This window comes from Immundisolibacter sp., assembly GCF_050250495.1.
GTDB lineage: Bacteria > Pseudomonadota > Gammaproteobacteria > Immundisolibacterales > Immundisolibacteraceae > Immundisolibacter.
The window spans coordinates 1-57671 of record NZ_JBFWOM010000002.1; the positions used below are offsets into that span (position 1 = coordinate 1).

The 57671-nt window shown below is 69.3% G+C and carries 48 protein-coding genes, 1 tRNA gene and 1 pseudogene (1 of these 50 running past the window's edge); 25 read left to right on the forward strand and 25 right to left on the reverse strand.

Going from position 1 to position 57671, the window contains the following annotated elements; all coding sequences use genetic code 11:
* From AB7F93_RS01935 to AB7F93_RS01950, 4 genes are all read right to left on the reverse strand, one after another.
* Positions 1 to 625, reverse strand: a 625-nt coding sequence (locus AB7F93_RS01935; RefSeq protein ID WP_428301195.1) for an NAD-dependent epimerase/dehydratase family protein, incomplete at its 3' end; no start/stop codon positions are given.
* Between the two features lie 26 nt (positions 626 to 651).
* Complete coding sequence (locus AB7F93_RS01940) at positions 652 to 1920, reverse strand: nucleotide sugar dehydrogenase (RefSeq protein ID WP_428301196.1); 1269 nt, start codon at positions 1918 to 1920, stop codon at positions 652 to 654.
* Between the two features lie 211 nt (positions 1921 to 2131).
* Positions 2132 to 2208 (reverse strand) — tRNA-Pro (locus AB7F93_RS01945).
* 41 nt (positions 2209 to 2249) lie between these two features.
* The gene (locus AB7F93_RS01950) at positions 2250 to 3227 is read right to left on the reverse strand and encodes a polyprenyl synthetase family protein (RefSeq protein ID WP_428301197.1); all 978 of its coding nucleotides are present in this window, start codon (positions 3225 to 3227) and stop codon (positions 2250 to 2252) included.
* 164 nt (positions 3228 to 3391) lie between these two features.
* Here AB7F93_RS01950 and rplU point away from each other — a divergent pair, with 164 nt between their 5' ends.
* The 4 genes from rplU (at position 3392) to proB (ending at position 6198) form a co-directional block, all read left to right on the forward strand.
* Complete coding sequence (gene rplU / locus AB7F93_RS01955; RefSeq protein ID WP_428301198.1) at positions 3392 to 3706, forward strand: 50S ribosomal protein L21; 315 nt, start codon at positions 3392 to 3394, stop codon at positions 3704 to 3706.
* Positions 3707 to 3731: 25 nt separating this feature from the next.
* A complete protein-coding gene (rpmA, locus tag AB7F93_RS01960) occupies positions 3732 to 3992 on the forward strand; it encodes a 50S ribosomal protein L27 (protein WP_428301199.1) in 261 nt (86 codons plus the stop codon).
* A 65-nt stretch (positions 3993 to 4057) separates the two neighbouring features.
* Positions 4058 to 5083 (forward strand): Obg family GTPase CgtA, encoded by a 1026-nt coding sequence (gene cgtA / locus AB7F93_RS01965; protein WP_428301200.1) that lies wholly within the window; start codon positions 4058 to 4060, stop codon positions 5081 to 5083.
* Complete coding sequence (gene proB, locus AB7F93_RS01970; protein ID WP_428301201.1) at positions 5080 to 6198, forward strand: glutamate 5-kinase; 1119 nt, start codon at positions 5080 to 5082, stop codon at positions 6196 to 6198. Before cgtA ends, proB begins: the two co-directional genes overlap by 4 nt.
* Before the next feature lie 107 nt (positions 6199 to 6305).
* Here the strand turns inward: proB and rpsT are convergent, their stop codons facing one another.
* A complete protein-coding gene (rpsT, locus tag AB7F93_RS01975; RefSeq protein ID WP_428301202.1) occupies positions 6306 to 6578 on the reverse strand; it encodes a 30S ribosomal protein S20 in 273 nt (90 codons plus the stop codon).
* 98 nt (positions 6579 to 6676) lie between these two features.
* Between rpsT and murJ the strand changes: the two genes are divergently transcribed.
* From murJ to lspA, 5 genes are all read left to right on the forward strand, one after another.
* Positions 6677 to 8200 (forward strand): murein biosynthesis integral membrane protein MurJ, encoded by a 1524-nt coding sequence (gene murJ / locus AB7F93_RS01980; protein WP_428301203.1) that lies wholly within the window; start codon positions 6677 to 6679, stop codon positions 8198 to 8200.
* Positions 8201 to 8278: 78 nt separating this feature from the next.
* The gene (locus tag AB7F93_RS01985; protein ID WP_428301204.1) at positions 8279 to 8689 is read left to right on the forward strand and encodes a DUF2203 domain-containing protein; all 411 of its coding nucleotides are present in this window, start codon (positions 8279 to 8281) and stop codon (positions 8687 to 8689) included.
* Positions 8690 to 8729: 40 nt separating this feature from the next.
* Positions 8730 to 9668, forward strand: a complete 939-nt coding sequence (ribF, locus tag AB7F93_RS01990; RefSeq protein ID WP_428301205.1) for a bifunctional riboflavin kinase/FAD synthetase — start codon at positions 8730 to 8732, stop codon at positions 9666 to 9668.
* A gap of 128 nt (positions 9669 to 9796) precedes the next feature.
* Positions 9797 to 12667 carry an isoleucine--tRNA ligase gene (ileS, locus tag AB7F93_RS01995; RefSeq protein ID WP_428301466.1) on the forward strand — a complete coding sequence of 957 codons (2871 nt, stop codon included), beginning with the start codon at positions 9797 to 9799 and terminating at the stop codon, positions 12665 to 12667.
* Positions 12667 to 13134 (forward strand): signal peptidase II, encoded by a 468-nt coding sequence (gene lspA, locus AB7F93_RS02000; RefSeq protein ID WP_428301206.1) that lies wholly within the window; start codon positions 12667 to 12669, stop codon positions 13132 to 13134. The genes ileS and lspA overlap by 1 nt, the downstream gene beginning before the upstream one ends.
* Before the next feature lie 9 nt (positions 13135 to 13143).
* On the opposite strand, the gene AB7F93_RS02005 is transcribed toward lspA, so the two are convergent.
* The 4 genes from AB7F93_RS02005 to AB7F93_RS02020 are packed head-to-tail and all read right to left on the reverse strand — an operon-like array spanning position 13144 to position 16256.
* On the reverse strand, positions 13144 to 13962 hold the full coding sequence (locus tag AB7F93_RS02005) for an SDR family oxidoreductase (protein ID WP_428301207.1): 819 nt from the start codon (positions 13960 to 13962) through the stop codon (positions 13144 to 13146).
* A gap of 9 nt (positions 13963 to 13971) precedes the next feature.
* Positions 13972 to 14895 carry a DMT family transporter gene (locus AB7F93_RS02010; RefSeq protein ID WP_428301208.1) on the reverse strand — a complete coding sequence of 308 codons (924 nt, stop codon included), beginning with the start codon at positions 14893 to 14895 and terminating at the stop codon, positions 13972 to 13974.
* Between the two features lie 4 nt (positions 14896 to 14899).
* Positions 14900 to 15853 carry a homoserine kinase gene (locus AB7F93_RS02015; RefSeq protein WP_428301209.1) on the reverse strand — a complete coding sequence of 318 codons (954 nt, stop codon included), beginning with the start codon at positions 15851 to 15853 and terminating at the stop codon, positions 14900 to 14902.
* Between the two features lie 13 nt (positions 15854 to 15866).
* Positions 15867 to 16256: a DUF2782 domain-containing protein gene (locus AB7F93_RS02020; protein WP_428301210.1), complete on the reverse strand. Its 390-nt coding sequence runs from the start codon at positions 16254 to 16256 to the stop codon at positions 15867 to 15869.
* A gap of 121 nt (positions 16257 to 16377) precedes the next feature.
* On the opposite strand from AB7F93_RS02020, the gene polA reads away from it, so the two are divergent.
* From polA to AB7F93_RS02035, 3 genes are all read left to right on the forward strand, one after another.
* Positions 16378 to 19104 (forward strand): DNA polymerase I, encoded by a 2727-nt coding sequence (gene polA / locus AB7F93_RS02025; RefSeq protein ID WP_428301211.1) that lies wholly within the window; start codon positions 16378 to 16380, stop codon positions 19102 to 19104.
* A gap of 49 nt (positions 19105 to 19153) precedes the next feature.
* Positions 19154 to 20623, forward strand: coding sequence for an aldehyde dehydrogenase family protein (locus AB7F93_RS02030; RefSeq protein WP_428301212.1), 1470 nt, complete (start codon positions 19154 to 19156; stop codon positions 20621 to 20623).
* A 143-nt stretch (positions 20624 to 20766) separates the two neighbouring features.
* Positions 20767 to 21606, forward strand: a complete 840-nt coding sequence (locus AB7F93_RS02035; protein WP_428301213.1) for an SDR family NAD(P)-dependent oxidoreductase — start codon at positions 20767 to 20769, stop codon at positions 21604 to 21606.
* Positions 21607 to 21729: 123 nt separating this feature from the next.
* On the opposite strand, the gene AB7F93_RS02040 is transcribed toward AB7F93_RS02035, so the two are convergent.
* Both AB7F93_RS02040 and corA read right to left on the reverse strand, forming a co-directional pair.
* A complete protein-coding gene (locus AB7F93_RS02040) occupies positions 21730 to 22932 on the reverse strand; it encodes a hypothetical protein (protein ID WP_428301214.1) in 1203 nt (400 codons plus the stop codon).
* 253 nt (positions 22933 to 23185) lie between these two features.
* A complete protein-coding gene (gene corA, locus AB7F93_RS02045) occupies positions 23186 to 24259 on the reverse strand; it encodes a magnesium/cobalt transporter CorA (RefSeq protein ID WP_428301215.1) in 1074 nt (357 codons plus the stop codon).
* 128 nt (positions 24260 to 24387) lie between these two features.
* Here corA and AB7F93_RS02050 point away from each other — a divergent pair, with 128 nt between their 5' ends.
* The 3 genes from AB7F93_RS02050 to AB7F93_RS02060 all read left to right on the forward strand — a co-directional run bounded on the left by AB7F93_RS02050 (position 24388) and on the right by AB7F93_RS02060 (position 28819).
* Positions 24388 to 26166 (forward strand): assimilatory sulfite reductase (NADPH) flavoprotein subunit, encoded by a 1779-nt coding sequence (locus AB7F93_RS02050; protein ID WP_428301216.1) that lies wholly within the window; start codon positions 24388 to 24390, stop codon positions 26164 to 26166.
* A gap of 168 nt (positions 26167 to 26334) precedes the next feature.
* On the forward strand, positions 26335 to 28026 hold the full coding sequence (locus tag AB7F93_RS02055) for an NADPH-dependent assimilatory sulfite reductase hemoprotein subunit (protein ID WP_428301217.1): 1692 nt from the start codon (positions 26335 to 26337) through the stop codon (positions 28024 to 28026).
* A gap of 10 nt (positions 28027 to 28036) precedes the next feature.
* Complete coding sequence (locus AB7F93_RS02060) at positions 28037 to 28819, forward strand: sulfite exporter TauE/SafE family protein (protein ID WP_428301218.1); 783 nt, start codon at positions 28037 to 28039, stop codon at positions 28817 to 28819.
* A gap of 196 nt (positions 28820 to 29015) precedes the next feature.
* Here the strand turns inward: AB7F93_RS02060 and AB7F93_RS02065 are convergent, their stop codons facing one another.
* From AB7F93_RS02065 to AB7F93_RS02095, 7 genes are all read right to left on the reverse strand, one after another.
* Complete coding sequence (locus AB7F93_RS02065; protein ID WP_428301219.1) at positions 29016 to 29723, reverse strand: phosphoadenylyl-sulfate reductase; 708 nt, start codon at positions 29721 to 29723, stop codon at positions 29016 to 29018.
* Between the two features lie 114 nt (positions 29724 to 29837).
* Positions 29838 to 31022 (reverse strand): patatin-like phospholipase family protein, encoded by a 1185-nt coding sequence (locus tag AB7F93_RS02070; protein ID WP_428301220.1) that lies wholly within the window; start codon positions 31020 to 31022, stop codon positions 29838 to 29840.
* A gap of 1 nt (position 31023) precedes the next feature.
* Positions 31024 to 31722: a type 1 glutamine amidotransferase gene (locus tag AB7F93_RS02075; protein ID WP_428301221.1), complete on the reverse strand. Its 699-nt coding sequence runs from the start codon at positions 31720 to 31722 to the stop codon at positions 31024 to 31026.
* A gap of 21 nt (positions 31723 to 31743) precedes the next feature.
* Positions 31744 to 32622 (reverse strand): trypsin-like serine protease, encoded by an 879-nt coding sequence (locus AB7F93_RS02080; protein ID WP_428301222.1) that lies wholly within the window; start codon positions 32620 to 32622, stop codon positions 31744 to 31746.
* A gap of 6 nt (positions 32623 to 32628) precedes the next feature.
* Complete coding sequence (gene cysN / locus AB7F93_RS02085) at positions 32629 to 34536, reverse strand: sulfate adenylyltransferase subunit CysN (protein WP_428301223.1); 1908 nt, start codon at positions 34534 to 34536, stop codon at positions 32629 to 32631.
* A complete protein-coding gene (gene cysD, locus AB7F93_RS02090) occupies positions 34536 to 35435 on the reverse strand; it encodes a sulfate adenylyltransferase subunit CysD (RefSeq protein WP_428301224.1) in 900 nt (299 codons plus the stop codon). Before cysD ends, cysN begins: the two co-directional genes overlap by 1 nt.
* Before the next feature lie 319 nt (positions 35436 to 35754).
* Positions 35755 to 37089, reverse strand: a complete 1335-nt coding sequence (locus AB7F93_RS02095) for a M18 family aminopeptidase (RefSeq protein WP_428301225.1) — start codon at positions 37087 to 37089, stop codon at positions 35755 to 35757.
* 150 nt (positions 37090 to 37239) lie between these two features.
* On the opposite strand from AB7F93_RS02095, the gene AB7F93_RS02100 reads away from it, so the two are divergent.
* From AB7F93_RS02100 to AB7F93_RS02110, 3 genes are all read left to right on the forward strand, one after another.
* Positions 37240 to 38460 (forward strand): MFS transporter, encoded by a 1221-nt coding sequence (locus tag AB7F93_RS02100; protein WP_428301226.1) that lies wholly within the window; start codon positions 37240 to 37242, stop codon positions 38458 to 38460.
* A 45-nt stretch (positions 38461 to 38505) separates the two neighbouring features.
* Entirely contained in the window at positions 38506 to 39837 is a 1332-nt protein-coding gene (locus AB7F93_RS02105) for an MFS transporter (RefSeq protein ID WP_428301227.1), read from the forward strand.
* A gap of 108 nt (positions 39838 to 39945) precedes the next feature.
* Positions 39946 to 41148 (forward strand): EAL and HDOD domain-containing protein, encoded by a 1203-nt coding sequence (locus AB7F93_RS02110; protein WP_428301228.1) that lies wholly within the window; start codon positions 39946 to 39948, stop codon positions 41146 to 41148.
* Positions 41149 to 41212: 64 nt separating this feature from the next.
* On the opposite strand, the gene AB7F93_RS02115 is transcribed toward AB7F93_RS02110, so the two are convergent.
* Positions 41213 to 41809 carry a CDP-alcohol phosphatidyltransferase family protein gene (locus AB7F93_RS02115; protein WP_428301229.1) on the reverse strand — a complete coding sequence of 199 codons (597 nt, stop codon included), beginning with the start codon at positions 41807 to 41809 and terminating at the stop codon, positions 41213 to 41215.
* 106 nt (positions 41810 to 41915) lie between these two features.
* Entirely contained in the window at positions 41916 to 42947 is a 1032-nt protein-coding gene (gene pyrC, locus AB7F93_RS02120) for a dihydroorotase (protein ID WP_428301230.1), read from the reverse strand.
* 166 nt (positions 42948 to 43113) lie between these two features.
* Here pyrC and aceE point away from each other — a divergent pair, with 166 nt between their 5' ends.
* The 7 genes and pseudogenes from aceE (at position 43114) to AB7F93_RS02155 (ending at position 53936) form a co-directional block, all read left to right on the forward strand.
* Positions 43114 to 45828 (forward strand): pyruvate dehydrogenase (acetyl-transferring), homodimeric type, encoded by a 2715-nt coding sequence (gene aceE / locus AB7F93_RS02125; RefSeq protein ID WP_428301231.1) that lies wholly within the window; start codon positions 43114 to 43116, stop codon positions 45826 to 45828.
* Between the two features lie 21 nt (positions 45829 to 45849).
* Positions 45850 to 47469 (forward strand): dihydrolipoyllysine-residue acetyltransferase, encoded by a 1620-nt coding sequence (aceF, locus tag AB7F93_RS02130; protein WP_428301232.1) that lies wholly within the window; start codon positions 45850 to 45852, stop codon positions 47467 to 47469.
* A gap of 59 nt (positions 47470 to 47528) precedes the next feature.
* Positions 47529 to 48998: pseudogene (gene lpdA, locus AB7F93_RS02135) on the forward strand (dihydrolipoyl dehydrogenase); the annotation flags it as partial.
* A 33-nt stretch (positions 48999 to 49031) separates the two neighbouring features.
* Entirely contained in the window at positions 49032 to 49913 is an 882-nt protein-coding gene (locus AB7F93_RS02140) for a Dyp-type peroxidase (RefSeq protein ID WP_428301233.1), read from the forward strand.
* Positions 49914 to 50118: 205 nt separating this feature from the next.
* Positions 50119 to 51231 (forward strand): non-hydrolyzing UDP-N-acetylglucosamine 2-epimerase, encoded by a 1113-nt coding sequence (wecB, locus tag AB7F93_RS02145; RefSeq protein WP_428301234.1) that lies wholly within the window; start codon positions 50119 to 50121, stop codon positions 51229 to 51231.
* A 61-nt stretch (positions 51232 to 51292) separates the two neighbouring features.
* The gene (locus tag AB7F93_RS02150) at positions 51293 to 52510 is read left to right on the forward strand and encodes a TIGR04063 family PEP-CTERM/XrtA system glycosyltransferase (protein WP_428301235.1); all 1218 of its coding nucleotides are present in this window, start codon (positions 51293 to 51295) and stop codon (positions 52508 to 52510) included.
* A gap of 61 nt (positions 52511 to 52571) precedes the next feature.
* Positions 52572 to 53936, forward strand: coding sequence for a phenylacetate--CoA ligase family protein (locus AB7F93_RS02155; RefSeq protein ID WP_428301236.1), 1365 nt, complete (start codon positions 52572 to 52574; stop codon positions 53934 to 53936).
* Between the two features lie 14 nt (positions 53937 to 53950).
* Here the strand turns inward: AB7F93_RS02155 and AB7F93_RS02160 are convergent, their stop codons facing one another.
* The 5 genes in view from AB7F93_RS02160 to AB7F93_RS02180 are tightly spaced (at most 20 nt apart) and all read right to left on the reverse strand, a layout consistent with a single transcriptional unit that may run on beyond the window.
* Positions 53951 to 54919 (reverse strand): 3-hydroxyacyl-CoA dehydrogenase family protein, encoded by a 969-nt coding sequence (locus AB7F93_RS02160; RefSeq protein WP_428301237.1) that lies wholly within the window; start codon positions 54917 to 54919, stop codon positions 53951 to 53953.
* An 18-nt stretch (positions 54920 to 54937) separates the two neighbouring features.
* A complete protein-coding gene (locus AB7F93_RS02165; RefSeq protein ID WP_428301238.1) occupies positions 54938 to 55729 on the reverse strand; it encodes an SDR family NAD(P)-dependent oxidoreductase in 792 nt (263 codons plus the stop codon).
* Between the two features lie 20 nt (positions 55730 to 55749).
* Complete coding sequence (locus AB7F93_RS02170) at positions 55750 to 56235, reverse strand: aromatic-ring-hydroxylating dioxygenase subunit beta (protein ID WP_428301239.1); 486 nt, start codon at positions 56233 to 56235, stop codon at positions 55750 to 55752.
* A complete protein-coding gene (locus AB7F93_RS02175) occupies positions 56235 to 57449 on the reverse strand; it encodes an aromatic ring-hydroxylating oxygenase subunit alpha (RefSeq protein ID WP_428301240.1) in 1215 nt (404 codons plus the stop codon). The genes AB7F93_RS02170 and AB7F93_RS02175 overlap by 1 nt, the downstream gene beginning before the upstream one ends.
* A gap of 14 nt (positions 57450 to 57463) precedes the next feature.
* Positions 57464 to 57671: the 3' end of an alpha/beta fold hydrolase gene (locus tag AB7F93_RS02180; RefSeq protein ID WP_428301241.1), read on the reverse strand. Its footprint extends 620 nt past the window's final position; 208 of the gene's 828 nt are visible here — the last part of the coding sequence; its start codon lies off the right edge, out of view; its stop codon occupies positions 57464 to 57466.

A 57671-nucleotide genomic window follows, 5' to 3' on the forward strand; every position in this document is an offset into this window, starting at 1 on the left:
ACACGTCGATCGGCTCGCCGGCGAGGATGGCGCGCGTGAACAGGAACAGCGCCATGTCCGGCCGGCCCCACGGGCCATAGACGGTGAAAAACCGCAGCCCGCTCACCGGCAGCCGGTACAGGTGCGCGTAACAGTGCGCCATCAGCTCGTTGGAGCGCTTGGTGGCGGCGTACAGGCTCAGCGGGTGGTCGGCGAGGTCGTGCTCCGAGAACGGCAGCCTGGTATTGGCGCCGTAGACGGAGCTGCTGGAGGCGTACACCAGGTGCTCGACCGCGCTGTGGCGGCAGCCTTCCAGGATGTTCATGAAGCCGACCAGGTTCGAGTCGACGTAGGCGTGCGGGTGCGTCAGCGAGTAGCGCACGCCGGCCTGGGCGGCCAGATGAATCACCCGCTGCGGGCGCGTGTCGGCGAACAGCCGCTCCATGGCGGCGCGGTCCTGCAGGCTGACGCGCGCCTCGGTGAAGCCGGCGCGCGGCGTCAACCGCGCCAGACGCGCCAGCTTGAGGTTGACGTCGTAGTAGTCGTTGACCTCGTCGAGGCCGATCACCTCGTGCCCCTGATCGAGCAGCCGGTGCGCCACGGTCGAGCCAATAAAGCCGGCCGTGCCGGTCACAAGAACGCGCATCGGCGCCATCGGAAACTGCCCCCCGCTCACAACCGCTCGTCCACAAGATCGCGCGGCAGCACGGACTTGATGTCGTACACCACGGCCTGCGGCGCCTTCAGCGCGGCAAGCTGCTCGGCCGTCAGGGCCGCGAACTGCCGGTGCGCAACCGCCAACACGATGGCGCTGTAGGCCCCGGCCTGCGGCTCACCGCACAGATCGATGCCGTACTCGTGCCGGCAGGCGGCCGCATCGGCCCAGGGGTCGTGCACGTCGACGCTCATGCCGAAGTCTTCGAGCTCGCGCACCACGTCCACCACGCGCGTGTTGCGCACGTCCGGGCAGTTTTCCTTGAAGGTGACGCCCAGCACCAGTGCCCGCGCCCCGGCCACCGGCAGGCGCCGGCGCACCAGCAGGCGCGCCACGCGGTCGGCCACGTAGCGGCCCATGCCGTCGTTGATGCGCCGCCCGGCGAGGATCACTTCCGGGTGGTAGCCGATCTCCTGCGCCTTGTGCGTGAGGTAGTACGGGTCGACGCCGATGCAGTGCCCACCCACCAGGCCCGGCCGGAACGGCAGGAAGTTCCACTTGGTGCCGGCCGCCTCCAGCACCTCGGTGGTGTCGATGCCGAGCCGGTTGAAGATCAGCGCGAGTTCGTTCACCAGCGCGATGTTGAGGTCGCGCTGGGTGTTCTCGATCACCTTCGCCGCCTCGGCGACGCGGATGCTGCTGGCGCGGTGGGTGCGCGTGATGGTGGCGTACAGCGCGTCCACGTAGGCCGCCGCCTCGGGCGTGGAACCGGAGGTGATCTTGGTCACCGTCTCCAGGCGGTGCTCGCGATCGCCGGGGTTGATGCGCTCTGGGCTGTAGCCGACGAAGAAATCGCGATTCAGCGTGAGGCCCGACTCGCGCTCCAGCACCGGCGCGCAGACTTCCTCGGTGGCGCCGGGGTAGACGGTGGACTCGTAGATCACCACGTCGCCGCGCTTGAGCACGCCGCCCAGCGTGCGGCTCGCGGCCAGCAGCGGCGAGAAATCGGGCCGCTTGTGGCCGTCGACCGGGGTCGGCACGGTGACGATGTAGGTGTTCCGATCGGCAAGATCGGCCCGATCGCAGGACAGGCGCAGCCCGCTCGCGGCGAGCACCTCGCCGCTCACTTCGCCGGTGGCATCGTGGCCACCGCCGAGCGCGGCGACGCGCTGCGCATCGATGTCGAAGCCCAGGGTCGATACACGGCCAGCCAGCGCCACCGCGAGCGGCAAGCCGACGTAGCCGAGACCGATCACGGCGACCTGCGCCTCGGCCAGGGTCAGCATCGTTGCCCCCTCACGGCTGCATTCCGCCAGGACTTCACGTTATTGCCATCCATCCACCTGCCCCTCGAATCTGGTCAAAGTGACACAGGGTAGCGGATGGACATGGCGGCGGCTTTACACGACCACACCACCGTCCACACAGCCGGCGACGCAGCCGCGCGTTCGCTTTGGCTGGCCGTGGCGTGAATGTGGGCTGGACTGTGGTTGCAACTGGTCGGGGTGAGAGGATTCGAACCTCCGGCCCCCGCCTCCCGAAGACGGTGCTCTACCAAGCTGAGCTACACCCCGATTGCAACACGCGCGCTAACCGCGTCGGCGGCCAGGCTTCTTCAAAAATCCCGGGAAACCGCAAACCGGGCGAGCCCCTGCAGGGCGGCCAGTGCCGGCGAGTCCGGCAGCCCGGAAAGGGCCGCCTCGGCGCGTTCGGCGTAGGTCTGCGCGAGCCTGGCAGTGTACGCGATGGCCCCGGTCGATTCAATCACGCCCAGCACCGCCGCGAAATCCGGCGCGCTGTCCGCGGCCAGTGCCGTGCGCAGCGTGGCGGCCTGCCGGGGACTTGCATTGCGCAATGCGTAGGCCAGCGGCAAGGTCGGGCTGCCCTCGGCCAGATCGTCACCCAGGTTCTTGCCGATGCGCGCCACGTCGCCGCGGTAGTCGAGCAGATCGTCGGCCAGTTGGTACGCAAGGCCGAAGTGCAACCCGTAATCGCCAAGCGCCTGCTGTACCGCCGCATCCTGCCCCGCCAGCAGCGCGCCGCAGCGCGTCGCCGCCTCGAACAGCGTGGCGGTCTTGCTGCGGGCGATGGCCAGGCACTGGTCCGGCGTCGCCTCGACGTTGCGCCGGTTCAGGTACTGCAACACCTCGCCTTCGGAGATCTGATTGGTGGCGGTGGCCAACACGTCCATGACGGCCGGCGAGCCCAGCTCCACCATCAGCTCGAACGAGCGCGAGTACAGAAAATCGCCGACCAGCACGCTGAGTCCGTTGCCGAAGCGGCTGTTCGCCGTCTGCCGGCCGCGGCGCAGGTCGGATTCGTCGACCACGTCGTCGTGCAGCAGCGTGGCGGTGTGTATGAACTCGACAATGGCCGCCAGCAGCCAGTGCTGGTCACCCGCGTAACCACAGGCACGCGCCGCCAGCACGGCCATCACCGGCCGCAATCGCTTGCCACCGCTGTGGATGATGTAACCGGACAACTGGTCGATGGTGGCGACCGAGGAGTGCAGGCGCTGCTCGATCAGCGTGTTGACGGCCACCATGTCGGTGGCGGCCGGCGCCAGCAGCTCGGCCAGGGAATTGGCAGTCATGCACGCATTGGAACGGGGGCCACGAAGCCGGCGGATGCTAGGTTTCGACGCCGCCCAGTGTCAAGCCATTTGACCCCGGGCGCCTGGCGGACCTAGAATCCACGCCCTTTTTTGGCCCGCGGGACGAGTGCGACCGCGCGGCGCATCTGCTTACGGGGAAAGTCATGTTTGCGGTAATCGAAACCGGCGGCAAGCAGTACCGGGTGGCGCAGGGTCAGGTGCTGAAGGTCGAGTTGCTCGACGGCGCCGTCGGCGACACGCTCACCTTCGACCACGTGCTGATGGTCGGCGCGGGCGCCGAGGTGAAGATCGGCCGTCCTTACGTGGAGGGCGCCACCGTCACCGCAGAGCTGCGCGCGCTCGGCCGCCACCCGAAGATCCGCATCGTCAAGTTCCGCCGGCGCAAGCACCACCAGAAGCAAATGGGCCACCGCCAGCACTACGCCGAAATCGCCATCACCGGCATCGGCGCCCCGTAACACGGCCTGACAGGAGCACCCACTCATGGCACACAAAAAAGCCGCCGGCAGTTCCCGCAACGGCCGCGATTCCGTTTCCAAGCGCCTGGGCGTGAAGCGCTTCGGCGGCGAGCACGTGCTGGCCGGCAACATCATCGTGCGCCAGCGCGGCACCGAGTTTCACCCCGGTGAGAACGTCGGCCTCGGCCGCGACCACACGCTGTTCGCGCTGATCGAGGGCCGCGTGCGCTTTCGCGTCGGCGGCGCCAAGAACCGCCGTTTCGTCAGCATCGAGCCGCTGGCCTGAGCCACCGGCTCGGCTAGCGCCAAAGCCCCGCTCCGGCGGGGCTTTGTGTTTATAGCGCCGTCATCATGCGATTCGTCGACGAAGCCACCATCACCGTTGCCGGCGGCAAGGGCGGCAACGGCTGCATGGCGTTCCGGCGCGAGAAATACATTCCCTTCGGTGGACCGGACGGCGGCGACGGCGGCGACGGCGGCAGCGTGTATCTGGTGGCCGATGAGGGCCTGAACACGCTGAGCGACTTCCGCTACCAGCGCGAATTCCGCGCCGAGAGCGGCCAGCCCGGCGCCGGCAGCAACCGCACCGGCCGGGCCGGCGCCGATTGCGAGATCAAGGTACCGATCGGCACCGTGGTGCGCGACGCCGACACGGACGAGCAGATCGGCGACCTCACGCGCCACGGCGAGCGCTTGAAAGTGGCCGCCGGCGGCTTTCACGGCCTCGGCAACACCCGCTACAAGAGCAGTATCAACCGCGCGCCGCGCCAGACGAGCCCCGGCAAGCCGGGCGAGCAGCGGCGCCTGGCGCTGGAGCTGCGCCTGCTGGCGGACGTCGGCCTGCTGGGCGCGCCGAACGCCGGCAAGTCGACCCTGCTGACCGCCGTCTCGCAGGCCCGGCCCAAGGTGGCCGACTACCCCTTCACCACGCTCAATCCGGAACTCGGCGTGGTGGAGGTCGACCGCATGCAGCGCTTCGTGATGGCGGACATCCCGGGCCTCATCGAAGGCTCGGCCGAGGGCGCCGGGCTTGGCACGCAGTTCTTGCGGCATTTGTCGCGCACGCGCTTGCTGCTGCACGTGCTTGATCTCGCGCCGGCTGATCCCGCCACCAAACCGGCCGACGAGGCGCGCAAGATCGTGGCGGAGCTCGAAGCCTTCGACCCCGACCTCGCCGCCCTGCCCCGCTGGCTGGTGCTGAACAAGGCGGACCTGCTGCCGCCCGAGGAAGCCGCCAAGCGGGCCAAGGAAATCGCCCGCACGCTGCGCTGGAAAGGGCCGCTGTTCGTCATCTCGGGCGCTACCGGCCAGGGCTGCCAGGCGCTGTGCGAGGCGGTGATGCGGCACCTGACGCAGGCCGCCGAGGCGCCGGCATGAACCGCGCGTCGTTTGCCGGCAGCGGCCGCTGGGTGGTCAAGATCGGCAGCGCGCTGCTCACCGCCGGCGGTGCCGGTCTCGACACGCAGGCCATCGCCGCGTGGGTGGCGCAACTGGTGCAGCTACGCGCGCAGGGCCGTCAGGTGGTGGTGGTGTCTTCCGGCGCGGTCGCCGAGGGCATGCGGCGTCTGGGCTGGCAGGCCCGGCCGGACGCGATCCATGACCTGCAGGCGGCCGCCGCGGTCGGCCAGATGGGGCTCGTGCAGGCCTGGGAAAGCTGCTTTCAGGCGCACGGCGTGCACACCGCGCAGGTGCTGCTGACGCACGACGATCTTGCCGACCGGCGGCGGTACCTGAACGCCCGCAGCACGCTGCGCACGCTGCTCGACCTCGGCGTGGTGCCGATCATCAACGAGAACGACACGGTCGCCTTCGACGAGCTGCGCTTTGGCGACAACGACACACTGGGTGGCCTGGTGGCGAACCTGGTCGAGGCCAAGCTGCTGGTGCTGCTCACCGACCGCGACGCCATGTACGCGGCCGACCCGGCACTCGACCCGCGGGCGGAGCGCCTGGCCACGGCCCACGCCGCCGACCCGGCGCTCGACGCCATGGCCGGCGGCGGCGGCCGGCTTGGCCGCGGCGGCATGCTGACCAAGGTGCGCGCGGCGCGCCTGGCGGCGCGCTCGGGCGCGGCCACGTGGATCGTCGGCGGCGGCATTGATGCCGTGCTGACCGAGCTCGCCCGCGGCGCCGACATCGGCACGCTGCTGCTGCCCGAACAGGAGCCGCTACAGGCGCGCAAGCTGTGGCTCGCCGGCAATCTGCACGTACGCGGCAAGGTCATGATCGACGCCGGCGCCGGGCAGGTGCTGCGCCAGGCCGGGCGCAGCCTGCTGGCGGTCGGCGTGACCGGGGTCGAGGGCGATTTCCGGCGCGGCGACCTGGTCGCCGTGGTCACGCCAGACGGGCAGGAGATCGCCCGGGGTCTGTGCAACTACGGCGCCGACGAGACGCGGCGCATCAAGGGCCTTGCCAGCAGCCGCTTTGCCGAGGTGCTGGGCTACGTCGACGAGGCGGAGCTGATCCACCGCGACAATCTGGTTTTGGTGTGAACCGGGTTTCTGCTGTGACGAGCCACCGCGTGCGGCCCGCAAAAACAGAAAAAGCCCGTAACGGGCTTTTTCTGTTTGCAACCACGCGCCCTGCGGAGCGCGCTGCCTCAGGCCGACTGGCGCAGCGCGAAGATGCGCTTGTTCAGGCGGCTCTTGTGGCGGGCGGCCTTGTTCTTGTGGATCAGGCCGCGGGCGGCCATGCGGTCCAGCAGCGGCACGGCGGTGCGGTAGTTCGTGGCCGCGGTGTCGGCGTCGCCGGCGCGAATGGCGGCCAGCACGCGCTTGACGGCGGTGCGCAGCGCGGAGCGGCGGCTGGCGTTGTGGGCGCGGCGATCATCGTTCTGACGCGCGCGCTTGATGGCTTGCGGGCTGTTGGCCACGGCGAAATCCCTGCTTCGAGAACCAAAAAAAGGCCGCGAACTATGCTCACCGAGCCCCCGTTTGTCAAGCCGCAGGCCGGCCTGCGGAGGGCCTGACCGTGCTGCGTTCCGCCGCCTCGGTGGGCATCGCCACCACCACCTCGCGCGTGCTGGGCTACGTGCGCGACACGGTGATCGCCACCAGCTTCGGTGCCGGGCCGGCGGCCGATGCCTTCTTCGTGGCGTTCCGCATCCCGAATTTCCTGCGCCGACTGTTCGCCGAGGGCGCATTCTCGCAGGCCTTCGTGCCGGTTCTATCCGAGTACCGCACGCAGCGCGACCCGGCGGAGGTGCGCGATCTGATCGCCCACACGCTCGGCACGCTGGGTGCCGTGCTGTTGTTGGTGACGCTGCTCGCCGTCGCCGCCGCGCCGCTGCTGGTATGGCTGCTGGCGCCGGGCTTCGGCTACGATGCGCAGCGCGCCGAGCTCACCGGCACGCTGCTGCGGATCACCTTCTGGTACCTGCCGCTGGTGTCGCTGGCGGCGGCGGTCGGCGGCGTGCTGAACACGTTTGGCCGCTACTTCGCACCGGCACTGACGCCGCTGTTCCTGAACCTGTCGATGATCGCCGCCGCCGTGTGGCTCGCGCCGACACTCGACGTGCCGGTGCTGGCGCTCGCCATCGGCGTCGTCATCGGCGGCTTGGCGCAGCTGCTGTGGCAACTGCCGCCACTGGCCGCCACCGGCAATCTGGTGCGCCCGCGGCTCGGCTTTGCGCACCCGGGCGTGCGGCGCATCCTGAAGCTGATGGGCCCCGGCGTGTTCGGGTCGTCGGTGGCGCAGATCAACCTCATGTTCGACACCGTGGTTGCGTCGTTTCTCGTCACCGGCAGCGTGTCCTGGCTGTACTACGCCGACCGCCTGATGGAGTTCCCGCTCGGCGTGCTGGCGATCGCGTTCGCCACCGTGATCCTGCCGCGCCTGTCCCGCCAGCACGCCGACGGCAATGGCGAGGCCTTCTCGCGCACGCTCGACTGGGGTCTGCGCTGGGTGTTGCTGGTCGGCGCGCCGGCAGCGGCGGCGCTGGGTGTGCTGGCCGGGCCGCTGCTCGGCACGCTGTTCAGTTACGGCGCCTTCGACACACACTCGGTGCACATGGCGCGCCTGGCGCTGTGGGCGTTCGCGCCGGGGCTGCTGGCCTTCATGGCGATCAAGGTGCTGGCGCCCGGCTTCTACGCGCGCCAGGACACGCGCACGCCGGTGCGTATCGGCGTGATCGCCATGCTGGCCAACATGGGCTTCACGCTGGTGCTGGTGTGGTCACTGAAACACGCGGGTCTTGCGGTCGCCACCAGCCTGGCCGCTTATCTCAACGCGTTATTATTGCTGCGCGGTTTGCGACGTAGCGGCGCGTATCGGCCGCAGCCGGGCTGGGGCGTTTTCGTGCTGCGCGTGGCGCTCGCCACGGCCACCATGACGGTGCTCCTGTGGCTGGGTGCGGGTTCGCTCGATGCCTGGCTCGCGCTCGGCGCGGGCGCCCGCGTGAGTCGGCTGGCGTTCTGGGTGGTGGCCGGCGCGGCGAGCTACGCGGCGGCGCTGCTGCTGCTGCGCCTGCCGCTGGCGCCGCTGCGGCATCCGTGATGCACCACCGGCAGGCAGCGCCCGGTGCTGGCCGCGTGCCCTATCCTTTCCCTCCCCTAGCCCAACCCTCCCCGCCGCGTGGACGACGACCTCCTTCGCATCGGATCACTGCAGGACACCCGCGTGTTCAGCCTGGCGGACGCGCAGGCGCTGTTCCCGCTGGTGCGCGGCATCACCCAGCGCGCGGCCGAGGCGCTGGCGCCGGTGCAGCGGCAACTGAAGGTGCTGCCGCGGCGCACGCCGGAGCTGCAGGCCGCCGAGGAGCGCTACCAGACGCTCGTCAACGGCTGGGTGAACAAGATGCGCCGCCTGGGTCTGGTGGTGAAGGGCCTGTGGCTGGTCGATTTCGACACCGGCGACGGCTACCTGTGCTGGAAGTACCCCGAATTGAAACTCGGCCACTACCACGGCTACGACGAGGGCTTCGCCGGCCGCCGGCCGCTGGCCGACGTGCTGGCCACGCTCGACCCCGACTGGGCGCGCTACTGAGCCGCGCCCGCCCCGTGACATTCGCCCTGTGGATTTGCGCGTGGAACTGATCCGCGGCCTGCACAACCTGCGCCCCCGGCACCGCGGCAGCGTGGTCAGCATCGGCAACTTCGACGGCGTGCACCGCGGCCATCAGGCCATCGTGGCGCGCCTGCGCGAGCACGCCGCCCGGCTCGGCCTGCCGGCGCGGGTAGTGCTGTTCGAGCCGCAACCGGTGGAGTTCTTTCGCCCGCAGGCGGACGAGCCGCGCCTGATGCGGCTGCGCGAAAAGCTGGCCGCGCTTGCCGGGCTCGACGTCGACGGCGTGCTGTGCCTGCGTTTCGATCGGCACCTGGCCGACATGCCGCGCGAGACCTTCGTCGACCGCCTGCTGGTGCAGGGCCTTGGCGCGCGCCACTTGGTAGTGGGGCCGGATTTCCGCTTCGGCCACCGGCGGCTTGGCGATATCGACTATCTGACTGCAGCCGGCGCCGAAGCCGGCTTCGGCGTGGAAGTGGTGCCGCCGCTGCAAATCGATGGCGAGCGCGTCAGCAGCACGGCCGTGCGCCAGCATCTGTCGGCGGGCGATCTCGACGGCGCGGCGCGCCTGCTGGGGCGGCCGTACACGCTGCACGGACGCGTCAGCCACGGCGATGCGCGCGGGCGGACCATCGGGTTTCCCACGCTGAACCTGCCGTTGCATCGCAAGGCGGTGAGCCTGCGCGGCGTGTTCGCGGTGCGCGTGGCGGGGCTGGCCGCAACGCCGCTGCCGGCGGTCGCGAACCTCGGCTGGCGGCCGACCGTGAACGGCACCTACCCGCTGCTCGAAGTGCACGTGCTCGATTTCAGCGGCCAGGTGTACGGCCGCCAGGTGCGGGTGGAATTCGTGCGACGCCTGCGCGACGAGCAGCGCTTCGATGGCCTGGACGCACTGCGCCGACAGATCGACGACGACGTGCGCGCCGCCCGCGCCGTGTTTGACGATATAAGGCCTGAATAAGTCCATCCCGGATTTCTCAGGCCACGGAAACCGAAAATGGGATTTTCGATTTCCTTCATCTTCGCCCTGTTGCCGGGGTCGACGATGGCGGCGCATCCCTGTGCCACAGCACCGTGAACGACATCTCCATGACCGACTACAAAGCGACGCTGAACCTGCCGCAGACCGATTTTCCGATGCGCGGCAACCTGCCGCAGCGCGAGCCGCAGACGCTCGCCCGCTGGCAGGAAATGGGCATCTACCAGCGCCTGCGCGATGAGCGTGCCGGCCAGCCGCGGCGTGTGCTGCACGACGGCCCGCCCTACGCCAACGGCGACATCCACATCGGCCACGCCGTCAACAAGATCCTGAAGGACATCATCGTCAAGGCGTGGACGCTCGACGGCGCCGACGCGCCCTACGTGCCGGGCTGGGATTGCCACGGCCTGCCCATCGAGCACGTGGTCGAAAAGAAACTCGGCAAGCCGGGCGACAAGGTCAGCGCCAACGAATTCCGCGCCGCGTGCCGGGAGTACGCGCAAAAGCAGGTGGCCGGCCAGAGCGCCGACTTCGTGCGCCTGGGCGTGATCGGCGACTGGGCCGACCCCTACCTCACCATGGCGCCCAGGACCGAGGCCGACATCCTGCGCGCGCTCGGTCGGATCATCGAAAAAGGCTACGTCTCGAAGGGCGAGCGGCCGGTGCACTGGTGTCTTGACTGCCGCTCGGCGCTCGCCGAGGCCGAGGTGGACTACCAGGACAAGACCTCGCCGGCCGTGGACGTGCGCTTTGCCGTGGAGGACCGCGACAAGGCGCTCGCCGCGTTTGGCGCGCCGGACGATGGCCGGCCGCTCAGCCTGCCCATCTGGACCACCACGCCGTGGACGCTGCCGGCCAACCAGGCCGTCGCCCTCAACGCCGGTATCGAATACGGCCTCTACGACACCGGCGCCGAGCGGCTGATCCTGGCGGTCGATCTTGCGCAGACCGCGCTCGCCCGCTACGACCTCGCCGGCGCACGCGAACTTGGCCGCTGCGCGGGTCAGGCGCTGGACGGCGTCGCGCTGCGTCATCCCTTCCTCGACCTCACCGTGCCGGTGATCCTCGGCGATCACGTCACCACCGAGGCCGGCACCGGCGCCGTGCACACCGCGCCCGGCCACGGCGCGGACGACTTCGCCGTCGGCCGGGTGTACGGCCTCAAGGTCTACAACCCGGTCGGCAGCGACGGCCGCTTCCTGCCCGGCACGCCGTATGTCGAAGGCCAGCAGGTATTCGTGGCCAACAAGGCCATCATCGAACTGCTGCGCGAGCGCCATGCGCTACTCGCCGACCGGCCGCTGCAACACAGCTACCCGCACTGCTGGCGCCACAAGACCCCCACCATCACGCGCACCACGCCGCAGTGGTTCATTTTGATGGATCGAAAAGAGCATCCTGATCTTGATGACTCCGCGGATTCTTCAAGTCAACACGATGGCGAAGAGCAGAAGCAACAAACCCTGCGCGAGGGCGCTCTGAAGAGCATAGGGGCAACCAAATGGATCCCCGATTGGGGCAAGGCGCGCATCCACGGCATGATCGAAAACCGCCCCGACTGGTGCATCTCGCGCCAGCGCGTGTGGGGCGTGCCGATCGCGCTGTTCGTGCACCGCGTCAGCGGCGAGCTGCATCCCAATACCAAGAACCTCATCGAAGAAGTCGCCAAGCGCATCGAGCAGCGCGGCATCGAGGCCTGGTTCGATCTCGATCCCGCCGAGCTGCTGGGCGCCGAGGCGGCCGACTACGACAAGGTGCCGGACATTCTCGACGTGTGGTTCGACTCCGGCGTCACGCACTACAGCGTGCTCAAGCGCCCGGAGCTTGGCTTTCCGGCCGCGCTGTACCTCGAAGGCTCCGACCAGCACCGCGGCTGGTTCCATTCCTCGCTGCTCACCTCAGTCGCGCTGAACGGCCGGGCACCCTACGACGGCGTCCTCACGCACGGCTTCACCGTGGACGCGGCCGGCAAGAAGATGTCGAAGTCGGCCGGCAACGTCATCGCGCCGCAGAAGGTGATCAGCCAGCTCGGCGCCGACGTGCTGCGCCTGTGGGTGGCGAGCACCGACTACAGCGCCGAGATGTCGATCTCGGACGAGATCCTCGCCCGCACCGCGGATGCCTACCGGCGTATTCGCAACACGGCGCGCTTTCTGCTGGCGAACCTCGCGGGCTTCACGCCGGATACGGACGCGGTGCCGGTGGGCGAGTTGGTCGCGCTCGACCGCTGGCTGCTGCGCCGCGCCGCTGCGCTCAATGCCGAACTGCGGGCCGACTACGCCGCCTACCAGTTCCACGAGGTGAGCCGCAAGGTGCACCACTTCTGCGCCGTGGACCTCGGGGCCTTTTACCTGGACGTGATCAAGGACCGCCAGTACACCGGCAAGGCTGACGGCCTGCCGCGGCGCTCGGCGCAGACCGCCATGTACCACGTGCTGGAGCTGCTGGTGCGCTGGCTCGCGCCCATCCTGAGCTTCACCGCCGAGGAAATCTGGGGCTGCGTGCCGGGCCCGCGCGCCGACAGCGTGCTGCTCGCCGAGTGGTACGCGCTGCCGGAGCTGCCGGCCGATACCGCGGACCGCCTCACGCCAGCCGACTGGGAGCGCGTGCGCGCCATCCGCGACGCGGTTAACCGCCAGCTCGAACCCCTGCGCGTTGCGGGCGACATCGGCTCGTCACTGGATGCCGAGGTGGACCTCTACGTCGAGGACACCGACGCCGCCCTGCTCGGCAAGCTCGGCGAGGAGTTGCGCTTCGTGCTGATCTGCTCCTATGCGCGCGCTCACTCGGCAGCGGCGCGGCCACAGGGCGCCGCCGTGGACGGTGGCCTCTGGATCGCCGCCCGCGCCAGCGAACACCCCAAGTGCGTGCGCTGCTGGCATCACCGGGAGGACGTCGGCACGCACGCGGAGCACCCGGAACTGTGCGGCCGCTGCGTGCAGAACGTGGCCGGACCCGGCGAGACGCGCCTGTGGGCCTGATGCGGGCGCGGCTTGCGCTCGCCGCGCTGGTGCTGGTGCTGGATCAGGCGAGCAAGCTCGCCGTGCTGCGGCTGATCGAGCCGTATCAGACGATTCCCGTCATCCCCGGCTTCAACCTCACGCTCGCCTTCAACCGCGGCGCGTCGTTCAGCTTTCTGGCCGACGCCGGCGGCTGGCAGCGCTGGCTGTTCAGCGCCATCTCCGTGGCCGCGAGTGTGGTCATCGTGGTGTTGCTGCGGCGCACCGCGCCGGGCGATCGGCTGAACGGCATCGGCCTGTCACTGGTGCTCGGCGGCGCCGTCGGCAACCTGATCGACCGCCTGTGGCTTGGCCACGTGGTGGATTTTCTGGACGTCTACTACGGCGCATCGCACTGGCCGGCCTTCAACGTGGCCGATAGCGCCATCACGGTCGGCGCGGCGCTGCTCATCCTCGGCATGCGGCACAAGGAACACGCCGCGGCCTGAGCGGGCGCGTCAATCCAGAAACAAATCAAGCAGCGGATCGCGGCCGGGCTCGACGGCGTAGGCGTCGAAATCGGTCACGCCTGCCTGCGCCAGCACCGCCTCGTCGATGAAGCAGTTGCCCGTCAGCTCGCGGCTGCGGCGGGTCAGGATCCAGTGCGCCGCGTCGGCGACGATCTCCGGCCTGCGACACGCGCCGGCGTCGACGCCGGGCAGCAGGTCGATGGCTGAGGTCGCAATCACCGTGCGCGGCCACAGCGCATTCGCCGCCACGCCGCGTTCGCGAAACTCCTCGGCGAGTGCCAGCGTGACCAGCGTCATGCCGTACTTGCTGGTGGTGTAGGCCGGGTGCGGCGCCAGCCAGCGCGGCTCGAAGTTGAGCGGCGGGGACAGCGTGAGAACGTGCGGGTTCTCCGCCCGCAGCAGGTGCGGCAGGCAGGCGCGCGTGGTCACCCAGGTGCCGCGCAGGTTTATGTCGACCATCAGGTCGAAGCGCTTCACCGGCGTGTCGAGCGTGCCGGTCAGACCGATCGCCGACGCGTTGTTGACCACGATGTCGATGCCGCCGAAGTGCTGCGCGGCCTGCGCCACCGCGGCCACGACCGCGACCTCGTCGCGCACGTCCACCACCAGCGGCAGCGCCCGGCCGCCGGCGTCCTCGATCTCCTGCGCCGCGCTGTGGATGGTGCCGGGCAGCGTCGGGTGCGGCTGCGCGGTCTTGGCGGCGATCACGATGTTGGCGCCGTCCTCGGCCGCGCGCAGCGCGATCGCCTTGCCGATGCCGCGGCTGGCGCCGGTGATGAACAGCGTCTTGCCGTACAGGCTATCCATGCGCGTGCCTCAGGGGGTATGCGCCACCGCGCGCCGACGCAGCCACTGCGGCCCGAGCGCCGCGAGCAGGCTGCCGCCGACCACCAGCACCGCGCCGGCCAGTTGGTACTGGCGCATCGGTTCGTGCAGCAGCAGCGTCGACAGCAGCACCGCATACAGCGGCGTCATGTTCATGAAGGCCATCGCCTCGGCCGGTCCCATGGCCTTGACGCCGTAGTTCCAGGCCATGAGCGCGCCGACACCGACGAACACCGCGACATAGGCCAGCCCCGCCCACACCATCGGCGTGAGCTGCGGCGGCGTGTGCGCGGCTTCCCACGCGCCCCACGGGGCGACCATCAGCAACGACAGGGCGGACGTGATGACGGTGACCGACAGCACCGAGCGCGACTGCATGACCCCCCGGCCGATCACCGAGTAGCCCGCCCACATGACCACGCCGGCCAGCATGGCCAGATCCCCGGTGTTGAACTGCACCGCGCGCAACTGCCCGAGACTGCCGCCGGACATGATGACGGCGATGCCGACCAGCGACAGCACGGCGCCTACCCATTGCAGCGGACGCACCACGCTGCCGAGCGCGAGCCACGCCATGAGCATGGCCACCAGCGGGCCGGCCGAGTTCATCAGCGCGGCGTTGATGGCGTCCGTGTGGCGCAGGCCGAGATACAGCAGGCCCTGGTAACCCGCAACGCCCGTGAACGCCATGAAACACAGACGCCAGAAGTCCTGCCGCAGCGGCGGCTCCTCGCGACGCTTCAGAACCCGCACCAGCAGCACCAGCAGCGCGAGCGACAGCGCGCCGCGCAGGGTGACGATCAGGCCCGGCCCGACATGACCGCGCAGCGCGCGCCCGACCGTCATGTTGCCGGCCCAGAACACGCAGGCGAGGTTGATCCACAGGTGCGGCGCAAAACGCGCGAGGCCGCTCACGGCATCAGTCCGGCAGGATGGCGAGCGCCCGCCCGGGCGCGGCGATGCGCCGGCGCAGGATGCGCTCGAAGTGCGCCGGGTCCTTCACGTGCGTGATCTCGCCGGCGCGGGGGAAGTGCAGGTCGTACAGGCGCGACAGCCAGAAGCGCAGCGCCGCCGCGCGCAGCATGGCCGGTAGTGCCGCGGTTTCGTCGGCCGCCCATGGCCGGTTGCCGGCGTAGGCGGCGAGAAACGCCCGCGCGCGGGCGTCGTCGAAATCGCCGTCCGGCGCGATGCACCAGTCGTTCAGGCAAATCGCCACGTCGTACAGCAGGATGTCGTTGCAGGCGGCGTAGAAGTCGATCACGCCCGTGAGCCGGCCGTTGTCAAACAGCACGTTGTCGCGGAAGAGATCCGCGTGGATTACGCCGCGCGGCAGGCGGGTGGTGTCGAGCGCGGCCTGAAAGGCGATTTCCTGGTCGAGCAGAGCCGATACGTCCGCCGGCACGGTGCCGGCGAGCGCGTCCGCGGTGAAGCGCCACCACGCCGGGCCGCGCTCGTTGGCGCGGCGGCGGTGCACATGGCGGCCGATGCGGTGGATGCGCCCGAGCGCACCGCCCACCGCGGCGCATTGTTCGACAGTCGGTTCCGTGATGGCCCGACCGGACAGCCGCTCCACCAGCGCTGCCGGGCGCTCGGCGAGGCGGCGCAGGTAACCGCCGTCGTCGGCCATGATGGGCCGCGGGCAGGCCAGGCCGTGGTCGGCCAGCGTCACCATCAGTTCCAGGAAATATTCGAGTTCCACGTCCGCGTGGCGCTCGAACAGCGTCAGCACGAAGCGCCCGCCGCTGGTGGTGACGAAGTAGTTGGTGTTCTCGATGCCGTCGGCGATGCCCTGCAGGTCCAGCAGATCACCGACCGCGTAATCCTTCAGAAAGGCCGCAACATCGGCCGTTTCGACCCGGGTGTAGACCGACACGCAACCCCCGCCGTTACCAGCGCAGCAGCACCCAGCGCGGCGTTGGCGGCGGGTTCTTCACGTCGTTGATCTGCTGGCTGAACTGGCCTTCGCCATTCGGGTCGACCAGGTAATACGCCGGGCCCACCGCGGGCACCACCTTGACCATGTACACCCGACCGTTGATCGAGTACTCCTCGCGCGAGCCCTCGGCATCGCGCTTGATGGTCACTTCCGGGGATGGCGATTCGCCTTCCTGCGGCGCTACCTGGAGCTCCGGCGGCACCTCACTGCCGGCCGGCGGCGCATCGTTGCGTTCCTCCACCTGCAGCTCCGGCAGGGCCTCGGTGCCGGGCGGCGGAGCCTCCTCGGCGGCCTGCACCGCGGCGGCCAGCAGCAGGCCAATGAACAGCGCGCGACGCATGGGAGAAGCTCCTGAAATAACCAAAAACGCCTGCCTCAAGAATAGCACCGCGTTCCCGGCAGGCCGCAGCGCTACACTGCCGGCCGACCCGCTGCTTTGACCACCGCGACGCCCCAAGCGCATGCCCGAGTCCCCGCTGGTCGTCCTTGTGGACGGCTCGTCCTACCTGTTTCGCGCGTACCACGCGCTGCCGCCGCTGACCAACACCAAGGGCGAGCCGACCGGCGTCACCTACGGCGTCATCAACATGCTGCGGCGGCTGGAACGCGAGTACCCCGACGCCCACGTGGCGGTGGTGTTCGACGCCAAGGGGCCGACCTTCCGCCACGACACCTTCGCCGGGTACAAGGCGAATCGCCCGCCCATGCCGGATGACCTCGCCCGGCAGATCGCGCCGACGCTGGAGCTGGTCCGCGCGCTCGGCCTGCCGCTGCTGGTCATCGACGGCGTGGAGGCGGATGACGTGATCGGCACGCTGGCCTGCCGCGCCGCCGCGCGCGGCGACCGGGTGCTGATCTCGACCGCGGACAAGGACCTCGCGCAGCTGGTCGACGAGCGCGTGCATCTGGTCAACACCATGACCAACACCGTGCTCGACGTGGCCGGGGTGAACGAGAAATTCGGCGTGCCGCCGGAGCGGATAGCCGACTTTCTGGCATTGACCGGCGACACCGTGGACAACATCCCCGGCGTGCCCAAGGTCGGCCCCAAGACGGCCGCCAAGTGGCTGCAGGAATACGGCTCGCTCGACGGCGTGATGGCCAATGCGGACAAGGTCGGCGGCAAAGTGGGCGAGAACCTGCGCGACACGCTGCCTGCGCTGCCGCTGTATCGCGATCTGGCCACCGTCCGCTGCGATGTGCCGCTCGACATTGATCCCGACAACCTGAACCGCGCGGCGCCGGACCGGGACGCCCTGAGGGCGCTGTTCACGCAGCTCGAATTCAAGTCGTGGCTGAAGGAGATCGAAGCCACCGCGCCGGCGGTGGCGCCCGGTGCTGCGCCGGCGATGGCAGCCGAGCCGCTGCCGGCGCTCGACCGCGACGCGTACGAAACCGTGCTCGACCTCGCCGCGCTGGAACGCTGGTGCGAGCGCCTGGCGGCGGCGGACAGCTTCGCCTTCGATCTTGAAACCGACTCGCTCGACGCCATCACGGCGCGCATCGTCGGCGTGTCCTTCGCGTGCGAACCCGGGCAGGCCGCCTACGTGCCGGTGGGCCACGACTACCCCGGCGCGCCGGATCAGCTGCCGGCCGCGGCCGTGCTGGCGCGCCTCAAACCGCTACTCGAAGCCGACGCGCCGCGCACCATCGGCCAGGGCTTCAAGTTCGACTACACCGTGCTCGCCCAGCACGGCATCGCCGTGGCCGGCCCGGCGTTCGACACCATGCTCGAATCCTACGTGCTCGATAGCACCGCCAGCCGGCACGACATGGACACGCTGGCGCTGAAGCACCTCGGCCACACCACCATCACCTTCAAGGACGTGGCCGGCAGCGGCAAAAGCCAGATCACGTTCAACCAGGTGGATCTCGCCACCGCCACGCGCTACGCGGCCGAGGACGCCGACGTCACGCTGCGCCTGCACCGGCAGTTCTGGCCGCGCATCGAGGCCGAGCCCACGCTGCGGCGGGTGTTCGAGACCATCGAGATGCCGCTGCTGCCGGTGCTCTCGCGCATCGAGCGCCACGGCGTGCTGATCGACGCTGCGCTGCTGCGCCGCCAGAGCGGGGAACTTGCCGAATCCATGCAGCGCCTCGAAGCGGCCGCGTACGAGCTTGCCGGGCGGCCGTTCAACCTCGGCTCGCCACTGCAGATCCAGCAGATCCTGTACGACGAACAGAAGCTGCCGGTGCTCGGTCGCACGCCCAAGGGCCAGCCGTCCACCGCCGAGGACGTGCTGCAGGAACTCGCGCTGCACTATCCGCTGCCGCGCGTGATCCTGGAGCACCGCGGCCTTTCAAAGCTGCGCTCCACCTACACCGACAAGCTGCCGGCGCAGGTGAACCCGGCCACCGGGCGCGTGCACACGTCGTATCAGCAGGCCGTCGCGTCCACCGGCCGGCTGTCGTCGTCCGACCCGAACCTGCAGAACATCCCCGTCCGCACGGCGGAGGGCCGGCGCATCCGCCAGGCATTCATCGCGCCGCCGGGTCACAAGCTGCTGTCGGCCGACTACTCGCAGATCGAGCTGCGCATCATGGCCCACCTGTCCCGCGACGACGGGCTGTGCCGGGCGTTTGCCGAAGGCGCCGACGTGCACCGCGCCACGGCCGGCGAGATCTTCGGCGTCGGGTCGGACGGCGTGACGGTCGAGCAGCGGCGCGCCGCCAAGACCATCAACTTCGGCCTCATCTACGGCATGTCGGCGTTCGGGCTCGCCCAGCAGCTCGGCATCGACCGCGGCGCGGCGCAGCGCTACGTGGACCAGTACTTCGCCCGCTACCCCGGCGTGCGCGCCTACATGGACGCAACGCGCGAGCAGGCGCGCGAGCGCGGCTACGTCGAGACCGTGTTCGGCCGGCGTCTGTATTTGCCGGACATCCGCGCCGGCAACGCGCAGCGCCGCCAGTACGCCGAGCGCACTGCCATCAACGCGCCGATGCAGGGCACGGCGGCGGACCTGATCAAGCTCGCCATGATCCGCATCGACCGCTGGCTGCGCGACAATGGCGAACCGGCGCGCATGATCCTGCAGGTGCACGACGAGCTGGTGTTCGAGGTGCCGTCGGATCGCGCCGACGCCGTGCGGGCCGAGGTGACGGCGCTGATGACTGCCGACAATCCGCTGGGTGTGCCGCTGCTGGTTGAAACCGGCTTGGGTGCCAACTGGGACGAGGCGCATTGATGCGGCGCGTCTACACGAACGAATCCCCACCCGATTCCAAGCGAGGAGAATGTCCATGATCCCGTTCGAGAAACTCACCGCCCCGACGCGTCTGTTCATCAACGGCGAGTACCAGGACGCCGCCGGCGGCGCCCGCTTTGACAACATCAACCCGGCCACCGGGCAGTCGCTCGGCGGCGTGGCGAAGGGCTCGGCGGCGGACATCGATCGCGCCGTCAAGGCTGCCCGCGCGGCCTTCGAGGCGGACGCCTGGGCCGGCATGGCGGCGGCGGATCGCGAGCGCCTGCTGCACCGCTTCGCGGATCTGGTCGAAAAGAACGCCGAGACGCTCGCGGCGCTCGAAACCTACGACACCGGCAAGCCCTTCGGCGACGCGCGCAAGGTGGATCTGCCGCTGTCGGTGCAGACGCTGCGCTACTACGCCGGCTGGCCGAGCAAGCTGCGCGGCGAGACGGTGCCGGTGCGCGGGCCGTTCCTGACCTACACGCTGCGCGAGCCGATCGGCGTGATCGGCCAGATCGTGCCGTGGAACTTTCCGCTCTTCATGGCGGTGATGAAGCTCGCCCCGGCGCTCGCCGCCGGCAACACGGTTGTGCTGAAGCCGGCGGAACAGACGCCGCTGACGGCGCTGTATCTGGGCAACCTGATCAACGAGGCCGGCTTCCCGCCGGGCGTGGTCAACATCGTGTCCGGAATCGGCACCGAGGCCGGCGAGGCGCTGATCACGCACGCCGACGTCGACAAGGTGGCCTTCACCGGTTCCACGCGGACGGGTCAGCACATCATGCGCCAGGCCGCCGGCACGCTGAAGCGCATCAGCCTCGAACTTGGCGGCAAGTCGCCGCACATCATCTTTGCGGATGCGGACCTCAAGTCCGCCATGCGCGCCATCGGCGCGGCCATCTTCTACAACCAGGGCGAGGTGTGCATCGCCGGCTCGCGGCTGTTCGTGGAGAAGCCGCTCTACGAGCAGGCGCTCGCCGCCGCCAAGGACGCCGCCACACGCATGAAGGTGGGCGACCCCTTCGCCGAGGACACGCGCGTCGGCGCGCTGGTGTCCGAGCAGCACTGGAAGCGCGTGGACGAGTACGTGAAGCTCGGCGTGAGCGAGGGCGCGGAGGTGATCGCCGGCGGCGGGCCGGCCAACGTCGGCGGCTGCGGCTACTTCTACCAGCCGACCGTGCTGGCCGGCGTGCGCAACGACATGCGCGTGGCGCAGGAGGAAATCTTCGGCCCGGTGCTGTCGGTGATTCCGTTCGAGAATGAGTCTGAAGTCTTGGCACTCGCCAACGACACCCAGTACGGCCTGGCCGCCGGCCTGTGGACGCAGAACGTCGGCAAGGCGCACCGCGTGGCGCGCGCCATCAAGGCCGGCACCGTCTACATCAACGCCTACGGCGTGCTGGACGCCGCGGCACCGTTCGGCGGCTACAAGATGTCCGGCCTCGGCCGCGAGAACGGCGAGGAAGGCATCGCCATGTACACCGAGGTCAAGACCGTCTGGACCGGGCTCAAGTAGCAGGCAGAGCCATTCGCGGCGGGGCGCCGCTCCCACGGTGCATGAAGGCTGTGGGAGGCCCGCCCTCGGGCCGAATTCCTCGTCTTCTGACTGCACAGGCCACAACAATTCGCGGCGAGGGCGCCGCTCCCACAGCCCCGACAATGTGGGAGGAGCCCTCGGGCCGAATCATCGTCACCACCCAGCACGAGGGGCGACACGTGGACATCAACCTCAAAGGCAAGGTCGCAGTCGTCACCGGTGGCCGGCAGGGCATCGGCCACGGCATCACGCAGGCGTTTCTGGAAGCCGGCGCGAGCGTCGTGACCTGCGCCCGGGATGGCGCCGGGCTGGAGGCGGAAGTCGCCACATGGCGCGCCACGCACGGTGATCGCGTCGCCGGCATCACGGCCGACGTCGGCAAGGCCGAGGACATCGAGCGCCTGATGGCCGAGGCCAGGACCCGCTTCGGCGGCGTGGACGTGCTGGTCAACAACGCCGCGACGTCCGAGTCCGGCACGCTCGCGAGCCTGACCGACGCGCAGTGGCACAAGGAATTCGACGTCAAGCTGCTGGCCATGATCCGCACCGCCCGCGCCGCGGTGCCGCTGATGCTGGCCCGCGGCGGCGGCAGCATCGTCAACATCAACGCCATCTTCGCCCGCCAGCCGGACATGACGTTCTACGCGTCGAGCGTGGTGCGCGCCGGGTGTCTTTCCTTCACCAAGCTGCTGGCCAAGGAATACGCCGCCCAGGGCATCCGCGCCAACGCGATTGGCCTGGGGCTGGTCGAAACGCCGGCGTGGCAGGCCTGGCACGACCCGGCGCAGGGCAGCTACGCGGACTTTCTGACCTCCACCGCCGCCTACTACCGGGTGCCGATGGGCCGCATCGGGCAGGTGCGGGAAGTGGCCAACGTGGCGCTGTTTCTCGCGTCCGATGCGGCGAGCTACGTCACCGGCACGCAGCTCGACGTCGATGGCGGCATGGCGGCCTATCTTTAACGACTAAGGCCCGCGTCAGGAGCCGCTGCGACCGACTCGTCGCCCACGAGCGTCCGCGGGTCACTACAAAAAAAAATGGGGCGCCTCGGCGCCCCATTTCCTGCTCCACCTTAACCGCGGGATTCAGGCGATAACCCGGCCCGCACGGCGGCGCAGCAAAGCTCCGACCGCCAGCAAGCCACCCGCCATAAGGCCCAGGCTTCCCGGAGCGGACACCGGAGGCTTCGGCGGAATGAGCGGCACCATCCGGTCAAGGAATATCTGCTCAAAGCCGTTGTTAATGCTCTTGGCGGTGCAGTCTGCGTCCGACTTGAAAAGATTTGGATCACAACCCAGACGGAAGTCGACGTGCATCACTGCGGTCAAATTTTTTGCGGCGATCAACTCCGCAATCAGCGCGTTCAACTCCGGAAATACGATGGCGTAAACCGCTTGGTTGGCGCCTAGGTTGTGGTTGATGGGCGCCGAGATGTTGGGGTTGCCCGCATCGCAGGGCACCGGGATCGGTATAGCGGTATTAGTGGTCACGCAGATCTCACCGCCGGACAGCACGTAGTCGGTGTTGATGGTCGCGTCCGCGTCAAGGATGCTGTCGGCGTTGCCATCCGGGCCGCTGCCATCCGACGTGTAGTCCCCCACGTTGCCGAGGAAAGTTCCCCCTCCACCCTGACTCACCAGGTCATAGTTGCCGTTGTTGTTTGTGAAATCGAAGGTGCCGTAGGTCGTCAGGCCATCCGCGCTGGTTACGGTGATCTGCGCCCACGCCGCCAAGTTCTGGTTTGTGGACGCACCGCTATTGATCTGATTGTTATTGAAGAAGAAGACCGGCGCAGCGCCTTGCAGGAAGGTGTTCAAGGCGCCGATCGTGGTGTCCCAAGTATTAGCTTGGTCGCCCGTGAATACCGACACCTGCCCAGGATCGGCCTCCGGGTACTCCAGTGCCGGGTCCGCGTCCGTGTTCAGCCCGCCCGTCTGCATGAAGGGGGACGACTGGCTCGGCCCTTGTCCGGTCGGCATGGCATAGGCATTGTCCATGCCTTCATAGTTGATGGTGGTCTCGCCTCCGGCGCCCGTCGCAAGCACGATCGGTTCGTGGAGGTGCCCCACGCCGGACTTAACGAAGTAAGGACTCTGCGTCTTGCAGTCTTCACCGGTTGTTTGATAACAGGCAACCGGCAGCGAGTAGGACTGCGCGTCGCCGTACTGCACGTAGCCGATGCCGTTGAGGTCGAAGGCGGCGTTGGCAGTCGGCGCGATACCCGCCACCAACGGCGCCATGGCCAGCGCGAGGGGTGTGGCGAGCTTGAAGGGGGACTTCCTGTTCATGGAGTAAACCTAAGACTTTTCCGGATGGCGGCGGTTATAAAGCATTTTAGAGGCCGATAAAAACAATTTAATTTTCAATCAGATAGAAATAGTCCGTCGAGGCGGTTGTAAAAAATCCTGACACCGCCCCCCCCGATTGCGCGTCTCCGAGCCGGGTGACTCGGCCAAAGGGCCACAATTAACCAATTGAAAAATAATAAACACTTAGCCGATTGACCGATCTTGTAAAAAATGCTGACATCGGCCGTCCCGTTCAAAACCACCGCCGGCGCTTGAAGTACAACAGCATGGCCCCGGCCAACCCAAGCATCACCGCCCACAGGACGGGGTAGCCGTAGTCCCAGCGCAGTTCCGGCATGGCCCAGGGGCTGGTCTCGTTGACGCTGAAATTCATGCCGTACACGCCGACCACGAAGGTGAGTGGGATGAAGATGGTGGCGATCACGGTCAGCACTTTCATGATTTCGTTCTGACGGTTGCTGACGCTCGACAGGTACACGTCGAGCATGCCGCCCAGCATGTCGCGGTAGCTCTCGACCAGCTCGATGATCTGCACCGCGTGGTCGTACACGTCGCCAAAGTAGATGCGCGTGCGGTCGGCCACCTGCGGCAGGTCGCCGCGCGACAGGTTGGCGAGCACATCGCGCGCTGGCCACACGGCGCGGCGGATCAGCAGCGTCTCGCGCTTGAGCCGGTGCAGGTCGCGCAGCGCGTCCGGGCCGGGTTGGTCCAGCAGTTCGGTCTCCAGGTCCTCGATGCGCTCGCCGAGCGCCTCCAGCACCGGGAAGGCGTGGTCGACCACCGCGTCCAGCAGGGCGTGCGCCAGGCGGTCGGCGCCGGCGCGGCGCAGGCGCCCGCTCGGTTCGCGCAGTCGGGCGCGTACGCCGCCAAACAGATCTTCGGCACCGTAGTACACGCTGACCACGAAGTCCTCGCCCAGGAACAACGAGAAATCGTCGACCAGCGGCCGTTCGTCGCGCAGCGTCAGACAGCCCAGTTCCAGAAACAGGTGGTCGTCGAAGTCGTCGAGCTTCGGCCGCTGGCCGTGGTTCATCACGTCTTCGAGCGCCAGCGGGTGCAGGCCGAGCGCCTCGCCGACCCGGCGCAGCGCGCCCACCTCCGGCTGGCCGGCGAAGTGCAGCCACAGCACAGCGTCTTCGCGACGCAGCGCGGCCGGATCATCCGGCAGGCCGGCACTGTCGTGCAGCACGCCGTTCGCGTCGTAACTCAGACAGTGCACCACGGTTTCCGGCGCCACCGGCAGCAGGTGCAACTCGCCGGGCGCGCTGCCGGGCGGGGCGTATTTCTTGTGGAACAGGTCAATCATGGCGAAGCTCCGGCTCGGTCGGTGCGGCTTAAATTCCTTAATGGCATAAAAAAATAGAAAAATCTTCCTTCCGTAATATATCGACGCGTTCTTATGATGCCGGCCCTGCCGATTCTCCGCCGCCCGTCATGAATGCGCCCATCACCGCCGCCACCACGCCGCTGACCGACGCTCAGGCCGAGCGCCTGCAGGCGCTGGTCGCCGAGCTTTCATCCGCGCAGTTGCTGTGGCTGAGCGGCTACCTTGCCGCTCGTGCACAGTTCGGCGGCGAGGGGCCGATTGCGCGCGCGGCAAGCGCTGCCAGCACGCTCACCGTGCTGTACGGCTCCCAGAGCGGCAACGGCGCCAGGCTGGCTCGGCGTCTTGCGGAACTGGCACAGGCGCGCGGCCTGTCGGTGACGCTCAGCAGCACGGCCGACTACAAGCCTGCACGCCTGCGCGACGAGCGCATGCTGGCGCTGATCGTCAGCACCCACGGCGAGGGCGAGCCGCCCGACAGCGCGCGCGAGCTGCACGAGTACCTGCACGGGCGCAAGGCGCCGCGGCTGGAAGCCCTGCGTTACTCGGTGCTGGCGCTGGGTGATTCGAGCTATCAGTTCTACTGCCAGACCGGCAAGGACTTCGACGCCGCGCTCGAAAAACAGGGTGCGCAGCGGCTGCTCGCGCGCGTCGATTGCGACGTCGATTACGACGACGCAGCCGCGGCGTGGATCGACCAACTGGTCGGCGCGCTCGATACCGCGCCGGCGGGCAGACCATCGTCCGCACACGTGGCGAGCGTCGGCAGCACGCAATACGACAAGCGCCGCCCGTTCCAGGCCGAGGTGCTGGAGAACCTGAACCTCAACGGCCGCGGCGCGAACAAGGAAACGCGCCATGTGGAGCTCGCCGTGCCGGGCCTCGCTTACACGCCCGGCGACGCGCTCGGCGTGCTGGCGCAGAACAATCCGGCGCTGGTCGGCGAACTGCTGGCGGCACTCAAGCTGTCGGCCGACGCGCCGGTGGCGGTGGGCGAGGGCAGCCACCCACTGGCGCAGGCGCTGACGAGTCACTTCGAGATCACCGCGCTGACGCGGCCCTTCCTCGCCGGCTGGGCGGAATTGACCCAGAGCGCCAGGCTGCGCGGCCTGCTGGAGGACGGCAACGACGCCGCGCTGCGCGCGTATCTGGCCGGCCGGCAGATCATCGACGTGGTGCAGGAATTCCCGCTGCCGGGGATCGAGCCTGGGCAGTTCACCGGCCTGCTGCGCCGCCTGCCGCCTCGCCTGTACTCGCTGGCGTCGAGTCTCGCGGCCTGCCCGGACGAGGCCCACATCACCGTCGCCGCCGTGCGCTACGAGAGCCTCGGCCGACCGCGCGCGGGCGTGGCATCCACCTGGCTCGCCGACCACGTGCGGCCGGGCGACACGGTGCCGGTGTTCATCGAGAGCAACGAGAACTTCCGCCTGCCGGCCGACCCCGCGGCACCGATCGTGATGATCGGCCCCGGCACGGGCGTGGCGCCGTTCCGCGCCTTCTTGCAGGAGCGCGAGGCGCTGGGCGCGGGCGGTCGCAACTGGCTGTTCTTCGGCGACCGGCATTTCCACACGGATTTTCTGTACCAGACCGACTGGCAGGCCTGGCTGAAGAGCGGGCTGCTGACGCGCATGGATGTCGCCTTCTCGCGCGATCAGGCGGAAAAAATCTACGTGCAGCAGCGCCTGCGCGAACGCGCGGCGGAGCTCTACGCCTGGCTGCAGGACGGCGCGCATGTGTACGTGTGCGGCGACGCCACCGCCATGGCGGCCGACGTGCACGCGGCGCTGCGCGACGTCGTGGCCGGCGAGGGCCACCTCGGCGCCGAGGCGGCCGAGGAGTACCTGCGCGAGCTGGCACGCCAGCGCCGCTACCAGCGCGACATTTATTGATGGTGGGACGGCGCCGCAGGATTGGCGGCGCCGCGATGCGATCTGGCCGGGCATTCGGCCCGAGGGCGGGCCTCCCACAAATACCCCGTGGGAGCGCCGCCCCGGGCGCGAATCTCCCCGGCAACCCGGCTGGATTTTTCCAGCACTTTTCCCGACAGGGCTCATCCCATGAACGCGCCTGATCCCAACACGCTGAACGAAGTCGAGCAGATCAAGAGCCGCAGCCGGCACCTGCGCGGCACCATCGCCGATGGCCTGGTCGACCCGCTGACCGGCGCCATCGCGGCGTCCGACAACGCGCTGCTGAAGTTCCACGGCAGCTACCAGCAGGACGATCGGGACCTGCGCGACGAGCGCCGTCGCCAGAAGCTGGAACCGGCCTACCAGTTCATGATCCGCGTGCGCCTGCCGGGCGGCCAGTGCACGCCGGGAGAGTGGTTAGCGCTCGACGACATTGCCGGCGCGCACGCCAACGGCACGCTGCGCCTCACGACGCGCCAGACGTTTCAGTTCCACGGCATCCGCAAGCCGCACTTCAAGCCGGCCATGCAGGCCATCCGCGCCGCCGGGCTCGACACCATCGCCGCCTGCGGCGACGTGAACCGCAACGTGCTGGCGAGCGCCAACCCGCACCGCTCGCCGCTGCACGCGGCGGCTGGCGACCTCGCGCGCGCCATCAGCGAGCACCTGCTGCCGAAGACCAACGCCTACGCGGAAATCTGGCTCGACGCGCCGGCCGTGGACCCCGGCGCGGAGGTCGAGCCCATCTACGGCCCGCTGTACCTGCCGCGCAAGTTCAAAATCGGCATTGCCGTGCCGCCCGACAACGACGTGGACGTGTACGCGCAGGACCTGTCGTTCATCGCCGTCGAGGACGATGGTCGGCTGGCCGGCTGGAACGTGCTGGTCGGCGGCGGCATGGGCATGACGCACGGCGAGAAGGCCACCTACCCGCGTCTGGCGGACCTGCTCGGGTTTTGCACGCCCGAGCAGGCGATCGCGGTGGCCGAGCAGGTGGTGTGCGTGCAGCGCGACTTCGGCGACCGCAGCAACCGCCGCCACGCGCGCCTGAAGTACACCATCGACGACCGCGGCGTGGACTGGTTCAAGGCCGAACTCGAAAGTCGCCTCGGCTTCGCGCTGGCCCCGGCGCGGCCGTTCACGTTCGATCACAACACCGACGCCTTCGGCTGGCAGCAGGGCCCGGACGGGCGCTGGCACTACACGCTGTTCGTCGAGAACGGCCGCATAGCCGACCGCGGCGCGCGGCGCCTGCGCGCGGGGCTGCGCGAAATCGCCCGCGTGCATCGGGGCCTGTTCGCGCTCACCAACAACCAGAACGTCACCCTCGCCGGCGTCGAAGCCGACGCGCGGCCGGCCATCGAGGCGCTGATCGCCGAGTACGGCCTCGAACGCGAGGTGTCGCTCCTGCGCCGCAACGCCATGGCCTGCGTGGCGATGCCGACCTGCGCGCTCGCCATGGCCGAGAGCGAACGCTACCTGCCGGATCTGATCACGCGGCTCGACGAGGTGATCGCCGCCTGCGGCCTGTCGGATACGCCAATCACGCTGCGCATGACGGGCTGCCCCAACGGCTGCGCGCGGCCGTACATCGCGGAAATCGCCCTCGTCGGCAAGGCGCCCGGCAAGTACAACCTGTACCTCGGCGCCGGCTTTCACGGGCAGCGTTTGGGCAAGCCGTACCGTGAGAACATCGGCGAGGATGCCATCGTCGAGGCGCTGACGCCGCTGCTGCAGCGCTTTGCAGTCGAACGGCACATGGGCGAGCACTTCGGCGATTTTCTGGTGCGCGCGGGCGTGGTGGCGGCGGTGGCTGCCGGGCGCGACTTCCACGACTGACCGGTGACATATGGAAGGTCTGAACGCCTTGGCCGGCTTTGGCGTAGGCCTGCTGGTGGGCCTCACCGGCGTCGGCGGCGGAGCGCTCATGACGCCCATCCTGGTGCTGCTGTTCGGGCACGCGCCGGCCGTCGCCATCGGTACCGACCTGTGGTTTGCAGCGCTCACCAAGTCGGCCGGCAGCGTGCTGCACCACGGCCGCGGCACCGTCGACTGGGAAGTCCTGCGCCGCCTGTGGACGGGCAGCCTGCCGGCGGCCCTGGTGACGCTGCTGTGGCTGCACGTCAGCGGCTTCGACAAGCTGCACCACGACGGCCTGCTGGTGGCGCTAGGCGGCGTGCTGCTGCTGACGGCGCTCGCCATGCTGTTCAAGGCGCGCATCCATGCCATCGGGCAGGGGCTACGCACGCACACGCCAGTGGCGTTCAAGCGCGCGCAGCCGGCGCTGACCGTAGCGGCTGGCGCCCTGCTCGGCTTTCTGGTGACGCTGACGTCGATCGGCGCCGGCGCGCTCGGCGCCGTGATGCTGGTGTACCTCTACCCGCGGCGGCTGACCCCGGCGCGCCTGGTCGGCACCGACATCCTGCACGCGGTGCCGCTGACGATCCTCGCCGGCAGCGGCCACCTGCTGCTCGGCAACGTCAACCTGCCGCTGCTCGGCAGCCTGCTGCTGGGCTCGATCCCGGGCGTGCTGCTCGGCGCCCATTTCAGCACCCGCGCGCCGGACGGCCTGCTGCGGCCGGTGATCGCCGGCGTGCTGGTGCTGGTCGCGATCAAGATGCTGCTGGGCTGAGCGCCGCAGCCGGCCGCCCGAACCCTTGTTTACGGCCTGCTAAAGGAAGCGCTGATTTATTCAGCGGTTCCTTCCGGGGCAGGATGCCCCGGCCTGAATCGAGGGCGTAAGCCCTTGATTCAGGGAGCGCCGTGCGGGCCTGTACCGCGCGGCAGCGAGCTGAAAAAGTCCAGGGACGGAATTTTTCAGCGCTTCCCTAAATACTGGCGTCGGGCAGCGGTGTGCGGTCTACCGGCGTCTCGCTTGCGTCCACCGCTCGCGCCGGCCCGTGCAGGCCGCACTCGCGCGGGCCGTCCTGCTCCCACCACCAACGCCCGGCGCGCGCCTCCTCGCCTACCGTCACGGCCCGCGTGCACGGCGCGCAGCCGATGCTCGGAAAATGCCGGTCGTGCAGCGCGTTGTACGGGATGTCGTGGGCCCTGATGAAGGCCCACACGTCGGCCTCGCCCCAGTCGGTCAACGGGTTGAACTTGAGGATGCCGCGCTGCTCGTCCCACTCGCGCTCCGGCAGCACCGACCGGTGCGCACTCTGATCGCGCCGCCGACCGGTGATCCAGGCACCCTGCCCGGCGAGTGCCCGGACCAGCGGCTCCACCTTGCGGATGGCGCAGCAGGCACGGCGAAGCTCCACGCCATCGTAGAAGGCGTTCACGCCGTGCCGGTGCGTGAACGCACGCAGCGCGTCGGCGTCCGGGTAGTACCAGTCGATGTCGACGCCGTAGCGGCGGCGCAGCGCCTCGGCCACGGCGTAGGTTTCTTCCGGCAGGCGGCCGGTGTCGAGACTCACCGTGCGGATGGCCGGCGCGTGGCAGGTGATGAGGTGGGTCAGGACCACCCCTTCCGGGCCGAAGCTGTTGGTGTGCACGGCGGGACCGTGCGCCTGCGCAGCCTCAAGCACGGCCACGGCATGGAGGACGAGATCGGAGGCAGCCATTAACGACGGCACCTGACAGCAGAATCGGGGACCGTCAGGGTACGGACGCGGCTTATTCTTTAGAATTATTTAATTCTCATATTCTTATGCCTGCAACCCGCGAAGATCGTGGATCGGCGTCCGGTCTTCCGGCCCGATCAGCGTCGCCATGACGGCGTCCTTGCGCCGCTCGGCGTCCGCGTAGCCCAGATCCATCAGCTCGCTGCAGAACGCGCCGTCGAACAGCAAGTAGCTCGGCAGCGGCGACAGCTCGCCGAAGGCGCCGATGCCGCGCAACAGGCGCCGCACCGGGCGCGGAAAGCGGCCGCTGTGGCGCGTGGCGAGCGCGCGCAGGTCGACGCTCGGCGTGAGCACCGCGGCGTCGACGTGCCGCAGGCGGCGGCCATAGCGCTGCGGCGGTTCGGCGCCCGCCCGCTGCACCAGCTCGTTCAGGCCCTGCAGGCGCTCCAGGTTCGGGCCGACGCCATCCATGAACAGCGAATCCAGCACGTAACCGGCGATCTTGCCGAGCGTAGGGTACGGCGGCGGGTGCGGCAGCGGCACCGGATCGCTGTTGCGCGTGGACAGCACCAGCAGACGCTCGGCGCCAAGGTTGATGGCAGTCGACAGCGGCGTGTGGTCGCGCATGGAGCCGTCGCCGTACCAGTCATCATCGATGCGCACCGCCTCGAACAGCAGCGGGATGGCCACCGACGCCATCACGTGATCCAGCGTCAACTCGACCGGCTGGCTCAGCATCCGTTCGCGGCTCCACGGCGGCAGCTCGCTCACCGCCTGATAGAACGTCACGCCGCGCCCGCTGCCGTAGCCCGACGCGGTAAGCCCGACCGCGTCGAGCGCGCCGCGGCGCAGCGAGAAATCGATGCGCGCGAAGTTCACGTGCCGCTCCAGCAGCGCCCGCAGCGGCTGGCAGTCCAGCAGCGCGCGGGGGTTGTGGCCGGCGAGTCCGCCGCGCAGCAACGCCCACAGCCAGTGCGCGGCGCGGCCGTAGATGGCGCGGCGGTCGCAGCGGAACACGTCGCCCACGCGCAGCGTGTGCCACACGCCGGCCAGGCCCTCGACGCCGCGCGCGAAGTTGCCGGCGCGCGTGGCCAGCACGCTCGCGTTGATGGCGCCGGCCGAGCTGCCAGTGATGACGGTAAACGGCGATCGCCGCGGCCGGCCGAGCCAGTCGCTGATCGCCAGCAGCGCGCCGACCTGATACGCCGTGCGCGCACCACCGCCGGTGAGGACCAGTCCCAGACCCGGCGCGGCGCGCGGGCGGCTCACCTCAGGCGGCGGCGAGTCGGTCGAGCCAGGCGTGGAGCAGGCGCCGGGCCGGCTCGAAATGCGCCTGCTCGGCGCGCATGGCGTCCGCCGACTGCACGCTCGCCGACGGTTTCAGGCGCGCGCCGAAGGTGTCGGCGAGCGCCGCGACGCCGGGCGGGTCCATCTCCGGGTGGCACTGCACGGCCAGCACGCGCTCGCCGTAGCTGAACGCCTGCTGCTCGAAGTGCGCGCTGCGCGCGATGTGCCGCGCGCCGACCGGCAGGTCGAAGGTGTCGCCGTGCCAGTGGAACAGCGTCTGCGGTGCCGGCAGGTCGGCCGCGAAGGGGCTGCCGGAATCCGCCACCGCCTCGACCGGGAACCAGCCGATCTCGCGCCAACCGGACGCGAACACCCGCGCGCCGAGCGCCGCGGCGATGAGCTGCGCGCCGAGGCACACGCCGAGCACCCGCCGGCCGGCGGCAATCGCCGCCTCGATGAGCGCGATCTCGGCCGTGAGGTGTGGGTACTGGTCGGCCTCGTAGACGCCCATCGGCCCGCCCATCACCACCAGCCAGTCGAAGGCGTCGGGCGTCGGCAAGGTCTCGTCCGCGTACAGGCGCGTGCAGGACAGCGCGAACCCGCGCCCGTGCGCCCACGGCGCGATGAAGCCCAGGCCCTCGAAGGGCACGTGTTGCAGCCAGTGCAGGCGGGTCGGGGGCATGTTCGGTGGGTCAGAAAGCGGTCAACGCGGCGGTGCGCCGATTGTGCCGGCGATCCAGCCGGCGTAGGGCGCGATGAGCATGCCGCCGCCGCCCGAGCCGAAGCGCGGCGTCGGCGGACCGCCCGCGCGGCCGAACACGAAGGTGTTGACGCCGGCGACCCGCCAGCGGCCGTCGGTGTCACGCAGCAGCGCCGGGCTGCCGGAATCGCCGCCCGCAAGCGTGCCTTCCAGCGTGTTGCCGAGCGTCGGGCCGCCCATGAAGCCCCTGTCGAGCGGCCCGTCGAAGTCGAACAGGTACACCTGCGGCACGCGCATGGGCGGCACGACCTCCAGCACGTCGGCGCTGTTGAGCGCCACGCGCCGTACCTGCGCCGCGCCGGGCACTGTCTCGCCACCCGCGCCGCTGCCGGTTGCACCGTAGCCGACCAGCGTCAACACCGCGCCGGGGTGCAACGGCGTCGTGGCCAGCACGTAGGTCGGCGCGCCAGCCGGCGCCGGCTCGGCGAGTTCGAGCAGCGCAAGATCGTCCGCGTAGCGCTGGCCGGCCAGGGCGCGGAAATTCGGGTGCAGCACCACCCGTCGCACGGCGAGCGGGTGGCTGAGATCACCGGTCAGGTTGAGGTTGAAGCGCAGGCGCCCGGCGGGCTGGCCGGCGGCGACGTGACCGGCGGTCAGCACCCAGCGCGGGGCGACGAGACAGCCGCTGTAGACGCCGGCCGTCGCGCGTCCATCGGCGGCCAGCACACGGATGCTGCCGACGCCGGCGAACGGCGAATCCGGCCGGTTGGCATCCACCCGCGCGGCGGGACTGTCGGGCGGGGCGCCGGCCACGATGGCGCCGACCGGCACCGCCGCGGCCATCAGCAGCAGCGCCGTCCAGCGCCCAGCAGGTTTAAGCACCCGCGTTTACGCACCGATCAGGCCGCGCTCGCGCAGCAGCGCCAGCACGGCGTCGGCGGCCTCGTCGGCCGACAGCGCGCCGGTGTCGAGACGCAACTCCGGCGTCTGCGGCGGCTCGTAAGGCGAATCGATGCCGGTGAAGTTCTTGAGTTCGCCGCGGCGCGCCTTCTTGTACAGGCCCTTCACGTCGCGCGATTCGGCGACCGCCAGCGGCGTGTCGACGTGGATTTCGATGAACTCGCCCTCCTCCAGCAGGCCGCGCGCCAGCGCCCGCTCGGCGCGGAACGGCGAGATGAAGGCGGTCAGCACCAGCAGGCCGGCGTCCACCATCAGCCTGGCGACTTCCGCCACGCGGCGGATGTTCTCCACCCGGTCGGCATCGGTGAAGCCGAGGTCCTTGCTCAGGCCGTGGCGCACGTTGTCGCCGTCCAGCAGATAGCTGTGGCAGCCGGCGGCGTGGAGTTTTTTCTCGACCAGGTTCGCGATGGTCGACTTGCCGGCGCCGGACAGGCCGGTGAACCACAGCACCGCCGGCTTGTGGCCCATGAGGCCTGCGCGGGCCGCCTTGTCGATGTCGACCGCCTGCAGGTGAATGTTGTGCGCGCGGCGCAGCGCGAAGTGCAGCATGCCGGCGCCGACGGTGGCGTTGGTCAGGCGGTCGATGAGGATGAAGCCGCCGGTGTCGCGGTTCGCGGTGTAGGGGTCGAACGGCAGCGCGCGGTCGAGCGCGAGGTTGCACACGCCGATTTCGTTCAGCTCGAGCTGCTTGGCCGCAAGGTGCTCCAGCGTGTTCACGTTGACCTTGTACTTGGGCTCGGTGACGGTGGCGCTGACCGTGCGCGTGCCGAGCTTCAGCCAGTACGGGCGGCCCGGCAGCATGGGCTCGTCCGCCATCCACACCAGCGTGCACTCGAACTGGTCCGCCACTTCGGCCGGCGCGTCGGCGGCGCAGATCACGTCGCCGCGCGAGATGTCGATCTCGTCCTCCAGCGTCAGTGTCACCGACTGGCCGGCCACCGCCTGCGGCCAGTCGCCACCAAAGGCCACGATGCGCGCCACGCGGCTCTCGCGCCCGGACGGCAGCACGCGCACCCGATCTCCCGGGCGCACGCTGCCGCTCGCAATCAGGCCGCAGAAACCGCGAAAGTCGAGGTTCGGGCGGTTCACCCACTGCACCGGCAGCCGCAGCGGGCCGCCTTGCAGGCGCGTGTCGTCCAGCTCGCAGGTTTCGAGAAACGCCATCAGCGTCGGGCCGTGGTACCAGGGCGTGCGCTCGCTCGGCTCGACGATGTTGTCGCCCTTGAGGCCGGACAGCGGGATGGCGGTGATGTCGGCAAGGCCGATCTGCGCCGCGAACGCGCGGTAGTCGTCCTCGATGCGCCGGAACGCGGCCTCGTCGTAATCCACGAGGTCCATCTTGTTGATGGCGAGCACCACGTGACGGATGCCGATCAGCGACACCAGATAACTGTGGCGGCGGGTCTGCGTGAGCACGCCCTTGCGCGCGTCGATGAGGATCACCGCCAGGTCCGCCGTGGAGGCGCCGGTGATCATGTTGCGCGTGTACTGCTCGTGGCCCGGCGTGTCGGCGACGATGAACTTGCGCCGGTCGGTGCTGAAGAAGCGGTAGGCGACGTCGATGGTGATGCCCTGCTCGCGCTCGGCGGCCAGCCCGTCCACCAGCAGCGCGAAATCGATGTCGCCGCCCTGCGTGCCCCAGCGCTTGCTGTCCGCCTCGATGGCGGCGAGCTGGTCGTCGAACAGCATCTTCGACTCGAACAGCAGGCGCCCGATCAGGGTGCTCTTGCCGTCGTCGACGCTGCCGCAGGTGATGAAGCGCAGCAGGCTCTTGCGCTCGTGCTGGACGAGGTAGGCCTCGATGTCGCTTGCGATCAGGTCCGACACGTGCGCCATCAGAAGTAGCCCTCCTGCTTTTTCTTTTCCATGGACGCCGCCGCGTCGTGGTCGATCATGCGGCCCTGGCGCTCGGAGGTCCGCGTCAGCAGCATCTCCTGGATGATGGCGGTCAGCGTGTCGGCTTCGGACTCGACGGCACCGGACAGCGGATAGCAGCCGAGCGTGCGAAAGCGCACCTTTTTCATCATCGGCGCCTCGCCGGGGCGCAGGCGCATGCGCTCGTCGTCCACCATGATCAGCGTGCCGTCGCGCTCCACCACCGGCCGCTCGGCGGCGAAGTACAGCGGCACGATCGGGATGTTTTCGAGGTGGATGTACTGCCACACGTCGAGCTCGGTCCAGTTGCTGATCGGGAACACGCGGATCGACTCGCCCTTGGTCTTGCGGCCGTTGTACAGGCGCCACAGCTCAGGGCGCTGGTTCTTCGGGTCCCACTGATGCTGGGCGCTGCGGAACGAGAAGATGCGCTCCTTGGCGCGGGATTTTTCCTCGTCGCGCCGCGCGCCGCCGAAGGCCGCATCGAAGCCGTGCAGGTCCAGCGCCTGCTTCAGGCCCTGCGTCTTCCACATATCGGTGTGAATCTGCGAGCCGTGGTCGAACGGGTTGATGCCCAGCGCCTTGGCTTCCGGGTTCTGGTAGACCAGCAGCTGCATGCCGAGCTCGGCGGCCATGCGCTCGCGCAGGGCGTACATGTCGCGGAACTTCCAGGTGGTGTCCACGTGCAGCAGCGGGAACGGCGGCGGCGCCGGGAAGAACGCCTTGCGGGCCAGGTGCAGCATCACCGCGCTGTCCTTGCCGATCGAGTACAGCATCACCGGCCGGTCTGCCTCGGCCACCACTTCCCGCAGGATGTGGATGCTTTCAGCTTCGAGGCGTTGCAAATGGGTCAGGATCATGACGGGTCCGGTGCGGGGCAAGCTGAAGGAATCGCGGGAAAGCGCGCCTAGCCTAGTTCAGGGCGCGAAACAAGGCCGGGGGACACGATTTCCCCACAGCGCAGGAAAAGTCCTTGTGCAGGGCGGCGAAACCGGAGATCGGCTCCCGATTCGGCTTCGAAATACGCTTTAACTGACTGTTCCATAATGAACATGAAGAATTGATTAAATGCTGGGCAATCTGTGCTCGGGCTCGCATTCATGCGCGCTTGGCGGGCTTGTTCCGGCAGTAGTCCACAAAGTTATCCACAGCCGCTGGGGATAAGCGACAACGGCGTTTTCAGGCCCGAAAAAACTCCATCAAGGCCCGGCACATAGCGTCGTGGTCGGCGGCGCCGGCGCTCTCGCGGGCGCTGTGCATGGCCCACATGGGGTTGCCCACGTCCACGCTGCGCAGGCCCAGGCGCGACGCCGCCAGCGGGCCGATGGTGCTGCCGCAGGCCATGTCGGTGCGCTGCACGTAGGCCTGCCAGGGCACCCCGGCGCGCTCGCAGGCCAGCTGGAACACGCCAGCCGACAGGCCGTCCGTGGTGTAGCGCTGGCTGGCGTTGGTCTTGATGACCGGGCCGCCGTTCAGGTGCACGCGGTGCTGGTCGTCGTAGGCGCCGGCGTGGCCGGGGTGAAACGCGTGCGCCATGTCGGCGCTGACCAGCACGCTGCGTGCCAGCATGCGCCGGTAATCGGCACGGTCGAGGCCGCCACCGAGCGCGATGCGCTCCAGCACGTCGTCGAGAAAGCTGCCGTCGGCGCCCTTGGCGCTGGTCGAGCCCACCTCCTCGTGATCGAACAGCAGGCACAGCGAGGTCGCTGGCGGCGGGTCGGCATCGGTATCGAGCAGCGCCGCGAGCGCCGCATGACTGGACCCAAGGTTGTCGAGCTGCGAGTCGGCGATGAACTCCTGCTGCGGGCCGAAGAACGCGCCCGGCTGAGTGTCGTAGACGTTCAGATCGAAGCCCAGGATGTCGGCCGGCTCGACCGCGAGCTGCGCAGCGAGCAGCCGCGTCAGGTGCTCGGCGGCCGGCAGCCCCTCCTCGACAGCGCCCAGGATCGGCGGCAGCGCCGCCTGGCGGTCGAGCTTCAGGCCGTCCTCGTTGACCTTGCGGTTGAGGTGTATGGCGAGGTTCGGAATGCGCAGCAACGGGCCATCGAAACGCACCAGGCGGCTGTCGACACCCAGCGGCGCCGTCGGCGCGCGCAGCGCCACCCTGCCGGCGAGGCCGAGATCCCGGTCCGTGAACGTCGCCAGGATCGGCCCGCCGTAAATCTCGACGCCAAGGCGCAGCCAGTCGCCGCGGGCCTCGCCGGCGCGCGGCTTCACGCGCAGGCCCGGCGAGTCGGTATGCGCACCGATCAGGCGCACTCCCGCTTCGACCGGCGATGCCTGGCCTATCCGGAACGCCGCCAGCGTCGAGCCGTCGCGGATCACGTAACAGCGATCGCCCGGCGCGAGTCGCCAGGACGCCGTCTCATCGAGCGGCCGGTAACCGGCGCGCTCCAGCATCGCGACGGCGCTCGCGACCACATGCCACGGGCTCGGGCTCGCGTCGATGAATTCGAGCAGCCCGCGGGCGCGCTCGCGGGCGGCGGGGGAAACGGGCAGCAGCGGGCTCGGCATGGCGTGGGCGGCGATGTGAGGGGTGCCCGCATTGTAAGCAGCCCGGCGGGCACGGGCCGGGTTATCGTTGGGCCACCGGTCCGACCGGAATAAAACCAGTTGGCTTCGCCACGACCGCGGCGGCACTGCAAAAAGATCGAGGGGAGAGACATGGAGGCGAGCATCGACGCGGCCCCGGTCGCGTGCTGCGGGCGGACCACCGCGCGCGTGGTGGCGCTGTGCCTGCTGGTGATCGTGCTGGACGGCTTCGACATGCTGGTGATCGCGCTCACCGCGCCGGCCATCGCCGCCGACTGGGCGCTGCCGGCGGCGCGTCTTGGGCCGGTGTTCGCAGTCGGCATCCTCGGCATGATCGGCGGCTCGGTGCTGATTGCCCCGCTCGGCGATCGCATCGGCCGTGCGCGGGTGCTGATGCTGTGCTGTGCGCTGTTCGGCGTGTTCGCCGGCCTCACGGCGCTCGCCACGGGCTACACCTCGCTGCTCGCGCTGCGCTTCCTGACCGGGCTGGGTCTGGGCGGCGCGGTGCCGAACGCCACCGCGCTGATCTCCGAACACGCCTCCGCGCGCCAGCGGCCGCTGTTGGTCAGCATCGGCCTCGTGGGCTTCGCGCTCGGCGGCATGCTGTGCGCGGCGCTCGCCGTGCCGCTGGTGCCGCGCTTCGGCTGGCGGTCGCTGTACGTGGTAGGTGGCGTTCTGCCGCTGCTGCTGATTCCGGTGCTGTATCGCTACCTGCCGGATGTCCCGCACGCCCGGCGGGACCATGGCGCCGCGGCCCCCGGCGGCGTGCGGCGGCTGTTCGCACCGCCGCTCGGCGCCGACACGCGGCGCCTGTGGCTGGGCCTTTTCGTCAACATGATGGTGATGTTCTTCCTGGTCAACTGGGTGCCGTACCTCGCCGGCAAGGCCGGCTTCAGCCCGCAGCAGGGCTCGCTCGCGGCGCTGGCGCTGAACCTCGGCGGCGTGATCGGGCCGCTGCTGCTGGCGGTGGTGTGCCGTTACCTCGACGCGCGGCGGGTGATCGGCAGCGCCTTCGTGCTGGCGGCCCTGAGTCTCGCCGCGGTCGGCCACGCCACCGGCAGCTTTGCCGCCTACGTGACGGCCGCGGCGCTGGCCGGGTTTTTCGTGTTCGGCGCGCAGATCACGCTGCACGCGCTGGCCGCGGCGGCATACCCGAGCGCGCTGCGCGCCACCGGCATCGGCTGGGCGCTCGGCTGCGGGCGCGTCGGCTCGGTACTGGGGCCGCTGATCGGCGGCCAGCTGCTGCATTCGGGCGTGCCGCTGGCGCACTACTTCAGCGGCTTCGGGGCGGTGATCTTGCTGGCGGCGGCGGCCACCTACACGCTGAGCGCGCGCGTCGTCGGGCCCGACTAGGGCGCAGCCGCCCTTCGCTTCAATCTCCCGCCCACGGAAACACCGATGAATCGACTACCCCGCACCTGGGACGTGGCCGCGCGGCTCGGCGCGGCGTCGCTCGGGCCGCTGCACTGGCTGGTGCTGGCGCTCACCTTCGCGGTGGCCGTCACCGACGGGCTCGACGCGCAGATCATCGGCTTCACGGCGCCGCAGATCGCGGCCGAGTTCGGCATCGGCAACGACCGGCTGGGGCCGGTGTTCGGCGCCGCGCTGGTCGGCATGACGGTCGGCGCGCTCGTGTTCGGCACACTCGGCGACCGCCTCGGGCGGCGTCATACGACGATCTTCTGCGTCGCCCTGTTCGGCGGCGGCACGCTGGCGACGGCGTTCGTCAGCGACATCACGCAACTCATGGCGCTGCGCCTGCTGACCGGCCTTGGTCTTGGCGGGGCGCTGCCGAACGCCGTGACGCTGGTCGCCGAGTGCGCGCCCACCCGCCACCGCGCGCTGCTGGTGACGCTGATGTATATCGGCTTTTCGGTGGGCGGCATGGTGGGTGGCCTGATCGCCGGCAGTCTCGTGGTCGAGCACGGCTGGCGGGCCATGTTCCTCGTCGGCGGCGGTCTGCCTCTGGTGCTAGCCGTGCTGCTGGTATGGCTGTTGCCGGAATCGCCGCAGTTCCTCGCGCGACGCGACGGCAGCGGCGCCGCGCTGGCGCGACTGCTCGCGCGCGCCGACCCGGCCGGCGGCTACGCCGCGCAGGACCGCTACACCGTGCCCGAGCCGGCGGCGCATGTCGGCGTGACCGCGCTGCTGCGCGACGGGCGTGTGCGCAACACGCTGCTGCTGTGGCTGGCGTTCTTCATCAACCTGCTGGTGCTGTTCTTCCTGATGAGCTGGCTGCCCAAATTGCTGGTCGACGCCGGCGTGCCGCTCGCCCGGGCCATCCGCACGGCGGTGGTGTTCGGCATCGGCGGTGTGCTCGGCGCGCTGGTGCTGGCGTGGCTGTCGTCGCGCTACAACCCGCGCCACATGCTGGCGACCTTCTTCGCCCTCGGCGCGGCCTCCATCATGGCCATTGCCCTCGGCGACGGGCGGTACGCGGTGGTGATGGGCGCCTGCTTCGCCACCGGCCTGTTCGCGGGCGCGGCGCAGGTCGGCCTGTACCCGATCGCAACACAGGTCTACCCGAGCGCCGTGCGCGCCACCGGCGTTGGCTCGGCGCAGGCCTGGGGGCGCATCGGGTCGATCTTCGGGCCGCTGGCGGGCGGCTGGCTGGCGATGCTGCAACCGCGCTTTGCGGCGTATTTCCTGGTGTTCGGCGCGCCGCTGCTGGTGGCGGCGATCGCCATCGCGGCCATGCGCGACGTGAACCCTGCCGGACCCTCGCGATGATCCAGCCCACCACCCGCTATCAAGTGGCGCCGGGGCCGGCCGATACACGCACATGACCGCCGGCAGAACCCACACGGGATTGGCGCCGGACGCAGGAGCTTGCAGGGCATGCGCAACATCTATCTCGGCCGCCAGCCGATCTTCAACAAGGACCTGAAACCGGTCGCCTACGAGCTGCTGTACCGGGCCGGCGACACTGACCATGCCGACAAGTCCGACGCGCGCGCGTCCGCGGACGTGCTGATCAACACCTTCCTCGAAATGGGTGTTCAACGGGTGGTCGGCAAGGCGCGCGCGTTCATTCACGTAACGCCGGAGATCCTCGACGACAACCTGCTGCGCCTGTTCGACCCCAAGCAGCTGGTGCTGCAGCTGATGCCGGACGCGGCGTTTGACGACAACCTGCTGGAATCCGTCAGCCGGCTGCGGGCCAGCGGCTACGGCATCAGCGTGGACGACCTGCTGGTCCACGAGGGCACGCTGCCGCTGCTCGAACTGGCGCACTTCGCGAAGGTGGACTTGCAGGCCGTGCCCGAGGCGGAACTGGCCGAGCACGTGTCCGCCCTGCGCAAACACTCGGTGGCGCTGATCGCCGAGAAAGTCGAGACCCACGAGCAGTTCGCGCTGTGCCAGTCGCTCGGCTTCGATCTGTTCCAGGGCTATTTCTTTGCCCGCCCGAAGCTCGTGGCGAGCCGCACCCTGTTCGAGGATCGCCTCGGCGTGATGCAGCTGCTGGCGGTGCTGCACAGCCCGCGCTCGCAGCTGCAGGACGTGCAGAACGTGATCCAGCGCAGCGTGTCGCTCAGCTACCGGCTGCTGCGCTATGCCAACTCGGCCGCCTTCAACCTGCCGCGCAAGATCACCTCCATCGCCCAGGCCATTGTCATCCTGGGCCAGCGGCGCATCCGCGACATGGCGACGCTGCTGGCGCTGACCGGCTCCAAGGACGTACCGCACGAGCTGACCAGCACGCTGCTGGCGCGTGCGCGGCTGTGCGCGATGTTGGCGCCGCCCGGACGCGACGCGGCGGACTCGGCCTTCACCGCCGGCCTGTTCTCGGGTCTCGACTCCCTGCTGGACAAGCCGCTGGAGCAGTTGCTGGACGACCTGCCGCTGGCCGACGAAGTCCGCGCCGCGGTGCTGGAGCACACGGGGCCACTCGGGCGCATCCTGGCGGGCGTGCTGGCCATCGAACGCGGCGACTTTGAAAACCCGGCCCTGGAGGCGCTCGACGCGCAACTGGCGCCGGCCGCCTACCTCGAAGCCCTCGATTGGGCCAGCGGCGCCGTGTCGGGACTGCGCGCAGCGTGAGCCGCCCGGCGGCAGCGGCAGCGTCCTGCGCCGAGGGCCAAGCCGGCACAGCCACCGCGCCGGGTCACGAATCGATATCTTCGAGTGCGTCCCGCACGTGCGCCATGCGCTCGCCTACGGTGTAGAGGGACAGCACCGCCATCGCCGCGATGGCCGGCCCGAGCAGGCCAAGCAGCAGACCGGCGATGACCAGCACCAGCCGCTCGGCGCGGCTCATCAGGCCGACCTTGCAGTCGACCCCGAGCGCCTCGGCGCGGGCGCGCGTGTAGCTGACCAGCAGCGATCCCAGCAGCGCGACCACTACCAGCGCAACCAGCAGCGGGCGATCGGCGACGGCAAAGTGGTAGGCCACCGCCGCCAGCACGGCGCCCTCGCCGATGCGATCGAGCGTGGAGTCGAAGAACGCGCCGAACGGGCTCGCCTGATCGGTACTTCGCGCCAGCATTCCGTCCACGAGATCACCCAGGCTCGCCACGATCAGCACCAGCGCGCCCAGGCGCAGCCAGCCGAAGGCGATGAGCACGGCCGCCAACGCGCTGACGGCGAGCGCCGCCAGCGTGACCTGGTTGGGCGTGACCTGCCGCGCGGCAAGCCAGGCAACCACCGGCTCAAGCCGCGACCGCAGCGGCCCCTCGATGCGCTCGCGCAGCGTTTCCAGCATGTGCTACTCCCGATGACCTTGTGGGAGGCCCGCCCTCGGGCCGAATGACCGGTTGTTCCAAGATTCGCGGCGAGGGCGCCGCTCCCACGCCCATCAGCGTGGTCGGTCAATCCACCACCTGCCAGGCCACCTGCCCACCGGCACGCAGCGGCACCAGCACGTCGTCGCCAAACGGCAGGCTGTCCGGCACCCGGGCCGGCGCACGGCGCAGCGTGAGCGTGCCGGTATTGCGCGGCAGGCGGTAGAAATCGGCGCCGTGGTGACTCGCGAAGGCTTCGAGTTTGGCTAGCGCACCGGCAGCCTCGAACGCCTCGGCGTACAGCTCGATGCCCGCGTGCGCGCTGTAGATGCCGGCGCAGCCGCAGGCGCTGTGCTTGTCGCGCAGCGGGTGCGGCGCGCTGTCGGTGCCCAGAAAGAACTTTGCGTCACCCGAGATCGCCGCCGCCAGCACGGCCTCGCGGTGCTCCTCGCGCTTGAGCACCGGCAGGCAGTAGTGGTGCGGGCGCAGACCGCCCTCGAACAGCGCGCCGCGGTTCATGGACAGATGCTGCGGGGTGATGCTGGCCGCGACGCCCGCCCGCGCGCCGAGCACGAAGTCCACGCCCTCGCGCGTGGTGATGTGCTCCAGCACCACGCGCAGCAGCGCAAAGCGCTCGACCACCGGCGCGAGGTGCCGCTCGATGAACACCGCCTCGCGGTCGAACACGTCCACCGCCGGGTCGGTGACCTCGCCGTGCACCAGCAGCGGCAGGTCGATGGCCTGCATCACTTCAAGCTGCGGGTAGATGGCCTCGACGCGCCGCACGCCGGCATCCGAATGTGTGGTGGCACCGGCCGGGTAGAGCTTGACGCCGACGATACCGGCGGCCTTGGCGGCCCGCAGTTCCTCACCGGTCGTGGCTTCGGTCAGATACAGCGTCAGCAACGGCGTGAAATCCGCCCCCGCCGGCAGCGCCGCCCGGATGCGCTCGCCGTAGGCCAGCGCAGCGGCCACGGTGGTCAGCGGCGGGCGCAGGTTCGGCATCACCACCGCCCGGGCAAAGCGCCGCGCGGTGTCCGCCAGCACCGCGGCCAGCGCCGGGCCGTCGCGCAGGTGCAGGTGGCAGTCGTCGGGGCGGGCGATCGTCAGCGTGTCCATCGGGGCTCGCACGGGCAAAGACCGCATTATCCGATGGCGGCTGGCGCGCTTGGGGCCGCTGGTAAACTCAAGCCCGTCGGGGCCACCCCCCGGCACGGGCTCCGGGCCGCGGCAGACACAGGGCCGCCGGCCTGCTCCGGCTTCAAACCACACGCGGAGATCCTGCATGAACAAACCGGAAGGCGGCCTGCCTGCGGTAGCTGCGCACGACGTAGACCCCCTCGAAACGCGCGACTGGCTGGACGCGCTGCGCTCGCTCACGGCGGTGGAAGGCGACGCGCGGGCGCGCTTCATCATCGAAACGCTGATCGACGAAGCCGGCAAGCTCGGCGTGACACTGCCGCAGGGCCTGCACACCGCCTACGTCAACACCATCCCCGCCGACCACCAGCCGGCGTATCCCGGCGATCTCGAACTCGAAGGCCGCATCCGCGCAGCGCTGCGCTGGAACGCCATGGCGATGGTCACGCGCGCCAACCGCGAATCGACCGAGCTTGGCGGCCATATCGCGAGCTACGCCTCGCTTGCCACCATCTACGAGGTCGGCTTCAACCACTTCTTCCACGCGCCTGGCGACGCCGGCGCCGGTGACCTGGTGTTCTTCCAGGGCCACACCTCGCCTGGCATGTACGCGCGGGCCTTCCTCGAAGGCCGCCTCACGGAACGCGACCTCAACAACTTTCGCCAGGAACTCGCCGACGGCGGCGGGCTGTCGTCCTACCCGCACCCGTGGCTGATGCCGGAGTTCTGGAGCCTGCCGACGGTGTCGATGGGGCTCGCGCCGATGATGGCGATCTACCAGGCGCGATTCATGGCGTATCTGGACCGCCGTGAAATCGCGCCCATGGACGACCGCAAGGTGTACGCCTTCCTCGGCGACGGCGAGATGGACGAGCCCGAGTCGCGCGGCGCGCTGTCCGTGGCCGGGCGCGAGAAGCTCGACAACCTGATCTTCGTCGTCAACTGCAACCTGCAGCGCCTGGACGGCCCCGTGCGCGGCAACGGCAAGATCATCCAGGAGCTCGAAAGCGAGTTCCGCGGCAACGGCTGGAACGTGATCAAGGTGATCTGGGGCTCCGAGTGGGATGACCTGCTCGCCCGCGACCGCAGCGGCCTGCTGCGCAAGCGCATGGAAGAGGCCCTCGACGGCGAGTACCAGGCCTACAAGGCGCGCGGCGGCAAGTACACGCGCGAGCGCTTCTTCGGCAAGTACCCGGAAACGCTGCGCCTGGTGGAGCACCTGTCGGACGACGACATCTACCGCCTGCGCCGCGGCGGCAACGACCCGCTGAAGATCTACGCCGCGTTCGATGCCGCCGTGAAGCACCGCGGCCAGCCGACGGTGATCCTGTTCAAGACCGTCAAGGGCTACGGCATGGGCACGGCGGGCGAGGGTCAGAACATCACCCACCAGCAGAAAAAGATGACCGACGAGCAGGTGCGCGCGTTCCGCGACCGCTTCCGGTTGCCGATCGCCGACGCGGAGCTCGCCAAGATTCCGTACTACAAGCCGGCCGACGACAGCCCGGAGATGAAGTATCTGCGCGAGCGGCGCGCAGCGCTCGGCGGTTCGCTGCCAGCCCGCCGCGCCCAGGCGCCGCGCCTCAAGGTGCCGGGCATCGACGCCTTCGAGAAGCTGCTGGAAGGCACCGGCGAGCGCGACATCTCGACCACCATGGCCTTCGTGCGCATCCTGACGCAGCTGTCGAAGGACCCGAACATCGGCCGGCACCTGGTGCCGATCGTGCCGGACGAGGCGCGCACCTTCGGCATGGAGGGCCTGTTCCGCCAGCTCGGCATCTACGCGCCGGAAGGCCAGCTCTACGAGCCCGAGGACGCCGGCCACTTCATGTTCTACCGCGAGGACAAGAAGGGCCAGATTCTGGAAGAAGGCATCAACGAGGCCGGCGCGTTCTGCTCGTGGATCGCCGCCGGCACGTCCTACGCCACGCACGGCGTGTCGATGATTCCGTTCTACATCTTCTATTCGATGTTCGGCTTCCAGCGCGTCGGCGACTTCGCCTGGGCGGCCGGCGACATGCGCACGCGCGGGTTCCTCATCGGCGGCACGGCCGGGCGCACCACGCTGGCCGGCGAGGGCCTGCAACACCAGGACGGCCACAGCCACCTGCTGGCCTCGACCATCCCGAACTGCATCGCCTACGACCCGGCTTATCTGTACGAACTCAGCGTCATCATCCAGGACGGCATGCGGCGCATGTACGAGGCCGACGAGAGCGTCTACTACTACATCACGGTCGAGAACGAGAACTACGCCCACCCGCCGATGCCGCAGGGCGCGCGGGACGGCATCCTGCGCGGCCTGTACCGGCTGCCCAGCGCCGCAGGCGACAAGCCCGCGGCGGCCAAGAAGACCAAGACCAAACCGCTGCGCGTGCAGCTGCTCGGCAGCGGCGCCATCCTGCGCGAGGTACAGGCGGCGGCCGAGCTGCTGCGGGAGTACGGCGTCGAGGCCGACGTGTGGAGCGCCACCAGCTTCAACGAGCTGCGCCGCGACGGTCTGTCCGTGCAGCGCTGGAACCGCCTGCACCCGACCGCCAAGCCGCGCCAGAGCTACGTGGAGCAGTGTCTCGACGGCAGCGACGGACCGGTGATCGCCGCCACCGACTACATGCAGGCCTACGCCGACCAGATTCGCCCCTGGGTGCGCGGCCGCTACGAGGTGCTGGGCACCGACGGCTTCGGGCGCAGCGACACGCGCCGGCGCCTGCGGCAGTTCTTCGAGGTCAGCCGCGAGCACATCGCCTACGCGGCGCTGAAGGCGCTGGCCGACGAGGGCACGCTGCCGGTCAAGACCGTCACCGACGCCGCGAAAAAGCTCGGCATCGACGCCGAGCGGCCCGACCCGGCCACCGTCTGAGCGCAGGGAGCGACAACAAGAATGGAACAGAACCTCATCGTGCCCGGTCTCGCCGAGAACGTGCACGAGGCCGACGTGGCCGAAGTGAACATCAAGGCCGGCGACACCGTAGCCGCCGGCGACATCATCCTGACGCTGGAGACCGACAAGGCGGCCATGGAGCTGCCGGCCGAGTTCTCGGGCAAGGTCACCGCCGTGCGCGTGAAGGCCGGCCAGAAGGTGAAGGAAGGCGACGTGATCGCGGTGATCGAAGCCGCCGCCGCGGACACACCGGCGGCGACCGAGCCGCCGGCTGCCAAGGCCGAGCCCGCCAAGCCGCCTGCCCAGCCCGCGCCGACTTCGGACAAAGAGTCAGCGCCCGGCGGACTCCAGCCCGTGCCCTGCCCCGACCTTGGCGAGGGCAAGCACGCGGACGTGATCGAGCTGCTGGTGAAGGTGGGCGACAGCGTGGCGGAGGGCGACGCCCTGCTCACGGTCGAGACCGAAAAGGCTGCGACGGAACTGCCCGCGCCGTTTGCCGGCACGGTGCGGGAACTCAAGGTGAAGGTGGGCGACCAGGTCGCCACCGGCACCGTGGTGGCGATGGTCGAAACCGCGGCGGCGCCGGCATCTGCCGACGAGGCGCCGCGCGCTCAGCCACAACCGGCGCCCGCCGCTACGCCCACTGCGCCGTCCGCACCCGCGCCAGCGACCCCGAGCGCACCGCGCGCTGCCGACAGCGTCGCAACCGCGCCAGCCGGCCAGCCGGCCCACGCCACACCGTCGGTGCGGCGCTTCGCGCGTGAACTCGGCGTCGATCTGTCCAGGGTCCAGAGCAGCGGGCGCAAGGGCCGCGTGACGCAGGAAGACGTGCAGGCCTTCGTGAAGGCCGTCATGCAGGGGGCGACGCCGGCAAGCACAGGAGGCGGCCTCGCGCCGCTGCCGGCGATCGATTTCAGCCAGTGGGGCGAGGTCGAGTCGGTGGCGCTGAGCCGCATCCGCCAGCTCACCGGCGAGAACCTCGGCCGCTCGTGGCCGCAGGTGCCGCAGGTCACGCAGCACGACGAGGCCGACATCACCGATCTCGAAGCCTTCCGCAAGGCGCAAGCGAAGGCCGCCGAGGCGCGCGGCGCCAAGCTGACGATGGTGGCGCTGCTGCTGAAGGTCTGCGCCGGCGCGCTCAAGTCCTTCCCGGACTTCAACGCCAGCCTCGCACAGGACGGCAAGGCGCTGATCGTGAAGCGCTACATCCACATCGGCGTGGCGGTCGATACGCCGGCGGGTCTGGTGGTGCCGGTGATCCGCGACGTGGACCGCAAGGGCGTCATCGATCTTGCCGCCGAGCTTGGCGACCTCAGCGCCCGAGCGCGGGAGCGCAAGCTCAAGGCCGATGAAATGCAGGGCGGCACGTTCACCATTTCGAGCCTTGGCGGCATCGGCGGCACGGCGTTCACGCCCATCGTCAACTGGCCGCAGGTGGCCATTCTTGGCGTGTCCCGCGCGGCCATGAAGCCGGTGTGGGACGGCAGTGCCTTCCAGCCGCGACTCGTGCTGCCGCTGTCGCTGTCCTACGACCACCGCGTCATCGACGGCGCCGCCGGGGCGCGCTTCACGCGCCACCTGGCCGAGCTGCTGGAAGACCTGCGAGGGTTGTTGCTGTAGCTGATGTCGAAAATTTCCTTCCCTGGAAATTTTCGGGCGGCCTGACATCGGGCCTCCTGCCCCAAACTGCGTTAGCTGAACCGGCGCACTCAAATCCACTGAACACAGGCGCGGAGAACCCCATGCCCGAACCCATCCGAACGCAGGTCGTCGTGGTCGGCGCCGGCCCCGGCGGCTACAGCGCGGCGTTTCGCGCCGCCGATCTTGGCCTCGACGTGACGCTGGTCGAGCGCGACGCGCGCCTGGGCGGCGTGTGCCTCAACGTCGGCTGCATCCCCTCGAAAGCCCTGCTGCACGTGGCCAAGGTCATCGATGAGGCGGCGCACACGCCGGGCGTGAGTTTCGGCAAGCCGAAGGTGGACCTCGACGGTGTGCGTGGCGGCAAGGACAAGGTCGTCAAGCGCCTCACCGATGGCCTGGGCGTGCTGGCGCGCCAGCGCAAGGTACGCGTGGTGACGGGCGCCGCCACCTTCACCGGCCCGACCAGCCTGCGCGTGGCGGGCGCGGATGGCGCCACCGACGTGCAGTTCGAGCACGCCATCGTCGCCACCGGCTCCACCCCGGCACGCATCCCCGGCCTGCCGGACGACCCGCGCGTGATGGACTCGACCGGCGCGCTCGCGCTCGCCGACATTCCGGCCAAGCTGCTGGTGATCGGCGGCGGCTACATCGGCCTTGAAATGGCCACCGTGTACCGCGCGCTCGGCAGCGCCGTGAGCGTGGTCGAGTTTATGGACGGTCTCCTGCCCGGCGCCGATGCCGATCTCGTGAAGCCGCTCGCCAAGCGTCTTGCCGGCCAGTTTGCCGAGATTCGCCTCAAGACCAAGGTCACCGGCGTCGTCGCGGAGAAGAGCGGCCTCAAGGTCAGCTTCGAGGGCCCGGACGGCAAGGCCGACGCCGTCTACGACCGCGTGCTGATCGCCGTCGGCCGGCGGCCGAACGGCCAGAACCTGGGCCTGGAGGCGCTCGGCGTTGAGGTCTCCGACCGCGGCTTCATCACCGTGGACGAACAACGCCGCACCGCGGTGAAAACCATCTTTGCGATTGGTGACGTGGCCGGCGAGCCGATGCTGGCCCACAAGGCCGCCCACGAGGGCAAGGTGGCGGCCGAGGTGATCGCCGGCCACAAGGCGGCGTTCGCGCCGCTCGCCATCCCGGCGGTGGTGTTCACGGACCCGGAAATCGCCTGGGCCGGCCTCACCGAGGCGCAGGCCAAGAAGGACGGCATCGCCTACGAGAAGGCCGTGTTCCCGTGGGCGGCGAACGGCCGCAGCCTCACGCTCGGCCGCGACGAGGGCCTGACCAAGATCCTGTTCGAGCCCACCAGCCACCGCGTGCTCGGCGTCGGCATCACCGGGCCCGGCGCGGGTGACCTCATCGCCGAGGGCGTGCTCGCCATCGAGATGGGCGCCGACGCCGAGGATCTCGCGCTCACCATCCACCCACACCCGACGCTGTCGGAAACCGTCGGCATGGCCGCCGAGGTGTTCGACGGCAGCGTCACGGACATCATCGCGCCCAGGCGGTAAGCGCGCCGCCCACGGCGCGCAAGGAGACCTGCAATGACTCACGCACAACCAGGCATCCTGCTCCCGGCGCCGCGTCTGGCGGTCTATCTCGATTTCGACCTTGCCGCCGAGGGCGACGCGCGTGGTGCGCTGGCGCGGCTGCGTGAAATCGCGGACGGCGAGCAGGTGGTGGTTGGCATCGGCCTGTCGACCGTGCAGGCGCTCGGCAAACACATCGACGGCTTGCGCGCGCTCCCGGCCATCAGCGGGCCGGGCATCGACGTGCCGTCCACGCCCGCCGCGCTGTGGCTGTGGCTGCGCGGGGACGACCGCGGCGTGCTGCTGCACCTCGCCCGCCGACTCGAAGCGGCGCTGGCGCCGGCGTTCTACCTGCGCGACAGCGTCGACGCCTTCCAGTACCAGAACAGCCGCGACCTGACCGGCTACGAGGATGGCACCGAGAACCCCAAGGGAGCCGCCGCCGAGGCGGCCGGCATCGTGCACGGTCGCGGACCGGGGCTCGACGGGTCGAGCTTCGTGGCCGTGCAGCGCTGGGTGCACGAGCTCGCCCGCTTCGAGGCAATGTCCGCCGAGCAGCAGGATCTGAGCATCGGCCGCCACCGCGTCGGCAACGCCGAAATCGATGACGCCCCGCCGTCAGCGCACGTGAAACGGACCGCGCAGGAGAGCTTCACCCCGGCGGCCTTCGTGCTGCGCCGCTCCATGCCGTGGGCGCGCGGCCTTGAAGCCGGCCTCATGTTCGTCGCCTTCGGCCGCAGCCCGGATGCCTTCGAGGCGCTGCTGCGCCGCATGACCGGCGGCGAGGACGGCATCACCGACGCGCTGTTCCGCTTTACCTGGCCGTTGACGGGCGCCTGTTACTGGTGCCCGCCGCTAGCCGGCGGGCGTCTTGACCTGCGCGCGCTAGGGCAATGAGTCTGCCGGGCGAGCGCGCACCGTCCATTTGGCCGAGCGCCGACGGGGCGGCCCCCTGTTACGCTGCCGGCACCCGCTGAACCACTGGGCAGACGTACCCTGAACCGGCGATCACCCCTCGACCAGTCACGCCGCCTGTGTCCACGGGATGCGGCCCGCACGCGGCGCCTGACCTGACCCACAGCCACAGCGAATACTTGCCCACATGACGGAAATACTCTGCGTGGTCGGCGCACGACCGAACTTCATGAAGATCGCGCCGATCATGGACGCGTTTGCGCGCCAACCCATCGCCGCCAAGCTGCTGCATACCGGGCAGCACTACGACCCGGCGATGAGCGAGAGCCTGTTCCTGCAGCTCGGCATTCCGCGGCCGGATATCAACCTGGAGGTTGGCTCCGCCAGCCACGCGGTGCAGACGGCCAACATCATGCGGGCTTTCGAACCAGTGCTGGACGCCGAGCGCCCACGCGCCGTGCTGGTGGTGGGCGATGTGAATTCGACACTGGCGTGCGCACTGGTGGCCGCCAAGAAGAACATCAAGGTCATCCACGTCGAGGCCGGCCTTCGCAGCGGCGACCGCGCCATGCCCGAGGAAGTCAATCGCGTGCTGACCGATCAGGTCTCCGACCTGCTCTACACCACCGAGCGCTCCGCGCAAGCCAACCTGCTGCGCGAGGGAATCGCCCCGGAGCGCATTCACTTCGTCGGCAATGTGATGATCGACACCCTGCTCACGCACCGACGCCGCGCGGTGCCGGCCGAGCAGACGCTCGGCGCTGCGCCGTCACGACGGTACGCGGTGGTAACGCTGCATCGCCCATCCAACGTCGACAACGCGCAGGTCCTGCGCGGGTTGCTTGAAACCCTCGCCACCATCGCGCGTGACATGGACGTGATTTTCCCGATCCACCCGCGCACCCAGTCGACCGCCGCGCAGCACCAGCTCACACCGCTTCTGGAAACACCTGGCATTCGCCTGCTGCCGCCCCAGGGCTACCTCGAAATGCTCGGCCTGATGAGCGACGCAACGCTGGTGTTGACCGACTCCGGCGGCATCCAGGAAGAGACCACCGCACTTGGCGTGCCCTGCATCACGGTACGCGACAACACCGAGCGCCCGATCACCATCACCGAAGGCACCAACACACTGACCGGACCGCACCCGGATGCGATTCTGGCCTGCGTCGCCGACGTCCTGACAAGCGGTGGCAAGCGCGGACGCACGCCGGAGTACTGGGACGGGCAGGCCGCCGTCCGCATCGCCGCCCACCTGCGCGCGTGGCTGGATGGCGCCACGCCGGACATGCCTGCTTGAGGACAGGATCCGTGCGCCTTACGGCGAGCGCCAGCCGCACATCAAACACGCTGCCAGAACGATGAGCCCACACATCCTGCACGTCTTCGACCACTCCGTGCCGCTGCATTCCGGATACACGTTCCGCAGCGCCAACATCCTGCGCGGTCAACGGCGGCTCGGCTGGCAAGTCAGCGCGCTGACCGGCCCCAAGCAGGGCCGCTCCACGCGCGCCGAGGAGTCGGTCGACGATCTCGCCTTCTTTCGCACGCCGCTACCGTCCGGGCTTGTCGCACGCCTGCCGGCCATCAATCAATGGGCGGTAATCCGAGCCACCGAGCGCCGCCTGCTGGAGGTTGCCCGCCGCCTGCGGCCGGACCTGCTGCACGCCCACTCGCCGGTACTGAACGCGTCCGCCGCCCTGCGCGTTGGCCGGCGGCTTGGCATTCCGGTGGTCTACGAGATTCGCGCGTTCTGGGAAGACGCGGCCGTGGACCACGGCACCCAGCGCGCGTGGGGGCCACGCTACCGACTCACACGCAGCATGGAGACGCGCGCGGTCAATGCCGCGAGCCAGGTAGTCACCATCTGCGAGGGCCTGCGGGGCGATCTCATCGCCCGCGGCATTCCGGAGGCGAAGATCGGCGTGGTGCCGAACGCGGTCGATGCCGACCAGTTCAGTTTCGGCGGCGCGGCCGACCCGGCCCTCAAGGACGCGCTAGGTCTCGGCGGTGCGCGCGTGATCGGATTTCTCGGCTCGTTCTACGCGTACGAGGGGCTCGACCTGCTGATCGCGGCGCTGCCGCGGATACTTGACCACGCGCCGGACGTGAAACTGCTGCTGGTCGGCGGCGGCCCCCAGGAAGCGGCCCTGAAAGCGCAAGCCCAGGCAATGCAGCTCGCCGAGCGAGTTATTTTCGTCGGCCGCGTGCCGCACGCTGAAGTCAGCCGCTACTACGACATCGTCGACCTGCTGGCTTACCCCCGCCACGCCATGCGCCTGACCGATCTGGTCACCCCACTTAAGCCGCTGGAGGCGATGGCACAAGGCCGACTGCTGATTGCCTCCGACGTCGGCGGCCACCGCGAGCTGATCACCGATGGCGCGACCGGCGTGCTGTTTCGCGCGGAGGACATTGGTGATCTTGCTCGCAAGGCCGTCGCCACGCTCGACCTGCCGGACCAAGGCGCCGCGCTGCGCGCCAACGCCCGCCGCTACGTGGAGCAGGAGCGCACCTGGGCCCGCAGCGTGGATAACTACAAGACGATCTACGGGCGCGCCCTGAACGCCACGCTTTGAGCCGCACGCGCATGCGTTCCACACCCGCACCCTGCCGCTGCGAAACCGACGGGACGAGCCGGTGAGTCTGTATACGCGCCTGGTCTCGGGCCTGGTCTTTCCGGCCCAGGAGCGCCTGAAGAAACACCGCAGTACCGAACTGCGCAAGCAACTCGAAGCCAGCCAGTACTGGCCTCTGGAGCGCCTGGACGCGCTGCGCGTGCAGCGTCTGCGCGCGCTGCTCACAGCGGCCGGCGAACACGTGCCCTATTACCGGGCGCTTTTCGGCACCCTGGGCTTCGACCCGACCACCGTGACGCGGATCGAAGATCTGCAACGCCTGCCCTTTCTCGACAAGCCGACCATTCGCAAACACACGGACGCGCTCAAGTCCGAGCAGGCGGTTGGCCTTGCGCGTTTCAACACCGGCGGTTCCAGCGGCGAGCCGCTGATTTTCTACATCGGCAGGGAGCGCGTGTCGCACGATGTCGCCGCCAAGTGGCGCGCCACGCGCTGGTGGGGCGTTGACATCGGCGACCCGGAAATCGTGCTGTGGGGCTCGCCGATCGAGCTCACCGCGCAGGACCGGCGGCGCGCGTGGCGCGACGCCGTCCTGCGCAGCACGCTGCTGCCGGCGTTCGACATGTCGGAAACCAAAGTCGCGGGCTTCATCCGCGCCATTCAGCACAAGCGCCCGAAGATGCTGTTCGGGTATCCATCGGCGTTTGCGCATATCGCGCGGCAGGCGGCGCAATACGGCATTCGACTCGATGGGCTGGGCATCAAGGTCGCGTTCGTGACCTCCGAGCGGCTGTACCCGCACCAGCGCGAACTGATCGAGCGGATCTTCGGCTGCCCGGTCGCCAACGGCTACGGCGGCCGCGACGCGGGCTTCATCGCGCACCAGTGCCCGCACGGTGGCATGCACCTCACGCACGAAGACATCATCGTCGAGATTGTCGACAGCGCGGGCCGGCCGCTGGGGCCGGGCGAGCGCGGTGAAATCGTGGTGACGCATCTGGCGACGGGTGATTTCCCGTTCATCCGCTACCGCACCGACGACGTCGGCGTGCTCGACGACCAACCCTGCGCCTGTGGCCGCACGCTGCCGCTGCTGAAGTCCATCGAAGGTCGCAGCACCGATTTCATCGTCGCCAGGGACGGCACCGTCATGCACGGCCTGTCGCTGATCTACATCGTGCGTGACCTGCCGGGCATCCGCCAGTTCAAGATCGTGCAGGAGAGCGTGGATCACACGCGTTTTCTGCTGTGCACGGATGGGGAATTCGAGCCCGCGAACCGCGACAAGATCGTGCGCGATGCCCAGGCGCGCCTCGGCGCAACAGTGCGTGTCGACGTCGAGCTGGTGGACACGATTGCCGCGGAGGCGTCCGGCAAATTCCGCTACGTGGTCAGCCGGGTGCCCATCGGCGAGCAACGCCCGTAGCCCTCCGAACGCGCCTATCGATCCGGCCGCTGCACGCCGATGCGGGCGACCGGATGCTCGGCCTCCAGCCAATCCAGCGCCGTTTTCAACTGCCGGTCGCGCTCGCGCACGATGTCGGCGTACGGCGCGTCCCATGTGTACCAGCCCTGGCCGGTGCTGGCGCCCTGCTCGCCGCGGGCGATCATGTCGCGCAGCGTGGGCGTGCTGGCGTAGTAGTCGACGCCGGTCTGCTCGCGCATGTAGTCGAACACGGCCAGCGCCGTGCGCTTGTTGACCACGAGATCCTCGCACAGCAGCGCGCCCCACAGCGCCCAGCGCGGGCCAAGACTGAGACGAATGGCGGCGTCGATGTCCTCGGGCGTCGCGAGGCCCTCGTCCACGATGCGGTGGATTTCCGCCAGCAGCGCGAGCTGGATGCGGTTCACGAGAAACCCCGGGCTCTCGCGGCACACCACGCCCACGTGGTCGATGGAGGCGAGAAAGTCCTGTGCCCAGGCCAGCGTCGCGGGCGCGGTGAAGTCAGCCACGATCAGCTCCACCGCCCGGATGATGTGCGCCGGGGTGATGTAGTGGATACCGATCACCCGCTGCCGGTGCGTGACCCGTTCGCACAGGTGCGTGAGGCGGAACGACGAGGTGTTGGTGCCGAGCACGACCTGCGGCGGGCACAGCCGGTCGAGCCGCTCGAACAGCGCCTGCTTGACGGCCAGATCCTCCTGCACCACCTCGTGCGCCAGGCACACGCCGTCCACCGCGGCGGCGAGGTCCGCCACCGGCGTCACGCGACCCAGGACGCCCGCCACCGGGTGCGCGGCGTCGGCGAGCGACTCGGCAATCGGCGTCGCGCGCTCGGCGTAGCTCGCCAGCGCCTCCACGGCGCTATCGTGCAGGCGCACCGCGTAGCCGTGGCGGGCGTAGATGGTGGCGATCACCGTGCCCATGAAGCCGGCGCCGATCACGCACACGGGTTTCGTCTGGTCCATACAGGAGATTCCTCGCGTTCAGTCCGGCCGGAACTGCACCGTCATGCCGCCATCCACCACCAGCAGGTGGCCGTTGACGAAGCTCGCCTCGTCGCTCGCCAGGAACACCGCCGCCCAGCCGATGTCCCAGCCGGTGCCCTGGCGGCGCAGCGGGATCAGCGCCTCGCGCTCGCGCCGCGCGGCGGCGTCCTGCTGGGTCATCGGCGTGTCGATGTAGCCCGGCAGGATAGCGTTGGTGCGGATGCGGTCCGGGCCGTGCTGGCCGGCCATGTGGTGCACCATGCCGTGCAGCGCCGCCTTGGTGGTGGCGTAGCCCAGGCGCGGCATGCGATCGCCGGCGTAGCGGATGCCGGCGATGGACGACACAAAGGTGATGGCCCCACCGCCCGCGCGGCGCAGCTCCGGGATCGCCGCGCGCGCCATCCAAAGCGCGCCGTTCACGTTGACGCGAAAGAACTGCTCCCACAGCGCGGGATCGATGTCGTCCGCGTTGCCGTCGCCCCAGCCGATGCCGACGTTGTTGTGCAGCACGTTCACGCCGCCGAAGCGGGCCACGCAGGCCGCCACGGCGCCGGCGGCCTGATCGATGTCCGACGAGTCCGCCACGTGCGTTGCTGCCACGCCGCCTTCGGCGCGGATCAGGTCCGCGGTCGCCTCGACACTCGCGGCGTCCTTGTCGATCAGAAAACACCGCGCGCCTTCGCGGGCGAACAGCAGCGCCGCCGCGCGGCCGTTGCCGATCACCCCACCGCTACCGGACTGACCGGCGCCGACCACGATGATGGCCTTGTCCTGCAGACGTCCTGGCATGAATGGCTCCCGTGCGGGGATTACAGCGGATAGACGATGTAGCGGGGCGTGGTGAAGTTGTCGAGGATCACGCGCTTGCGCACGAAGCGCGCCTCGCCCGGCCCCACCCGCACGCGGTCCTCGTAGGTACCGACCGCCAGCACGTGAGCGTGACCGTCGCCGTCGGTGTACATCACTGACACGTTCGACTTCACGTCGTACTCGTCCGGCGCGTCCGCCGGCCGCGCACGCACGCGCTGCACGAAGTGGCGCGTCTGGTAGTCCTCGTAGATGCCGGCCCAGACCTTCTCGATGAAGTTCACGCGGTCCAGCAGGCGCGCGCGGCAATCGTCGTGCAGCAGGGACAGCGGCAGGTTGTCCTCCACGTGCTCGCGCGGAATCACGTAGTACTCGGCGGCATTCTCTTGGAACGTGTGTAACCAGCCGGCCATGTCCTTGCTGTCGAGCGCGTCGATGTAGGTCAGTTGCAGATCGTCGATGCGCCGCAGCACGTCGTCCGCCAGCATCACGCCGCCCCCCGCTCGAAGCCCATCAGGCGCCGGTAGATGTCCCACCAGGCGAGGTTGCCGACCTCGTCGTTCTGGCCGGCTTGCGTCAGATCCATGCCCGGCCGGTAGCCCTTCACGAAGCGCGTGTTCGGCGGCTGGGTCGCGGTGGCCTTCTGCGCGCGGTTGAATACGGCCGCGTCCTCCAGGCTGATCATCGCGCTCGGGCCCATCATGTTGGCCTGGCGGATGCGATGGCGCAGCATTTCCGGGTCGTCCTTGCGGTGCGCGATGAAGGTCCAGTGAATCTCGGTGCGGTTCACGCCCTTCGGCAACGCGTAGCGGATGATCGGCAGGTCGAGCGCCTTGCTGATCAGCGTACCCGGCGACACCACCAGCACGCCCGTCTTGGCCTGCGGCCCCTCGCCACCGGCGCGAATCGCCGCCTTGAACTCGAGCAGGCTCGGGTCGTGCAGCGCGCCCGTGTCGGAGAGCGGTTTCAGGTCCGCCGTCACCGCCAGGTGGCCGTGCTCGGTGACCACCTGGCTGCCCTTGCCGCCGTGCCAGTTCAGCCACGTGAAGGCCTTGTGCAGCAGCGGCGTGTGGTAGCCGTCGTTGTCGCGGTAGAGCTTCCAGTTCGCGTCGATCACGGTCTTGTGATACCCGAGCAACTGACAGTCGCCGTCGCCCATGAGTACCAGTTCGAGGCTGGGTTCGAGCCCGCGCAGGTACTCGCGCAGCGGCGGCGCGGCGTCGCTCAGGCTGACGAAGATCAGCCCCAGAAACTCCTCACAGCGCAGCGGGGCGAGACCATGGTCCGCCTTGTCGAAGCCGGGCGGAAAGTCGCGCTCGGCCGGACACGCCCGCAGCCGCCCCTGGTCGTCGAACAGCCAGCGGTGGTACGGGCACTCGAATTCCTGCGCGTGACCGCGCCGGCGCGTTTCCAGCATCACGCCGCGGTGGGCGCAGGCGTTGTGAAAGCCGCGCACCACGCCGTCGGCGCCGTGTATCAACAGGATCGGCGTCTCGGCAAGCCAGGTGGTCTTGAAGTCGTTCCGCTGCGGCAACTCGGCGCGGTGCGCCGCCACGTGCCATACCGGCCCGGCGAACAGGTGCGTGAGTTCGCGCCGGTAGATGTCCTCACGGCTGAAGACCTCCTTCGGCACCTCGTTCTCGGCTGCCGGCCAGGCGTAGTCGTCGAGCGGATCGGGCAACGCCCGCAGCGGCATGTCCATGGCGTCTCCTCCGGTCAGTGACCCAGAAATGCCAGCACGGCGGCGTTGAACGCAGCCGGCTGTTCGATGTTCGGGCAATGCCCGCAGCGCTCCAGCACCGTGAGCCGCGAACCCGCTATACGGCGGTGAAGCTCGTCGGCGTAGCCCGGCAGGCGCAGCTGGTCGTCGGCACCGGCGACGATCAGTGTCGGCGCGGTGATCTGCTCGTACTTGATGTCGTCC

Bases quoted from the DNA above. Each gene is read 5' to 3' on its own strand.
- AB7F93_RS01940 (WP_428301196.1), bottom strand. From the start codon at position 1,920: ATGCTGACCCTGGCCGAGGCGCAGGTCGCCGTGATCGGTCTCGGCTAC.
- AB7F93_RS01950 (WP_428301197.1), bottom strand. From the start codon at position 3,227: ATGACTGCCAATTCCCTGGCCGAGCTGCTGGCGCCGGCCGCCACCGAC.
- rplU (WP_428301198.1), top strand. From the start codon at position 3,392: ATGTTTGCGGTAATCGAAACCGGCGGCAAGCAGTACCGGGTGGCGCAG.
- rpmA (WP_428301199.1), top strand. From the start codon at position 3,732: ATGGCACACAAAAAAGCCGCCGGCAGTTCCCGCAACGGCCGCGATTCC.
- cgtA (WP_428301200.1), top strand. From the start codon at position 4,058: ATGCGATTCGTCGACGAAGCCACCATCACCGTTGCCGGCGGCAAGGGC.
- proB (WP_428301201.1), top strand. From the start codon at position 5,080: ATGAACCGCGCGTCGTTTGCCGGCAGCGGCCGCTGGGTGGTCAAGATC.
- ileS (WP_428301466.1), top strand. From the start codon at position 9,797: ATGACCGACTACAAAGCGACGCTGAACCTGCCGCAGACCGATTTTCCG.
- lspA (WP_428301206.1), top strand. From the start codon at position 12,667: ATGCGGGCGCGGCTTGCGCTCGCCGCGCTGGTGCTGGTGCTGGATCAG.
- AB7F93_RS02005 (WP_428301207.1), bottom strand. From the start codon at position 13,962: ATGGATAGCCTGTACGGCAAGACGCTGTTCATCACCGGCGCCAGCCGC.
- AB7F93_RS02020 (WP_428301210.1), bottom strand. From the start codon at position 16,256: ATGCGTCGCGCGCTGTTCATTGGCCTGCTGCTGGCCGCCGCGGTGCAG.
- polA (WP_428301211.1), top strand. From the start codon at position 16,378: ATGCCCGAGTCCCCGCTGGTCGTCCTTGTGGACGGCTCGTCCTACCTG.
- AB7F93_RS02030 (WP_428301212.1), top strand. From the start codon at position 19,154: ATGTCCATGATCCCGTTCGAGAAACTCACCGCCCCGACGCGTCTGTTC.
- AB7F93_RS02035 (WP_428301213.1), top strand. From the start codon at position 20,767: ATGTGGGAGGAGCCCTCGGGCCGAATCATCGTCACCACCCAGCACGAG.
- AB7F93_RS02040 (WP_428301214.1), bottom strand. From the start codon at position 22,932: ATGAACAGGAAGTCCCCCTTCAAGCTCGCCACACCCCTCGCGCTGGCC.
- corA (WP_428301215.1), bottom strand. From the start codon at position 24,259: ATGATTGACCTGTTCCACAAGAAATACGCCCCGCCCGGCAGCGCGCCC.
- AB7F93_RS02050 (WP_428301216.1), top strand. From the start codon at position 24,388: ATGAATGCGCCCATCACCGCCGCCACCACGCCGCTGACCGACGCTCAG.
- AB7F93_RS02055 (WP_428301217.1), top strand. From the start codon at position 26,335: ATGAACGCGCCTGATCCCAACACGCTGAACGAAGTCGAGCAGATCAAG.
- AB7F93_RS02060 (WP_428301218.1), top strand. From the start codon at position 28,037: ATGGAAGGTCTGAACGCCTTGGCCGGCTTTGGCGTAGGCCTGCTGGTG.
- AB7F93_RS02075 (WP_428301221.1), bottom strand. From the start codon at position 31,722: ATGCCCCCGACCCGCCTGCACTGGCTGCAACACGTGCCCTTCGAGGGC.
- cysN (WP_428301223.1), bottom strand. From the start codon at position 34,536: ATGGCGCACGTGTCGGACCTGATCGCAAGCGACATCGAGGCCTACCTC.
- cysD (WP_428301224.1), bottom strand. From the start codon at position 35,435: ATGATCCTGACCCATTTGCAACGCCTCGAAGCTGAAAGCATCCACATC.
- AB7F93_RS02095 (WP_428301225.1), bottom strand. From the start codon at position 37,089: ATGCCGAGCCCGCTGCTGCCCGTTTCCCCCGCCGCCCGCGAGCGCGCC.
- AB7F93_RS02100 (WP_428301226.1), top strand. From the start codon at position 37,240: ATGGAGGCGAGCATCGACGCGGCCCCGGTCGCGTGCTGCGGGCGGACC.
- AB7F93_RS02105 (WP_428301227.1), top strand. From the start codon at position 38,506: ATGAATCGACTACCCCGCACCTGGGACGTGGCCGCGCGGCTCGGCGCG.
- AB7F93_RS02110 (WP_428301228.1), top strand. From the start codon at position 39,946: ATGCGCAACATCTATCTCGGCCGCCAGCCGATCTTCAACAAGGACCTG.
- AB7F93_RS02115 (WP_428301229.1), bottom strand. From the start codon at position 41,809: ATGCTGGAAACGCTGCGCGAGCGCATCGAGGGGCCGCTGCGGTCGCGG.
- pyrC (WP_428301230.1), bottom strand. From the start codon at position 42,947: ATGGACACGCTGACGATCGCCCGCCCCGACGACTGCCACCTGCACCTG.
- aceE (WP_428301231.1), top strand. From the start codon at position 43,114: ATGAACAAACCGGAAGGCGGCCTGCCTGCGGTAGCTGCGCACGACGTA.
- aceF (WP_428301232.1), top strand. From the start codon at position 45,850: ATGGAACAGAACCTCATCGTGCCCGGTCTCGCCGAGAACGTGCACGAG.
- AB7F93_RS02140 (WP_428301233.1), top strand. From the start codon at position 49,032: ATGACTCACGCACAACCAGGCATCCTGCTCCCGGCGCCGCGTCTGGCG.
- wecB (WP_428301234.1), top strand. From the start codon at position 50,119: ATGACGGAAATACTCTGCGTGGTCGGCGCACGACCGAACTTCATGAAG.
- AB7F93_RS02150 (WP_428301235.1), top strand. From the start codon at position 51,293: ATGAGCCCACACATCCTGCACGTCTTCGACCACTCCGTGCCGCTGCAT.
- AB7F93_RS02160 (WP_428301237.1), bottom strand. From the start codon at position 54,919: ATGGACCAGACGAAACCCGTGTGCGTGATCGGCGCCGGCTTCATGGGC.
- AB7F93_RS02165 (WP_428301238.1), bottom strand. From the start codon at position 55,729: ATGCCAGGACGTCTGCAGGACAAGGCCATCATCGTGGTCGGCGCCGGT.
- AB7F93_RS02170 (WP_428301239.1), bottom strand. From the start codon at position 56,235: ATGCTGGCGGACGACGTGCTGCGGCGCATCGACGATCTGCAACTGACC.
- AB7F93_RS02175 (WP_428301240.1), bottom strand. From the start codon at position 57,449: ATGGACATGCCGCTGCGGGCGTTGCCCGATCCGCTCGACGACTACGCC.